We start from the raw sequence: 41,074 nt of genomic DNA, 5'->3' as shown, positions 1-41,074 counted from the left end.
CGGGGGTAAAGTCGTATCTGGGCGGCGGCGGGGGCGGAGGGGCGGCCTGGCCGGGGACCTCGTCCCATGGCTTCGGGCCGGCGCCGGCCGGATCGGCCTTCGGCCCGAGAGCGGCGGCGAGGGCTTGGCGGGAGAGGCCGATGGCGCGGCCGAGGCGCCGGATCAGGACCTCGATCGGCAAAGCGGTGTCGGCGAGGTCGACGTCGATGCGATCGTCCTCGGTGAGCCGTTCCCAGAGCTCGGTGGTCAGCCGCTCGCGGGCCTCGGGTTTGACGACGGCGATGGCGCGGGAGAGGCGTTCGCCGACGGCGCGACGCCGCCGATCCTTCTGGTCCTGCCGCCGGTCCTTGCCGGCCGCCGCCCTGCGCTGCGCGTCCTCGCGCTGCTGGCGCAGCCTGGCCTTAAGCGCAATGGCGCGGCGGATGCCAAGAAACAGATCGCTGAAATGGGTCTCGGCAGTGCCGGCGCGATCGAGGTCGCCGGCCTTGAGGGCGGTCATGCCCTGGGCCTGGAAGCCCGTGGCCAGCGCCTCGGCAAGACGGGCCAGGCGGGACAGCATCGTGAGGTCGGCCTCATCCGTGGCCGGCGAAGCGGCGGAGGGAGTCCTGAACCTGGTGGTGCCATTGACCATTCCTGAATTAGAACAAAACAGGAACTTTGAGTCAAGCAAAACCGCAACTCTATGAATCGTCATGGCATCTCAGGGGGCCGGAGCCGCCCGGGTGACCACGCCCCTGCGGGGCTCGCCATGACGGTTCTTCTGCACGAGACCGCGCCGGAGAGATCACCGAGCCCGACACCGGCTCGGCTATGGCCGGGCGCGCTTGTGGATGTCGGGGCGCCCGGTTCTGGACAACACCTCAGCGATCAGCGGTGGTCCGCAAAGGGGGCGACACCGGACCTCAGGGCAGCGCTCCAGACGCATCTGGTCCGCGCGAGGAGCGGCCGCCGCGGTGGTGGCCTGATATCGGGCAATTTCGGAACCGGCCGAACAATGGCTTGGACAGGTCCGGCTTCAAGCGCGTCGGGTGCTCGGCTGTCGTCAATTATGTTGCTTGAACGCCCAAAGATGCGTGTAGATATCTGCAAGGCGTTCCGCGTAGTGATCCGAAAAACCCACTTGTACGAGCAGGTGGCGCATCGTGCCTTCCGGCACTTCCGTCCTCGAATGCTGCACGAAACTATAAAATCTCTGCCAGTCGAGATGGTGCAGTCCACTCGTGTTGGCCATGACACAAAAGCGTGAGAACAGTATTTCCGCGCTCGGAGGCAGCTTGAATGGTCGGGGCACTTTGGCGATTCTAATCCTATACCGCGTTCCGAATTGCCTATTGTAGGTCTGCAGAAGCGGGAGAAAGAAAGCTCTGGCTGCGGCTGCATAGCTCTCACGCGTCGGAGGATCGGGGGGCCACCTAGGCGCGCGCATTTCGATGGCAATGCGATTTGGTTGCTTGGGACGCACTATCAGTTGTCCGCCGAAATCGGTTTCCGCCGATGGGTCTGTATTCCTGAAATTGATGACGTGAAAGCCCACCTCTCGCAGAGCGTCATAGTGTCGTTCAATGGTGAACCGTCCGGTCTCCGCTCCATAGTCGGACATCCTCTCAAGAAATGTCCGCCCATCAATGGTGACGGCAATATCTATGTTGGGAAGAGCCTCTTGAGTTCTCATGGTTCGCGGCGCCTTTAGTGATTGCTTTGGATGTGATACGCATTATCTTCGATGTTACAAGGTTTTGCTAAAGATCCACGATTTTTATTAAATAAACAACGAATTATTAAAGTTATTATTGCGTATACTAATTTTATTACTCGACATGGCAATCTAAAATCAGCCGCCTGGAGCCATCACGGACAGAGGTCTTGTGACTGAGCGTACTGATCGCTATGATTGTGTACAAGGCTAACCACAGGCGCCTGCCGCTCGCTATAGCGAAGTCCTTACCGACACTGTGCTGACGATGATTTTTCCGTGTCACGTTTTCCGAGTGGTTGTTGGAAAATGGCAGCGAGCGACGTGTTCCTTCGGCCGCATCGGAGGACAGACATGGCAATTCAATTTTCAACGATCGATGGACTGAAGCGCGCTGCCAAGAAGGTGAAGCGCGAGACCGGCATGACGCACGCGCAAGCGCTCGACCATATTGCGCGCGCGGGCGGTTTTCAGAACTTCATCCATGCGTCGCGCAATGTTGGCGAGGCGAAGCCAGCGCCACGTTTTCCGGTGACGATCTCACAGTATTGGTTCGATCGAAAGAGTAAGACCCGCGGCACCGAAAATCTCACGATACATCTTTCCCAGCCTCTCACCGACCTGGTCAGACTCCATCATCTCAAGGGCTATCTCGGCGGCGCACAATTACAGGGGGAGAATCACCTGTACGGCTATGACAAGGGCGACGATCAGGATCATGCCCGCAAGCTCACCTGCCGTCTCGCCCGCGCCTTGCAGTTCATGGATGCGACGGGGCTGAAGCCTTCGACCGGCAAGCGTTTCTATCCCAACAGTGATTGGTACAATCGCCCGCCTGGCGTTGATCATGACCACGGCTGGTATGATCCTCGGACGAAGACCCATCTGTTCACCGACGAACCCTACGGGATCGATCAACAAACGCAGGCTGAGCGGGCGATTTGGTGCGAGCGGCATGGGTTCGACCTTCTTCGGTCGAGTCGGGCGAGCATCTATGGCTATGGCACCGAGCTGTACCTGATCGCGAAACGCGACACCGCTCTCGACCTGAAAGCGCTGCTGGCAAAGCTCGAAGCTTCACCACCGCCGATCTCGGAGAAAGATTGGGACCGACATGCGAAGCGGTAGCTTGCTGGACTGCACCCCTGACGTGAGACTCGATAAATAGAGACAGGTCAGGTTGGTGATGCCATTGCGGCAGGGGCGCGCGCCTGCCGCAATGGCGGCAAGGTGGCTTCGTATTCCTCGGGTCAGGTAGTCGAGGGCGGAGTGCAGCCGCTGGCGGTTGTAGAACTCCTCGATGAAGCTGCCGATCTGGGCCCTGGCATGAGCCAGGGTCGCGATAGGCCTGTCCGTCCACTCCTCGGTCTTGAGTGTCTTTATGAAGCTCTCGGCCAAGTCATTGGCCCGGCCGGCCGCCAGCCGCGCCGCCGACAACTTCGGCGCCTCTGCCTTGCTCGGCTGCCCTCGCAGCCGCAGCGCCTCTGGCTTACCCAGCCGATAGGCATCCCGCCACCGGTACAGGATCGCTCGCTTGATCACGAGCTCCCGCGCCAGCGCGCTGACGTTCTCCCCGGCCTCGATCCGCCGCACCACCTCCAGCTTGAATTCCCGGTTGAAACTGCGGCTCTCCGGCTTGGATATCGGTTCCCTTTCTCAGAGAACTGTCCCTATTTTCCCTGTCTCACCTTAGGGGTCCACTCCAGAACTGTCACCCTTTCCTCTGTCTCATTTCCGGGGGGGCACTACAGTATTGAGCCACCCGAAGCGGCGTGACCGCCTTCGGCTCTTTGGGCCTAGAAATCGTCACGTTGCCCCGGCTGCGTGCGGGTTCGAACAACCGGGGTCTCGATCGTTTGGAATGCGACGCCGGCTACGGCATGAACCACTACACTTCGCAGATCCAGCTCAAGCATGAGTGGTCTATGGTCATCATCTTCATCTAGAAAACTCAATATGGTATCAGTGTCCTTAAGAAGGTGATCTGACGACATACTTAAAGATTCTTTTTTCCGATGAATCTTTTCTCTTACAATGTATTTCATATCCGAATCTTCATCAACATGTAGAAACACACTCACTTCGCTTCCTGCCGGCAGTGCCGCTTTCCCTGTCCTTGCGGATTTGTGAAACAGCACGACATTTGCACCATGGCCTCGCACCTGAACTGAGGGAAAATAGATCCCATGCACGTCAATCCGGGGATGTTCGGCGAGATAGTCCGCCATAACCTGGGTGACCAGATACTCGAATACCTCGTCATCCGGCATGACGGGCCGCACGACTCGACGACTCAATTTCTCCAGAAAGCGGGCGCGATTCGCGCGATCGGCATAGCCCCGATCAAAAATACTTCCTTCAACAAAAACTCGGCTGAGAGCTGTCACGTCAAGAAGCCGAATTGGCTTCAAGATATCAAAGCGCCCAATAATAACACTGCTTCCCACGGGAGGGCGCACCTCTGCCATGGCCGTGTTAGGATCGGTGGAACCGTAGAATACTGGTATGCCTGCGGCGTTCATTCTTCCTGCACGCGCGAGCCGAGATGGAGGCGGAGCTATCTCCAGCTCTGGACATTTCAGCCCTTCCTGGAGTTTCTCCTGAGATTGGAAGACTCGGGCCCGATAAAGGCTAGGTAGCTGCGTGCTAGGACCAGCAAGCATAAGAACTGATCTCCCATCCACGGTTTTGGCATCCGCCACGTCGTCAAAAATGCTGGCCAATACCTCCGCAGCTACATTGCTAAAATATCGAGCCTCGCTCTTCAGCGACCGCTCGAATCTGCTCCAATCTTCCTCAAAGGCTTCGCCGTCCACAGACTTTCTTTGATAGTGCGATTCCGACGAAAACTCCGTCGCCTCGCCGATCTCGTCCATGTGTGGGTCCGAATATTTCTCCCCCAGGATCCTGAGGACATCTGACGCCGGCTTGTCGTCGATTCGGGCAGCAATGGATATCGCATCCTGCGCGGCCTCTCCCACATTATCGCCATCAAAATCAACCTCGACTGTCAATTCGTAGTGTTGATCAAACGCTATCTCGATACGTTGAGCGATATCCTCGAGTGTGAGCGATGCCGCCCGCTGCCGGCAATATGTACAAACTCGGACTTTTCCCGTCCGTGCAATCTCGGATTTCAGGTATTCCTCACCCACACAATTGGTGCAGAGATATCGACGGTTTGGCATTGACGAGGATCCAGGTAAGTTCTGAGGAGACGTGATCGAGATAATAGATGCGCACCGTCTCCTACGCACCAGGAGGCAGTTCGCGAAGCCCGCTAACGCGATTCGAGACCTCCAACCTTCGCGACGAACGCCTGCATCGCCGGCGACACCGGTTGTTCCAAGGCGAAATCGCCGAACCGCGCTTTGAACAATGGCCATGCCCGTCCTAAGAAACCCTTGCGCCTACCAGACGGGCAGAGCCAGATCCAGTCCATCTTCCACCGATCATGGGTAGATTCGGGCGGTCTGAAGCTGCAAGCACCAATTACCCTGTCGCCGTCATTGAACAAGAATCCAATTGGCCGGGGATCATCGGCCGGGCGCTGTGCCCACTGCGGAAAATCGAACTTCATTTCGCGTTTAAACGCCACGGCCCGAGTGTACATCAGATTGTGCTTCCATTGGGGCGACCGGGAATCCACCCAAGGAGCACCTATCGGATCGGCTTGAAGAGCCCGCGCAAAAATCCGGTGTGCCGGCGGCTGTAAAACAGCCAATACATCTCGATGCATCCGTCGATGCACCGCATCGTCCGAAGGCAGCCCGTGTACATAGGTCGCTCCGCACTCGGGGCAGGTCGTCAACTGGGGGTCAGGTCGGCGCCGATACCTGGGTGCATGCACTGTGAGATACAGGCCAGCTCCGGTACTCGTCGTCGCAAATTCCGCGCGATACCCCGTATCCGTTTTGATCCGCGTGATAGTGTGTACGACGCTAGCCTGCTCATTGACCGAAATTGTCAACGGTGCCGTATGCCCTGAGCTCTTGTGGTGGAACAATGCAGAAAGACCGCTTTCAGTCGCATAGGGAGACGTTTGTAAGGTCGGTCGAAGTAAAGAACAGAGCCCGCTCGGATTGACGCTGAATCCTAGGCGCTCCAGTAAAATTAACGTCGAAGCGGCGTCCTCGGCGGCAAGCCCTTCAAAGCCCATTGGCTCGTCGAAACGACTATTTGGTCGATGAAAGACGAGCCGCCACGGCAGATCCAACATAGCGGTGAAGTCACTCGGTCTCAGGCCACAATGATAAAGTCGTGGATCTATCACCAAAAATTGATCTTCAAAATTGACGCGGAGAGTCCATCCCTCACGCGCGACCAAAGCCCAGAACTTATCGCCGACCCGTTGCCTGCGCGGCGCCGGCTGATTGAGTGCTTTCCAGATTTTCGACAGAATTTCGCCTGACGTAGTGAGGTGCATGACGTCTCCACGCGCTGTATGCCAATCGACCGCCAGGAACTGATCGGTGAGACAACCGTGCCACAGATTGTACCGGCACCGCGCGCCGTCGTCGGCGCCCTCCTGTGGGAGATCCCTGGCAGCCTGCAGAAGGAGGGCCAATTCATCCACCTCATCGCCCGACACATCATCGACCGCGATCGCCACCGGGCCACAAGTGGCAACGGCTCTCTCCTCAGGCGGAGCGCATCGCCCCAGCATATTGCAGCGGGGTGATCCCGTGGCAGCGCTTGAAGTGGCGGGTCAGCGCGCTCTGGTCGTAGAAGCCGGCGGCGACGGCGACCTCGGCCAGCGGCAGGCCCTGCGCCAGGTACCGGCCGGCGCGGTCGACGCGCAGCTGGGTGACATAGGCGTGCGGGGTCAGGCCGGTGGTGCGCTTGAACAGGCTGATCAGCTGGTACTGGGTCAGCCCGACCGCAGCACTCAGCTCCGCCAGCGAGATCGTCTCGCCCAGGCGCGCCTGGATGAATTCGGTGGCGGCGCGCAGCCGGGTGCGGTCGCGGGGCCCGGGCTGGATCCGCGCCTCGCCGCTGCCGTGGCGGCGGAACAGGGTGCCGAAGGTCGACACCAGCAGCTCGCGCTCCAGCAGCGGGTCCCGCCCGGCCTGCAGGGCGCGGTGCAGCGCCAGGAAGCCGGCGATCAGGTCGCGGTCGGCATAGGCGTTGCGGGTGAAATAGGTCAGGTCCTCGACGCCGAGCGACCGTGCCACCTCCTGCAGCGCCGCCTCCTCCAGATACAGCGCGCGGTACAGCCAGCGCCGGCTCTCGCCCATCCAGCCGGCATGCGGCTCGACCGGGTTGAACACGAACAGCGCCTGGTCCTCGCTCGCCGGCTCGGTCACGCCGCGGGTCTTGATGATCGAGCCGCCGCCTTCGGTGACGGCGACGACCAGCGCCTCATGCCGGTGCGGCGGGTATTCCTGGGTGCGGAAATCCGCCTGCATCAGGCTGAGGCCGGGGACGCTGCGATCCTGCCAGTAATGGGCGATGTTCAGCCGATCCACCCGCGCCATAAAACCTCGATTTCCGCCAATAGCGCCGGTGCGGCCGGCGCCAGACTGCCCGAGTTCACTCCATCGGGTTGGTCATCATGGCACGCTCCTTCTACCACGAGAATCCCGAACGCCTCATCCTCGAGACCGAGGTGATCGACGCCCGGCCGGGCCGGGTGCTGCTGGCGCAGTCGCCGTTCTATCCCGGCGGCGGCGGGCAGCTGGCGGATCGCGGCACGCTGCGCTGGAACGGCGGCGCGCACGCCGTCGCCGGCTTCGAGCCCGCCGGCGGCCGGCTGTGGCACCTGCTGGAGGACCCGGCGGTCGAGGTTTCCGGCCCGGTCGAGGCCGCGGTCGACCCCGAGTTCCGCCGGATGATGCGCGAGCTGCACACCGGCACGCATATCCTGAACGCGCTGGTGTTCCGGCAGTTCGACGGCGCGCTGGTGACCGGCGTGCAGTTCGGCGCCGACGCGACGGCCCGGCTCGATTTCGACCTGCCGGATGCCGACAACGACCGGCTGCGGGCGCTGGAGGCGCCGATCAACGACGTCGTCCGCCAGGACCTGGCGGTGCGCGACGACTACGCCACGATCGCCGAGGCCCATGCCACGCCGGGGCTGATCCGGTCGAAATCGGTGACGCCGCCGCCGACCGCGGACGGGCTGATCCGCATCGTCGACATCGCCGGGCTGGACCGCCAGGCCTGCGGCGGCACCCATCTGGCCTCGACCGGCCGGTCCGCGCGGATCCGCATCCTCAAACTCGACAACAAGGGCCGCCACAACCGGCGCATCCGCATCGGCCTGGCCGGGGCGGCGCCGTGACCGCCGCGCGGGGCCGGGCCGCCGGTCTCTTGGACCTGGTCTGGCGCCGGCCCTATGCGCTGCTGCCGCTGCCGCCGCTGTTCTGGGCCGGCAACCTGGTGATCGGCCGCGCCTTCGCCCAGGAGCTGCCGCCCTTCGGCCTGACCTTCTGGCGCTGGGTGGTCGCCTCGGCGGTGCTGCTGCCCTTCGTCTGGCGCGACCTGGTGGCGCATCGGCGGGCGTTGCTGGCGCATTGGCCGGTCATCATCGCCTGCGCCGCCAGCGGCTTCGCCGGCTATCCCGTGCTGAACTATCTCGGGCTGCACAGCACGCCGGCGGCGACGGCGGCGATGCTCAACTCCACCCTGCCGCTGATGGTGCCGATCTTCGCCTGGGCGATCACCCGGGAGGCGCCCCGCCGGCGCGTCGTCGCCGGCATCGTGCTGTCCTTCCTCGGCGTCGGCTGGATCGTCGGGCGCGGCGACCCCGCCACGCTGGCCACGCTGTCGATCGGCGGCGGCGAGATCCTGGTGCTGCTCGCCGTCGCCGGCTTCGCGCTGTACTCGATCCTGCTGCGCTGGCGCCCCAGGAGCGTTCCGGACATGGCGTTCCTGGCGGCGACGACGCTCACGGCCTGCGTGCTGATGGCGCCGTTCTGGATCTTCGAGGAAGCGGCCGGGCGGTCGGTTCCGTTCGCGCCCTATGCCGTAGCCTCGCTGCTGTTCATCGGCGTGTTCTCCTCGCTGCTGGGCAACCTGTTCTGGAACCGCTGCGTCGCGACGCTGGGGCCGGCGCTGACCGGGGCGTCGTTCCATCTGATGGCGGTCTATTCCGCGGCGCTGGCCTTCCTGCTGCTCGGCGAGCCGGTGCACGGCTTCCACCTGGTCGGCATCGGCCTGATCCTGCTCGGCTTCGCGATTGCGGTGCTGCCGGTGCCGGATTCGTTGAGCGTGGCTCACGCCAGGAGGTGACAGTTCCTCTTGCACCGCGCCATACGGCAGGGACGCTGACCCTCATCAAGTTCATGCACTGTGGATTTTGTATGCCAGATGGCGATGGCTGACCTGCGGATTCCAGGCAACACGACAGGACCCCTCCCAATCCATTGATTTATATGAGATTTTATCCCGAGAATCGTGGACCGCCGACGACCGACCCGGTCAGCGACATGCATACCCGTTTTTCGTATTCTGTATACCAGATTATCTTGCCTCCTCGCCGGGCGAGCGTATATTGCATCGCAACAGACACGAACCCGTCGAAAGGACTCGATCATGACCGGCTTGCTGATTGGTACCGCCCTGGCCTTCGTCTCCGTGCTGGGCCTGGTCACCGCCCCCCACCTGGCGGCAATTCAGGGCGGCGCCCTGTCAGGCAATGGCCGGCTGCGTCAGGCCCAGACCGGCGGCAGCGCCGACGAGGCCGCCGACGAATCCGAGGCCGCCGACCCGACCTGGGCCAGCTTCATGCGGGCGCTGTAAGGCGCGGCAGCCAAAGAAAAGGGAGGCGAAACCGCCTCCCTGGGATTGTCTCGGCTGCCGGGCGCGTCCCGGCCCGGGTCTCAGCTGGCGAGGCGCGGCTCCCCCTCCGGGGTCATGCCGGCCCGCGCCTGTTCCAGCGCCCGGGCCCGCATCGGCTTGAGCACGAACATCGCCATCACCGCCGCGATCACATTGACCAGCGCGGCGAAGATGAACACCACGTCCCAGCTGCCGAACTGGGCCACCGCGATGCTGGCGAGGGGCACCACCAGCGATGCCGTCCCCTTGGCGGTGTAGAGCAGCCCGGCATTGGTGGTGGCGTAGCGCGACCCGAAGGTGTCGCCGCAGGTGGCCGGGAACAGCGAGTAGATCTCGCCCCAGGCGAAGAACACCATCGCGGTCAGGATCACGAACGCCACCGGGTCGTGGCCGAACTCCATCAGCATGACGATGCCGACCGCCTCGAGGAAGAAGGCGATGAACATCGTGTTCTCGCGGCCGATATGGTCCGAGACCCAGCCGAAGAACGGCCGGGTGACGCCGTTCAGCACGCGGTCGAGCGACAGGGCGAAGATCAGGGCCGGCATGGTCAGGCCCAGCAGGCTGACCGGGGTGTCGCCGATCTTGAAGTCGGCTGCGATCGGCGCCAACTGCGCCGTCGCCAGCAGGCCGCCGGAGGCGACCATGACGAACATCGCGTACATCACCCAGAACACCGGGCTGCGCAGCATCTCCGATGGCGCGTAGTCGCGGCGGGTCTGCGCGATCCTGGCTTTCATCACCGGCAGCTGCCCCTTGGCCGGCGTCGCCAGCAGGAAGGACAGCAGCACCACCACCCCGCCCTGGATCAGGCCGAAGGTCATGAAGGTCGATTCATAGCCCGAGGAGTGGATCATGTTGGCGATCGGCACGATGGTCACGGCCGAGCCGGCGCCGAAGCCGGCCGCGGTCAGCCCCGCCGCCAGGCCGCGCCGGTCCGGGAACCATTTCAGCGCCGCGCCGACGCAGGTGCCGTAGACGGCGCCGGCGCCGACGCCGCCGATCGCGGCGGCGATGTAGAGCAGGGTCAGCGAATCCGCCACCGAGTTCAGCGCCCAGGCGATGGCGCAGAGCAGGCCGCCGATCAGGACCACGATCTGCGGCCCGAACCTGTCGACGAACCAGCCTTCGACCGGCACCAGCCAGGTCTCGGTCAGCACGAAGATGGTGAAGGCGACCTGGATCGCCGCCTTGCCCCAGTGATGCGTCGCATCGATCGGGCCGACGAACAGGGTCCAGCCATACTGCATATTGGCCACCATCGCCATGCAGACGATGCCGATGAGCAGCTGGAGCCAGCGTCCCCCCGGCGGTCCTTTGACAGCCGGTCCCCGGGATGAGTTTTCTGTCAGCATTTCCGTCCCAATCCTTCGCATGTCGGTTGAGGCAACCCCATGGCATCGGAGGTGACGGCCCGTGACGGACGCCATCGTCCTCGAGGAGGGGTGCGCCGGGCTGCGGCCGCCGGACCGGAATCAGGTTCGGTGGGTCAACAGTACCGTCGCGCCGATGTGTGAATCGGCTGCCCCTCCCCTCGGTTATGTCGTTGTTAACAGGGACCGTTATGGCCGGCCCTCTGGCATACCAAATGCAGAACCTGAGATACCAAAGACCGTTTCCGCTGCGCTGACAAGCCGGAATCGTGGCTGCACCGCAGCATCTCGTGGCCCCTATTCCGCGGCAGCCCGGCTGCCCTCGCGCAGCACCCGGATCATGGTCTTGCCGAGCGATGCGGGGGAGTCGGCGACGGCGATGCCGGCGGCCTTCAGCGCCTCGATCTTGTGGTCGGCGGTGTCATGGCCGCCGGAGATCACGGCGCCGGCATGGCCCATGCGGCGGCCCGGCGGCGCGGTGCGGCCGGCGATGAAGCCGACCACCGGCTTGGTGGTGCCGCTGGCCTTCAGGAACTCCGCGCCCATCACCTCGGCGTCGCCGCCGATCTCGCCGATCATGATGATGCCCTCGGTCTCCGGGTCGCCCAGGAACAGCTCCAGCGCGTCGACGAAGCTGGTCCCGTTCACCGGGTCGCCGCCGATGCCGATGCAGGTGGTCTGGCCCAGGCCCGCCGCCGTGGTCTGCGCCACCGCCTCATAGGTCAGCGTGCCCGACCGGCTGACGATGCCGATCTTGCCGCGGCGGTGGATGTGCCCCGGCATGATGCCGATCTTGCACTCGCCCGGCGTGATCACGCCCGGGCAGTTCGGCCCGATCAGCCGGGTGGCCGATCCGGCCAGCGCCCGCTTGACCTTGACCATGTCCAAGACCGGGATGCCCTCGGTGATGCACACCACCAGCGGGATCTCGGCGTCGATCGCCTCCAGGATCGCATCCGCGGCAAACGGCGGCGGCACGTAGATCACGGATGCGTTGGCCCCGGTCTGGTCCACCGCCTGGGCCACGGTGTCGAACACCGGCAGGTCGAGGTGGCGGGTGCCGCCCTTGCCCGGGGTGACGCCGCCGACCATGCGGGTGCCGTAGGCGATCGCCTGCTCGGAGTGGAAGGTGCCCTGGGCTCCGGTGAAGCCCTGGCACAGCACCTTGGTGTTCTTGTCGACGAGCACGGCCATCACGCGGCCTCCTTCACGGCACGGACGATCTTCACTGCGGCGTCGCCGAGGTCGTCGGCCGACAGGATCGGCAGCCCGCTCTCGGCCAGGATCTGCTTGCCGCGCTCGACATTGGTGCCTTCCAGCCGCACCACCAGCGGCACGTGCAGCGACACCTCGCGCGCGGCCTCGACCACGCCCTCGGCGATCACATCGCAGCGCATGATGCCGCCGAAGATGTTGACCAGGATGCCTTCGACATTCGGGTCCGACAGGATCAGCTTGAACGCCGTGGTCACCCGCTCGCGCGTGGCGCCGCCGCCGACATCCAGGAAGTTGGCCGGCTCGCCGCCCTCCAGCTTGATGATGTCCATGGTCGCCATCGCCAGGCCGGCGCCGTTGACCATGCAGCCGATGTTGCCGTCCAGCTTGACGTAGTTCAGCGAGGCCTTCTCCGCCTCGGTCTCGGTCGGGTCCTGCTCGCTCTCGTCGCGCAGCTCCTCGACCTCCTTGTGCCGGAACAGGGCGTTGTCGTCGAAGCCCATCTTGGCATCGAGCGCGATCAGCTGACCGGCCCCGGTCACCACCAGCGGGTTGATCTCCACCATCGACGCGTCGAGATCGTTGAAGGCCTTGTACAGCGCCTTCAGGAAGCCGACCGCGGCATTGACCTGCTTGCCCTCCAGCCCCAGGCCGAAGGCCACCTTGCGGGCGTGGAAGTCCGACAGGCCGGTGGCCGGGTCGATGGCGATGGTCTGGATCTTCTCCGGCGTCGCCTCGGCGACCTCCTCGATCGCCATGCCGCCCTCGGTCGAGGCGATGATCGTCACCCGGCCGCTCTTGCGGTCGACCAGCAGCGACAGATACAGCTCGCGGGCGATGTCGCAGCCTTCCTCGACATAGATCCGGCCGACCTCCTTGCCCGCGGGCCCGGTCTGCACCGTCACCAGCGTCCGGCCCAGCATCGCCTCGGCCGCCGCCGCGACATCCGCCGTCGACTTCACCACCCGGACACCGCCCTTGCCCTGCGGCTCTTCCTTGAAGTGGCCCTTGCCGCGGCCGCCGGCATGGATCTGCGCCTTGACGACGTAAACCGCGCCGCCGAGACCCTCCGCCACACGCACCGCCTCCTCCGGCGTGTACGCCACCCCGCCGCGCGGCACCGGCACGCCATAGCGCCCCAGCAGCCCCTTCGCCTGATATTCGTGGATGTTCATGGACCGTCCGTCCTGGGTGAGAGCGCGGCGCCTGAGGCCGCCCGCGAAACGGGCGGCACAATAGCACCTGAATCTCAGGGGGCAACCGAGTCGCTGCAATGCAGCAAGCCGCGGGACGCAAGGCGTTGATCCTCGCCGGTTTCGCGCCATCATGGTTGCAGCGGTCGGGAGCGGCGGGAGAGAGCGGCGATGTACAGGCTGTATTGGAACAAGGACACCGGGGCCTTCGCCCCCGACATCGTGCTGCGCCTGGCTGGCGCGCCCTGCGAGCGGATCCGCGTCGACCACAAGGCCGGCGAGCACCGCGATCCCGACTATCTCCGCCTCAACCCGATGGGCGAGCTGCCGACGCTGGTGCTGCCGGACGGCACGGTGCTGACCGAATCGGCGGCGATGATCCTGCACCTGGTCGACGCCCATCCCGCGGCCGGGCTGGCGCCGCCGCCGGGCAGCAGCGACCGCGCCCGCTTCGACCGCTGGCTGCTGTTCATGGCGGTGAACCTGTACGGCGCCGTGCTGCGCCAGGCGCATCCCGAGCGCTTCACCGCCGACCCGGCCGGCGCCCCGGGGGTGCAGGAGGCGGCGGACCGCGCCGTCGACCGCTACTGGGCGCTGGTCGCCGACGCGCTGATGCCCGGCCCGTTCCTGCTCGGCGAGCGGCGGTCGGCGGCCGACCTGTATCTGCTGATGCTGCTGACCTGGTACGATTTCCGCGAGGAGATGACGCCGCTCAGCACGATCTGGAACCGCCTCCTGGCCGATCCCGTGGTGGCGGAGGCCTGGAACGGGTATTTCTCGGCATGAGGGCGCGCGGCGGCGCGCAATATCAGGCAAGATCCTCCGCAATTATGTCCGGCGAAATCTCAGACGAGACTTTGTCGACTCAAGACTCCATAGAATTGTTAACATATAACGGAAATCTTTGGGCAGAATTTCAGACAAATTGACCTAAATCTGTAATGTTGACGTCTGTCCCGAGGCTGCCGGACAGTGCTGCAACGTGGGGAATCGGCCGGACCGAGGCCGTTATTACGAACCGGGCGGCCACAAGCCCCACCGCAACACTTAAGGGGGACCAATCGTGAGACTGCGTCATCTGGCGGCCGCCGCGCTGGCGTCCGCCGTCGCCCTTCCCGTGTCTTCGTCCCTGGCCGAGACGGCGCCCGCGATCACCAAGGCCTCCGCCAGCACCTTGGCCCTGGGCAACCCGCTCGGCGACCTGATCACCGCGCTGATGAGCCTGGACGTGCAGCGGGCGGTCACCGTCCCGGGCATCCGCCAGCACCTCGCCGCGCTGCAGCGGATCGCCGATGCCAATGGCGGCACCCGCGCCGCCGGCACGCCCGGCAACGTCGCCACCGTCAACTACCTCAAGCAGCGGCTGCAGCGCGCCGGTTACCGGGTGACGGTGCAGAACTTCGACATCCCGTTCTACGAGGAGCTCGGGCCCGGCACCTTCGCCGAGCTGACGCCGACGCCGAAGACCTATGTCGACCTCACCGACTTCACCACGATGCCGTTCTCCGGCTCGGGCGACGTCACCGGCCGGCTGGTGCCGACCAACGACATCGAGATCCCGCCCGCGCCGGCGCCGAACTCGTCCAGCGGCTGCGAGGCCGCGGATTTCCCGGCCGCGGTGTCCGGCCAGGTCGCGCTGGTCCAGCGCGGCACCTGCGACTTCAGCCTCAAGGCCGCCAACGCCAAGGCGGCCGGCGCCAAGGCCGTGGTCATCTTCAACGAAGGCCAGCCCGGGCGGACCGACCTCTTCCCCACCGCCGCGATGGACGTGCCGATCGACATCCCGGTGCTGAAGGCCACCTTCCAGGTCGGCGCCGACCTCTACGCCCAGACCCAGGCCGGCCCGGTGACCGTACATGTCACCACCAACACGCTGTCCGAGAACCGGCCGACCTCGAACGTCATCGGCGAGACGTATTTCGGCCGGCCCGATTCGGTCGTGGTGGTCGGGGCGCACAATGATTCGGTGCCCGCGGGCCCGGGCATCAATGACGACGGCAGCGGCACCGCGACCAATCTCGAGGTCGCCGAGCAGCTCGGCCGCCGCCAGATCCTGCTGCGCAACAAGGTGCGGTTCGCCTTCTTCGGCGCCGAAGAGCTCGGCCTGCTGGGCGCGTTCCACTATGTCGAGACGCTGAGCGACGCCGAGCGCGCGAAGATCAAGGTGATGCTGGACTTCGACATGCTGGCGTCGCCGAACTACGTCCGCTTCGTCTATGACGGCAACGGATCGACCTTCCCGGATGCGGCGGGCCCGAACGGGTCCGGCCTGGTCGAGAACGTGTTCCTGGCCTTCTTCGCCCAGCGCAACCTGGCGACCGACCCGACCGCCTTCGACGGCCGGTCGGACTATGTCGCCTTCACCGATGCCGGCATCCCGGCGGGCGGCATCTTCACCGGGGCGGAGGGGATCAAGACCGAGGCCCAGGCGCGGATCTACGGCGGCACGGCGGGCCAGCCCTACGACGCCTGCTACCATCAGGCCTGCGACACCATCGCCAACATCAACAACACCGTGCTCGACCAGTTCTCGGATTCGGTGGCGAACTCGGTCGTGGTGTTCGCCCAGCGGCGCGATCCGGTGGTCGACCCGGTGGGCTTGGCGGCCTCGGCCGCGGCCAAGCGGGTCGCCCGGACGGCGACGCGCGGCGCGCTCTACAAGGGCCCGCTGATGATCCGCTGACGCGGCGGCAGGTGGTTTTCGGGGTCCGGGCGTTCGCGTCCGGACCCCTTTCCGTTTTGGCGCTTAAATAATTTGTCGGGCAAAACCTCAATAGAGTTTGTGCGCTGCAGAAGTTGTCAGACTAAATTCGAACTCTCAAATTTTGAAAAATATAGATCAAAAACAGATTCAAAAATTCTATTGACGTCTTTCGCGGCGCTGCCGGACAGTGCTGGGCAAGCGGGGCAGGCCGGAACCGAGGCCATTCGATTGCGCTCCGGGCGGCCACAAGCCCCACCGCAACGACTTGAAGGGGGACCATCGTGAAACTGCGTCATCTGGCGGCCGCCGTGCTGGCGACCGCCATCGCCATGCCTGCGTCCTCGGCCCTGGCCGCCACCACCAACGCCACCCCGTCGGCGGCCGCCCAGCGCGGCCTGATCGGTGACCTGATCACCGCGCTGATCAGCGCCGACCTGCAGCGGGCTGTCACGGTCGCCGGCATCCGCCAGCACCTGACCGCGCTGCAGGCGATCGCCACCGCCAATGGCGGCAACCGCGCCGCCGGCCTGCCGGGCTACAAGGCCTCGGTCGACTATGTGAAGCAGCGGCTGCAGCGGGCCGGCTACCAGGTCACGCTCCAGCCGTTCCCGTTCGACTTCTTCCTGGAGACCGGCACGCCGGAATTCGCGCGGGTGTCGCCGTCGCCGCGGACCTACACGCCGAACACCGATTTCGCGACCACGCTCTATTCCGCCTCGGGCGAGGTCACCGGCCGGGTGGTGCCGACCAGCAACATCGTGCTGCCGCCGACGCCGACGCCCAGCTCGGCCAGCGGCTGCGAGGCCGCCGACTATCCGCCGGAGACGGCGGGGGCGATCGCGCTGATCCAGCGCGGCACCTGCCCCTTCGCCCAGAAGGCGGAGATGGCGGAGGCGGCCGGCGCCATCGGCGTCATCATCATGAATGAGGGCCAGCCGGGCCGCACCGACGTGGTCGAGGGCGTCGGCCTCGGGAAGGCCCGGCCGTACCCGGGGGTGTTCACCACCTTCGAGATCGGCAACGAGCTGTACACCCAGGCCCAGTCCGGCCCGGTGACCGTCCGCATCAAGGTCCAGGCGATCAACGAGAAGCGGACGAACTGGAACGTGATCGCCGACACCCGGTTCGGCAATCCGAACAGGATCGTGACGGTCGGGGCGCATCTCGATTCGGTGCAGGTCGGCCCGGGCATCAACGACAACGGCAGCGGCACCGCGACCAATCTCGAGGTCGCCGAGCAGGTCGGCCGCCGCCAGTTGCTGCTGCGCAACAAGGTGCGCTTCGCCTTCTGGGGCGGCGAGGAGCTCGGGCTGCTCGGCTCGACCCATTACGTCGAATCGCTCAGCGACGCCGAGAAGGCGAAGATCCTGCTGAACCTGAACTTCGACATGCTGGCGTCGCCGAACTACGTGCGCTTCGTCTATGACGGCAACGGCTCCGACACGCCGGATGCCGGGCCGAACGGCTCGGGCCTGATCGAGAACGTGTTCCTGGCCCATTTTGCCCGCAAGAACCTGGCCACCACCCCGACCGCCTTCGACGGCCGGTCCGATTACGGCCCGTTCATCGAGAACGGCATCCCGGCCGGCGGCCTGTTCAGCGGCGCCGAGAACGTCAAGTCCGAGGCCGAGGCGCGGATCTATGGCGGCACGGCGGGCCAGCCCTATGATGCCTGCTACCACCAGCCCTGCGACGGCATCGCCAACATCAGCAACACGGCGCTGGACCAGTTCTCCGACGCGGTGGCGAATTCGGTGATCGTGTTCGCGATGCGGGCCGACCCGGTGACCGACACCGCGGAATTCGCGGCCTCGGCCGCCAAGCGCGCGGCCAAGCGCAGCCCGCTGTTCAAGGGCGCGCTGACCGTCCGCTGAGGGCAGCAGCCTGACGATTGGGGGCCGGGCTCTGCGTCCGGCCCTTTTTGCCGGCCAGGAGACCTGTCAACGATCTATCAGGACCATTGCAGACCATTGCCTCTCCCGCTTGCGGGAGAGGTCGGACATCCGAAGGATGTCCGGGTGAGGGGATAGCGGCCTGGCCGAAAGTGCCGCTTTGCCAGGAGCGAGTGCATGATCCGCCCCGTCCTGAAACGCTGATCCTGGTGTCGCGGCCGAGCCGCCCTCACCCGGTCTCGCTGCGCGAGACCGACCTCTCCCGCAAGCGGGAGAGGCAATATGTTCGCATACCTGCCAGGTCGCTCTGGAATTACCCCAGTGCCCGGCCGGTGCCGGGGTCGAACAGGTGCAGCTGGTCCTCCGGCACGGCGAAGGCCAGGCGGTCGCCGTCGCGCACCGGTGCCACGCCCGGCAGCCGGGCCAGCAGCGTGGTGCCGTCGCCCAGCCGGCCATGCAGCACCGTGTCGGCGCCCAGCGCCTCGACCAGCTCGACCGCGACCTCCAGCCGGTGCTCGGGATCGGCCGGGCCGTCCAGCGTCAGATGCTCGGGCCGGATGCCGGCCAGGACGCCGCGGCCGCCCAGCCCCGCCGCCCGCGGCGTGGCGACGCGCTGGCCGCCCGGCAGCACCACGCCGTGGCCATCCGCCGTCACCGTCGCCGGCAGGAAGTTCATCGCCGGCGAGCCGATGAAGCCGGCGACGAAGACCGAGGCCGGCCGCAGATAGATCTCCAGCGGCGGGGCGATCTGCTCGGCCGCGCCGCCATTCATCACCATGATCCGGTCGGCCAGGGTCATCGCCTCGACCTGGTCGTGGGTGACGTACAGGCTGGTGACGCCCAGGCGCGACTGCAGCCGCTTGATCTCGATCCGCATCTGGGTGCGCAGCTTGGCGTCCAGGTTGGACAGCGGCTCGTCGAACAGGAACACCGCCGGCTCGCGCACGATGGCGCGGCCCATGGCGACGCGCTGGCGCTGGCCGCCCGACAGCTGCCGCGGCTTGCGCTCCAGCAGGGCCGACAGCTCCAGCGTCCCGGCCGCCTCGCGCACCCGTCGGTCGATCTCGGCCTTGGACAGGCCCTGGATGCGCAGCCCGTACGCCATGTTGTCGTAGACCGACATGTGCGGATACAGGGCGTAGTTCTGGAACACCATGGCGATGTTCCGGTCCTTCGGCTCGAGCTTGTTCACCACCCGGCCGCCGATGGCGATGTCGCCGCCGCCGATGCTCTCCAGCCCCGCCACCATGCGCAGCAGGGTCGACTTGCCGCAGCCGGACGGGCCCAGCATGACCAGGAACTCGCCGTCGGCGATGGCGCAGTCGATGCCCTTGATGGTCTCCTGCGCGGCGCCGGGATAGGTCTTGCGGACCTGGCGGATCTCGACGGTGGCCATTATTTCTCGCTCTCGATCAGGCCCTTCACGAACCAGCGTTGCATGACGAGGACAATCACCACCGGCGGGATGATGGCCAGGATGGTGGTCGCCATCACCAGGTTCCATTCGGTGTCGGCGTCGGTGAAGGAGATCATCTTGCGCAGCGCGATGATGATCGTGTTCATGGAATTGTCGTTGGTCACCAAGAGCGGCCAGAGATACTGGGTCCAGCCATAGATGAAGGTGATCACGAACAAGGCCGCGATGTTGGTGCGCGACAGCGGCAGCAGGATGTCGCGCAGGAAGCGCAAGGGGCCGGCGCCGTCGATCCGCGCCGCCTCCACCAGCTCGTCCGGGATGGTCAGGAAGAACTGGCGGAACAGGAAGGTGGCGGTGGCCGAGGCCATCAGCGGCACGGTCAGCCCGGCATAGCTGTCGAGCAGGCCGAGATCCACGATCACCTGATAGGTCGGCACGATGCGCACCTCGACCGGCAGCATCAGCGTGACGAAGATCATCCAGAAGAACACCATCCGCAGCGGGAAGCGGAAGAACACGATGGCGTAGGCCGACAGCAGCGAGATCGTGATCTTGCCGACCGCGATCGCCAGCGCGACCACCGTGGTGTTCCACAGCACCCGGACCATGTCGACGCCGCCGATCCGGCCCGATCCGCCGAACAGCGCGCCACCGTAATTGGCCAGGAACTCGCCGCCCGGCACCATCGGCAGCGGCGGCGACAGGATCGCCTGGGTCGGGTAGGTCGAGGCGATGAAGGTGTAATAGACCGGGAAGGCGACCAGCACGATCCCGACGATCAGGACGAAATGGGCCAGCAGCGTGCCCAGCGGCCGGTTCTCGATCATGCGTAATGCACCCGGCGCTCGACATAGCGGAACTGGACGAAGGTCAGCGCGATCACCAGCACCATCAGGATCACCGACTGGGCGGACGAGACGCCCATCTGCTGGTTGACGAAGCCGTCATTGTAGACCTTGTAGACCAGGATCTCGGTCGACTTGCCGGGGCCGCCGCCGGTCACGGCGTGGATGATGCCGAAGGTGTCGAAGAAGGCGTAGACGGTGTTGACCACCAGCAGGAAGAACGACACCGGCGAGATCAGCGGGAAGATGATGGTGCGGAAGCGGTGGGCCGGCCCGGCGCCGTCGATCGCCGCAGCCTCGATCAGACTCTTCGGGATCGCCTGCAGCCCGGCCAGGAAGAACAGGAAGTTGTAGCTGATCTGCTTCCAGGCGGCCGCGGCCACCACCAGCGTCATCGCCTGGCCGCCGTTCAGCAGCGGGTTCCAGTCGAAGCCGGCCTGGCGCAGCAGCACCGCCAGCGTGCCCATCGACGGGTTGAACAGGAACAGCCACAGCATGCCGGCGATCGCCGGGGCGATGGCATAGGGCGACAGCAGCAGGGTGCGGTACAGGCCCTGGCCGCGCACCACCCGGTCGGCCATCACCGCCAGCAGCAGCGCCACCACCAGGGCCGAGACCGCGACCGCGACCGAGAACACGACCGTGACCTGCAGCGAGTTCAGATAGGCCGGGTCGCCCAGCACCCGGCCGAAATTGTCCAGCCCGACGAAGCGGGTCCGCAGGCCGAACGGATCCTCGCGCAGCATCGACTGGCGGATCGCCTGGGCGGCCGGCCAGAAGAAGAACACCAATGTGATCGCGATCTGCGGCGCCACCAGCAGATAGGGCAGGACGGTGTTCGGGAAGATCGCGCGACGGTTCATGCGGGGCGGGTCATCCCAATGCTCGTCTCCCCCTTTGCCGTCATTCCCGCGAAAGCGGGAATCTCGTCGGTGCGGAGATGGGAAGAGATCCCCGCTTTCGCGGGGACGACGAAGAGAGGAGGGGCGGCGAGCCGCCCCGCCACGGGCTTACAGGTCCGCGGCCTCCTTGATCGCGGCGTTGGCGCGTTCGACCGCCTTGTCGAGCGCGGTCTTGGCGTCCTGCTGGCCGTTCAGCATCAGCTCCAGCTCCTCGTTGATGATGTCGCGGACCTGCGGCAGGTTGATCACCCGCACGCCCTTGGAATTGTCGGTCGGCGCCTTGCCCATCATCTGCAGGATCGGGATCTCGCGGGCCGGGTTCTTGTCGTAGAAGCCGGACTTCTTGGTCTCCTCATAGGCCGCCACGGTGATCGGCAGGTAGCCGGACTTCTGGTGCAGCCGGGCCTGGATCGGGGTCTGCGACAGGAACTCGAAGAACTTGGCCACGCCCTTGTATTCGGCCTCGGGATGGCCGGCCAGGACCCACAGGCTGGCGCCGCCGGGGATGGTGTTCTGCGGCGCGCCCGCGGCCTCCGGATAATAGGGCAGGGTGCCGTTGCCGAAATTGATGCCCGACTTCACCACGTCGCCCAGCCCGCCCGAGGATTCGGTCATCATGGCGCATTCGCCGCTGGTGAACTTGATCTTGGCCTCGGAGGTGCGGCCGCCATAGGAGAACACGCCGGCCTTCTGCAGGTCGGCGATGGTCTGGAAGTGGCGGACATAGAGGTCGCTGTTGATCAGCAGCTGCGGGTCCAGCCCGGCCAGGCCGTTCTGCAGCGTGGCGTAGGGCACGTTGTTCCAGGCGGCGAAGTTCTCCTGCTGGATCCAGGTCAGCCAGGTCGAGGTGAAGCCGCAGGGCCAGCCGGCGGCCTTGATCTTCTTGGCCGCGTCGAACAGCTCCGGCCAGGTCTTGGGCGGCGTGTTCTCGTCCAGCCCCGCCTTCTTGAAGGCGTCCTTGTTGTAATAGAGGATCGGCGAGGAGCTGTTGTAGGGGAAGGACAGCAGCTCGCCATCGGCGGTGCTGTAATAGCTGACCACGCCGCCGAGATACTGCGACTTGTCGAAGGTGACGCCGTCGGCCTGCAGCACCTTGGCCACCGGGACCACGGCGCTGGAGGCAGCCATCATGGTGCCGGTGCCGGCGTCGAACACCTGCAGGATGTGCGGCGGCTGGCCGGCGCGGTAGGCGGCGATGCCGGCGTTCAGCGTCTCCGGATAGGTGCCCTTGAACACCGGCACGACCTTGTACTCGGCCTGGCTGTCGTTGAACTCCTTGGCCAGGGTCTCGACCACCTCGTTGTTCGCCCCGGTCATGGCGTGCCACCACTGGATCTCGGTGGCGGCGACAGCGGGCAGGCTGAGGGTCAGGGCCGCGGCGGCGGCGGCCGTGGCAAGGCGCAGTGTCATGGCGTCTCTCCCCGAATATCTTGGCTCGGCGCTCTCAGGGCGCCGCATCCCAGCACCATGCCAGCGCGCCGGGGCTTTTGCGACAATTTTCACATCCGCGCATCGGCGCGCGCAAACGCGCCCTGTCGAACCCGTCAGCGCGAGGAACTCCGGGCGCGCCGTACCGCCTTCTGCCAGCCCTCGTACAGCCGGCTGCGGGTGCCGGCCGGCATCGACGGCTCGAACAGCCGGTCGCGCTGCCAGGCCTCGGCCACCCCCTCGACCGAGGGGTAGACCCCGGCGGTCAGGCCGGCGAGGTAGGCTGCGCCCAGCGCCGTGGTCTCGATCACCTTCGGCCGCTCGACCGGGGTGTCCAGCATGTCGGCCAGCATCTGGCACAGCCAGTCATTCGCCACCATGCCGCCGTCGACGCGCAGCGCCTGGGGCTTGGAGCCGCCGTCGGCCGCCATCGCCTCCATCAGGTCGCGGGTCTGGAAGGCCACCGCCTCCAGCGCCGCGCGGGCGATATGGGCCGAGGTCGAATCCCGGGTCAGGCCCATGATGGTGCCGCGCGCCTCGGGGTCCCAATGCGGCGCGCCGAGGCCGGTGAAGGCCGGCACCAGATAGACCCCGGCGGAATCCTCGACCGACCGGGCCAGGGTCTCGCTCTCGGCCGCGTTCTTGATGATCTTGAGCCCGTCGCGCAGCCACTGGATGGTGGCGCCGGCGCTGAAGATCGCGCCCTCGATGGCATAGGTCGGCTTGCCGTTGACCCGATAGGCGGTGGTGGTCAGCAGGCGGTGCCGCGAGATCTTCGGCTTGTCGCCGATGTTCAGCAGGGCGAAGCAGCCGGTGCCGTAGGTCGACTTGATCATGCCGGGCTTGAAGCAGGCCTGGCCGAAGGTCGCGGCCTGCTGGTCGCCGGCCATGCCGGTGATCGGGATGGCGGCGCCGAACAGGATCTTGTCGGTGGTGCCGAAGTGGTGCGCGTTGTCGTGCACCTCCGGCAGAATCGCGCGCGGCACCCGGAACAGGGCCAGCAGCTCGTCGTCCCAGGCCTGGGTCCGGATGTTGAACAGCATGGTGCGGCTGGCGTTGGTGGCGTCGGTCGCATGCACCCTTCCGCCGGTCAGCCGCCACAGCAGGAAGCAGTCGACCGTACCGAAGGCCAGCTCCCCGGCCTCGGCCCGCCGCCTTGCGTCCGGGACATTGTCCAGCAGCCAGGCCAGCTTGGTGGCGGAGAAGTAGGAATCGATGATCAGCCCGGTCTTGGCCTGCACCGCGGTCTCGTGCCCGGCGGCCACCAGCTCGCGGCAGAATCCGGCGGCGCGGCGGTCCTGCCAGACGATGGCGTAGTGCAGCGCCCGGCCGGTCTGGCGGTCCCACAGCACCGTGGTCTCGCGCTGGTTGGTGATGCCGATGGCGGCGATGTGGTCGGCGGTCAGCCGGGCCCGGGCGATGGCGTCGCGGCAGGCCGACACGGTGTCGGACCAGATCCCCTCCGGGTCGTGCTCGACCCAGCCATCGGCCGGGTAGATCTGGCGCAGCTCGCGCTGCGCGCTGGCCACCGGCCGGCCCTGCGGGTCGAACACGATCGCCCGGGTCGATGTCGTCCCCTGGTCGATCGCCAGGACATATGTGCGTCGCCGCATCTCGCTTCCCCTGTCCCGACCCATGTTCGCAAAGCACTATCCGAAGCGCGTTTCCGAACGTCAATGGACCACCATGGTCCCCCGCACGACGGATTCAATCCTCCGCCGCCTCCAGCGCTGCCACGTCCGGCGCATCGACCACCGCCCGGCACAGACCCGACGCGAAGCCGGCCCGGGCCAGGACGGCCATGTCGCGCATCCGGTGCGCCGCCCGGTCCGTCCCGGTCCGGAACGGCCCCAGCCGGCGCCGCCGCGCCAGCCGGATCGCCGCCTCTCGGTCCGGATCCGTCCCGGGCGCGCCGCCATACAGGGACAGGGCGTCGGCCGCAACTGTCTCGTCGACGCCGGCCTCGCGCAGCTTGCCCCGGATCGCCCGGGTCGACCGGCCGCGCCGGGCCAGGCCGGCGATCCGCATCTCGGCGAATTGCGCGTCATCCAGCAGCTTCGACCGGGCCATGCGGTCCAAGAGCGCCGTGATCCGCGCCTCCACCGCCTCGACATCGACCTCGGCCCCGGCCTGCCGGGCCCGCCGGATCCGGCGCTGCAGCACCCGGCGCAGTTGCCCGGTCGAAGCGGCATAGCGGCCGAGATAATCCAGCGCCGCCCGCTCCAGGGCAGCATCGTCGAGCGCGGGCGGTCGGCGGGGCGGTCGGTCCATGCGCGAAGGTGCCCTGTCGGGGCGGCCGGTGCCAAGCAGCTTCGTAGGCTGGGCTCATGGCAGCGAACCCGGCCTTATATCAGCAGTCGCGCCGACGTCTCTTCCGCCGGGCCAGACCGCTAGCGAGCCCCGGTTGAAGGCCTTCCGCGAAGCCATCGACCGTGCTTTGCGGCAGGCGGCTGTCGTGCTGGAGCTCCGGACGGAGACGGGCTGTTCCTCAGCCGGAAGCGGAGTCGACCAGGGCGCCAGGTCTGGCCGAGAGGCGCCGATTTCGTTGAAAAAGTCGGGACGCTGCTCTCGTGCGTAACGAAGAGCCTGATGAAGAGCTATCTTCTTGCCATTTCCCGAATTTTGATCCCAAGTACTCGTGAGGGACTTTCTCAACGGTATCCGTCACTTCCAGTCATTGCCGCGGCTTCTTTAACCAGACGACAGCCGAACCCAGAAGGTCTGGCCATCTCGGGCTGCCAAGCGAGCTGGGGTGCATCAAAACCGGACACGGCCTGACATTCGGCAGACCGGCAGCAGCGCCGATTCTCAATACCAGTCCCTCTGCTCTGCGCTCTGGTCCTCCCGCTCGGCATCTGCCTCGTAGCCCGCCGCTATCCGTTCGAGGACGGCACGCGTCCGAGGCCACAACAAGGCGCTCGACTTGGCGTCCGACCGGTAGCGCGCGGCGAGATCGCGTTCCTGATCACCCCCGTCGGTCGGCATGCGCGTCGTCATGCCACGCCGATTATAGAGACCGATCGTGAATCCCTGGTCGATGTCGTCGTTGGCCACTTCTTCCAGAACGTCCCGCACGCCCTCCGGCGGCCAAGCCTCGCCGTTGACCCGTGTCGCAGCGGACAGGATTACGCCGATCTTGTAGTCAGCAATCTGAGTCCGATGCGCCGCTGCGCAGGCGATGCGTGCAGCGCGAACCCATGCCAGCAACTTGGCGCGGTCGATCACCCCATCGTCGTCGCTTCCGGGCACGCGGCGCCATGCTTCGAGGACTTGGAAAGCCTGGGTGACAGTCGCTTCGGCTGGAGCCGATGTGTCATCGTCCTCCTCCGTGCTAGCTGAGTAGAGCGTCTTGAGTAGCATCACGAAAAAGTTCGGGTCCTCCGAAAGCGCCTTTTCTAGTGACTTCGCCGGCCGCTGAGAATGTTCCAGCGCCTGGAAATAGATCCATTCGAGATTTATCAACTCGTGATCGAGGCCGCCGATCGTGTCGAGGCGCTCGAACACCTTGCCGACATACCAGGAGAACATGCCTCCATCGGCGTTACTCCCCTCGTTTGGTGCCTCCTGAATCGTCGACGGGTGCTTCAGGATCGTCAGAAGAATATCGGCAGGCATCTCGATCGACTCGTGCCCGGCTACGAATCTCAGCAGCGAGCGGCCACGCTCAACGGATAGGAACTTGTCGGTGATCCAGGCTATATCCTCGTCGGCGGGCACAGCATAGACGTTGAGCCTGCTCCAGTACGCACGCTCGACCTCGTCGCCCGCCTCGGCAATCAGCATCCAGTTTGAGCGCTTGGCGTCGAGCACGAAAGCGATAGCGAGCAATTCACTCGCCGGCCGGTGGTCGGCGATTGCGGCCGTCAGCCGCGCCCGGAGTTTGTCCTCGCCGCCCAGCTTCTTAAAGCCGAAGAGGAGTCCCTGCGCGAAACGCTCACCAACTCTCTTATCACGCGAGAAGGCTTCGGCGAGCAGTGCCTCCTTGGTGGCGGAGTCAGCCTCGCTCAACGCCGCGGCAACGCCAAGCGAATCCGGGCGCTCCAAGGTCAAGGCATAATCGATCAGCGCCGGCACCGAGAGTTCATCGATGATTTCTTCAAAGGCAGCAATCTGAGCCGTCTCGAGGCGGTCAGCCTGTTCCTGCCAACCCAACGTGGCGTCGAACCGAAGGGATTCTTGACCAAACAACCAAGCATTCCGTAGCGAAGCCGACGTCGGCTCCAGTGCTTCGAAAATCGAGCGTAGCGGTGCCAACTCATCATCCTTGAGTGACCACTCGGCTGTCGGAAATCCGGCGTGCTTGGCGATGAACGATCGCAACGTCTCCCGGAACGACAAGCGCTGTCCCTCGGGAAAGGTCGGGGCCGCCGCCACCAGCCGCTCGTACGCGCGCTCTCGCCAAGTTGGATCGAAACTGGGCCAATGGTCGAGCACGACAGCCCAACGGTCGCCATCCGCGCCGGCGGTATCGAGCAGCCGATCGCCAATCGCACCGTACATATGATGCAGTGACCGGTTGGTCAGTGCCTCGGGTTCGTCGGTCGAAAAGTCGCGCCAGAGGGGCTTGGATGTGGGACGGGTTACGCCCCGTCCGGTCGGCGCGATTGCGTGCAGCAAGTTCCAACCAACCTCGGGAAGGTTGACGAGGATTCGGTCGATCAGCTGGATGCGCTCGGCGGCGGTCGCGAAGGTCTGCGGTCGCCAAGGCAGAAAGATGCGTGCGAGCGTTTCCTTCGGTCGATTGCTCATCTTGCCGCCCGGATCAATCGCCGCGAGGCGCGCTAGGATCAGCGTGGCACGACCGACATAGTCGGCGCTCCAGCACAAGATCTCCAACGCCCAGAGCAGGTCGGCCAGATATTCCGTGTCGTGCAAGAAACCTTCGTCGCTACGAAACAGCGACGACATAGGACAGGGATCGGCCGCGAGGGCCTGTTCAATCGCTTCCAGGAATGGGTCGGGTGCCGCTTCCGCCAGACGCCGGAAATCGTGGGAGAGCGACCACCACAGACGCTCGTTTGCGCCATCCAAGAGCTTCTTGACCGCGCTCGGAGTACGATAGTGCGCGTCGGGAATGCCGGCCGCACGATCGCTGTAGACGCTGAGTGCAATAAGCGCTTCGCTCAGGCCGCGCCGAAGGTTGGGCGAGGCGTGCTTCGGGGGGCTCCGGTCCAGCTTCCAGCGGCGGTCACGATCGTCATAGGCTTGGTTGGCCTCGCCCAGCACTTCGAGGAAGCTGACGATCAGCAGGTCGATCTGTGCAATCGTCAACTGTCCCGCCAGCAAAAACCAGGCGTCACGCAGTGACGTCAGCTTCCATACCGAACCGGATCGACGAAGCGGTCCGTCTAACTTCGCGGCGAACGGCGCAAGGATCGCCTCGGCTTCGTCATAGGAAGCGCAGCAGAGCCGGGACAAGATCGCTCGGTCGACCGGATAGGCGCGATCCCATGCCCCTGCCAGCATGGCGCCCAGCAGAGCTGTCGATATCGGCGCCTGCGCCCAGGCCGGGCGCTGTGTCGGAGCGGCGGGCATCAAGCGGCGCAGGACAGCAAGGCTTCGGCCTGCATCCCTGGCGAGACGCCGCGCTTCCATCTGCTCGACACCCGCCTCATCCAAAATGGTCTCGATCGTATGGCGCCAAGCGCGGGGCAAGCGCATCACATTGGCCGGCGTGCCGACATCGGACCCGAAGGCAGCGAAGACGTGATGGCCTTCCTGGGCAAGCAGGCCGGCCAGACCAGGGTCGCCGCTAGTGAGAACGACCACTAGCTTGGCGCTAAGCCGGGAGATCTCTCGCGCAACGGCCTCGCTATCCGCAACGACGATCCTGCTCAGCCAATAGAGCCGGTCGGGATCGGGCAGCGGGTCGACTGCGGCGTAGAGAAAGGCGACAGCCTCGTCGACGGCCTCGGCTTGCACTGCCATAATTGACGGTTCGGCATTCAGCCAGCGCAGCAGCCTGACGGCCTCGTCATCGCGATCGGCACAGACAAGCTCGGTGCTGAGCGCCGGCGTCGTCGCCAGCGACCATTCCCGCCATACCTCCGTCAGATTGCGCAAGCCATTCGGCCGCCGGCCGGTTCGCACCGCAAACCACTCAGCGACGCCGGCGTGAAGCTCGAGCCAGTGGACGAGCGAATCACCGTCAAGCACCCGGACGTCCTTCCAGACGCCTTCGGCTCGTTTTGCCGCCGCCCACTCGTCCTTATGCGGCCAGCGATGCGGGGTCACAAACACGTAAGTTGTCTCCGCCGGATCGACTCCCAACGATCGCTCCGACCGCTTGCGGTAATCTTCCTCGGCCTTCCGCTCGATTCGCTGACGTTGCGCGCCGAGTTCCCAGACCGAGCGCCCTTGCGGTACGAAGGCGGTCGCGATGCTCGTTTCGCAGAAGCCATCCCAACCTGCGTGCTGGATGCTCTCATCGGCGGGAAAGCGCAGAGCGACGGGGCCGCAGCTTATCACGATCAGCCGGCTGATCAATTCAGGTAAAGCCGCAGGTCCATCGCGCCGAGCTGCCCATTGCGAAAGATCCTCCGCAGTGACCCACCGCAACGTCTGGCCGCCGGCGGCAGGCGCGACAATTTTCCGATCGATCGGACCAGTGACCGCACCGCCGGCGAGAAACTTTATCCCCTTTGTTTCGAGTGCCGCTTTGATGGCCAGGACGTTGTTCGCGACCGGCACTCGCTGCCCGCGCTCGAAATCTGCCAGTGTCGACGTAGCTATCCCAGCTGCGCGCGCAAGGTCATTTTGGGTCCACGCCAGTAGTGCGCGCCCTGCCTTAACTTGTCTCGCCGTTGGGGTATCTGCGTTATCCATCACGTCATATATATAATATGACATCAGATTTTTCAAGGTAAAGTCTGATCGCTGGCGGCCGCCTAGTTGTGGGGAGGTTGGAGAGGCGACATAGCTCCGGGCAGCTCGAAGGCCGGCGAAGGTCCTGAGGTCCGGTTTCGGAAGCTGTTGCTGAGACCGACAATGTCCGGTTCGGAGCAGTTCGAACGGCCTCCGAACGTCAGCAAAGCGGACCAAGCGGCCGTTCAGGCCGCGAGCAGCTTGCCGACCTCCCGACAGGCCGCACGGCCATTCCAGGTTCTCGGCAGGCGCTCGGCGTCGCTCGCGACCGGCCGTATCCCGATTCCGGTTGAGCCCGCCCCGCCAATCGCCCAACTTGGCGTCCTCGACACGACGCCGGACAGGAGCCGATGCCCGAGACCGTGAAGACGTGGCTGGTCCGCAAGCCGATCTCGGCGATCCGCTCCTTCCTCGAGGTCGAGGCGGCGGGCGGCATCGTGCTGATGGTGGTGGCGGTGCTGGCGCTGATCGCCGCCAACTCGCCGCTGGCCGGTGCCTACGACTCGCTGCTGCACCTGCCGATCGGCCTGCGCTTCGGCGACCTGGCGCTGGAGAAGACGCTGCTGCACTGGGTCAATGACGGGCTGATGGCGGTGTTCTTCCTGCTGGTCGGGCTGGAGATCAAGCGCGAGATCCTGCAGGGCGAGCTGTCGTCGCGCGAGACGCTGATGCTGCCCGGCATCGCCGCGGTCGGCGGCGTGGTGCTGCCGGCGCTGATCTATGCCGTGATCAATGTCGGCGACCCGACGGCGCTGCGCGGCTGGGCGATCCCGGCCGCCACCGACATCGCCTTCGCCCTCGGCGTGCTGTCGCTGCTGGGCAGCCGGGTGCCGGTGTCGCTGAAGGTGTTCCTGACCGCGCTGGCGATCATCGACGACGTCGCCGCGGTGGTGATCATCGCCCTGTTCTACACCGGCGACATCTCGCTGCCGTACCTCACCTGGGCCGTCGCCGGAATCGCCCTGTTGTGCCTGTTCAACTGGCTGCGGGTGCAGGCGCTGTGGCCCTATATGGTGGTCGGCGCCGTGGTCTGGCTGTTCGTGCTGAAATCCGGCCTGCACGCCACGCTGGCCGGGGTGGTGCTGGCCTTCCTGGTGCCGCTCGACCGCACCGCGGAGGACGAGGACGAGCCGCCGCTGCTGCGGCTCGAGCACAGCCTGCACGACTTCGTCGCCTTCCTGGTGGTGCCGATCTTCGGCTTCGCCAATGCCGGCGTGTCCTTCGCCGGCGCCAGCCTGGCGAGCTTTCTCGAGCCGGTGCCGTTCGGCATCGCCGCCGGGCTGGTGGTCGGCAAGTCGCTCGGCGTCGGCGTCGCCGCCTGGGCGTCGATCCGCCTCGGCTTCGCGGCCCTGCCGGCCGGGGCGACCACGGCCCAGCTCGCCGGCGTCTCGGTGCTGGCCGGGATCGGCTTCACCATGAGCCTGTTCATCGGCTCGCTGGCCTTCGAGGATCCCGGATTGCAGGCGGCGACCAAGATGGGCGTGCTGGCCGGGTCGCTGGTCGCGGCTGTCCTGGGCAGCCTGTGGCTGGTCGCGGTCAGCCGGCGGCGGGCGGTGCCGGCCGGGGATCGAACGGGGGACTGAACACCCGCACCGCCTTCGGCAGCACCCGGAACTTGGCCGGGGTGTGGGTCGTCACCTCGCCGTCGGTGTTGACGTCGCGCGGCCGGCGGGTGCGGATCTCGACCGACCGGCAGCGGAAGGCATGCACCTCGTCCCAGCGGCCGTGCCGCCCGGCGCGGAAGGACGGGTACATCAGCGCCAGCCACAGCCAGTGGTCGACCTCGATCGAATAGACGTCCAGCATGCCGTCATCCGGCGCCGCATCCTCGGCGATGGCCATGCCGCCGCCGTAGAAGCGCCCGTTGCCGACCGCGATCTGGATGCTCTTGCCGCGGATCACCCGCCCGTCATCGATGCGGATCTCGGCGGTGAAGCGCTCCAGCCGCCGCACCAGCCGCAGCGCGGCGAGGATATAGCCGAAGCGGCCCCAGCGCTTCTTGGTGCCGCCGTCCAGCGACTTCGCCAGGTCGACGCTCATGCCCAGGCTGGCGACGTTGAAGAAGGGCCGGCCGTTGACCTCGCCCAGGTCGATGGCACGCATCCGGCCGTCGACGATGACCCGCGCCGCCTCCACCGGGTCGGTCGGCAGCTCCAGGGTCCGGGCCAGGTCGTTGGCGGTGCCCAGCGGCAGGATGCCGAGCGGCAGCCCGGTCTCCATCAGCGCCGGCGCGGCGCGGTTCAGCGTGCCGTCGCCGCCGCCGATGATGACGCATTCGACCGCGGCGGCGTGGCGCCGGATCAGCGTGTCGACATCGTCGTTCAGCGGCCGAACCGGCTCGACCCCGCCCTCGATCAGGGTCCTGATCACGGCATCGAGGCCGGTCTCGGCCCGGCTGGCCTTCGGATTGACCAGGAACAGCGCCCTAATAGCCCGCATTTCTCAAACCCCTTAGGCCCTGCGTCGCCTTGCGGGGAGTCGAATGAGGGCGCGGGCCACGAAGAGCGTATCGGGTCATACGGTCGAGTGGCCCGCGCCCGCAGGCGGCCGCCGCAAGGCGACCCTCCGGGCCGTCGTCCCATGCCGGCAGGGTACGTCGCCGCGCTTGCCCGATGTGCCGCATCGCGCGGCGCGCGGCTCCTGCCCTGCCGGCATGGGACAACGGCGCAGGGCCTAAGGGGTTTGAGAAATGCGGGCTTCCGATCATCGCATCGCGGCGAGGGCTTCGCGGCGCGGCGGGGCGCCGGCCAGCTCGTCGATGATCGGGCAGTCGGGGTCACGGCCGCCGGGGCATTGATGCACCAGCGTGCCCAGGCTCTCGCGCAGCGCCTCCAGCTCGCGGATCTTGTCGTTGATCTCGACGATGCGGGTCGAGGCCAGCTCCTTCACCTGGGACGAGCAGCGCGTCGGGTCCTCGTACAGGGTCAGCAGGGCGCGGCACTGCTCGATGGTGAAGCCGAATTCGCGCGACCGGCGCAGGAAGCGCAGCACTTCCAGCGCATGGGCGCCGTAGTCGCGATAGTTGTTGTCGCGCCGATCCGGCCGGACCAGCCCGATCTCCTCATAGTAGCGGATGGTCTTCGCCGGCAGGCCCGAATGCCGCGCCGCCTCGCCGATATTCATCGCCGTCGCCTCTCCCTCGCCCTTGCAGTGGAGCGCATCGGACGCCCGCTACGCAAGTGCCCGATGCGGCCCCGCGCCCTACCCCCGCGGTCGCCAGCGCCGCAGCAGCAGCGCGTTGGCGACGACGCTGATGCTGCTCAGCGCCATCGCCGCGCCGGCGAGCGCCGGATTGAGCAGGCCCAGCGCCGCCAGCGGCAGCCCGATCACGTTGTACGCAAAGGCCCAGAACAAGTTCTGCCGCACCTTGTTCCAGGTCGCCTGGCTGATCGCCAGCGCATCGGCCACCAGCCGCGGGTCCGGCCGCATCAGCGTGATCGCCGCCGCCTCCAGCGCCACGTCGGCGCCGCCGCCCATGGCGATGCCCAGATCGGCCTCGGCCAGGGCCGGGGCGTCGTTGATGCCGTCGCCGACCATCGCCACCCGGGCGCCGCCGGCGCGCAGCCGGGCCACGGCGCCGGCCTTCTCCTCCGGCCGCACCGGGGCGTCGACCGCGGTGATGCCGATCCGGCCCGCGACGCTGTCGGCCACGGCGCGGGCGTCGCCGCTCAGCATCCGCACGGCGATGCCCGCCGCGACCAGCCTCGCCACCGCCTCGGCCGCGCCGGGCTTCAGCGGGTCGGCCACGGCGATGGCGCCGCGCACCTCGCCCCCCGCCGCGACCAGCATGGCGGTGCGGCCGGCGGCCTCATGCCCGCCGATCGCCTGCGCCAGCGCCTCGGGCAGGACCGCCTGGATCTCCCGCATCAGCGCGGCATTTCCGATGGCGACGCTGGTGTCGTCGACCGTGCCGACGACGCCGCGGCCTGGCCGGGCCGTGATGCCGGACGCCGCGGGAACCGACAGGCCGCGCCGGGCCGCCTCGGCCTCGACCGCCCGGGCCAGGGGATGCTCGCTGCCGGCCTGCACCGCGGCGGCCAGGGCCAGCAGGGCATCGACGTCGCCGCCGATCACCTCGGTCACTGCGGGCCGGCCCTCGGTCAGGGTGCCGGTCTTGTCGAACACCACGGTGTCGATCCGCGGCGCCCGTTCGATCGTCTCGATGTCGCGGATCAGGATGCCGGCGCGGGCCGCGGCGCCGGTGCCGGTGACGATCGCGGCCGGCGTCGCCAGCCCCATGGCGCAGGGGCAGGCGATCACCAGCACCGCCACGGCGGCGCCCAGCGCCTGGTCCAGGCTGCCGCCGGCCACCAGCCAGCCGGCGAAGGTCAGGATCGCGAGCGCCAGCACGATCGGCACGAACACGGCGCTGATGCGGTCGACCAGCTTCTGGATCGGCGCCTTGCCGGACTGCGCCGCCTCGACCAGCCGGACGATCCGGGCGATGGTCGAATCCTCGCCCACCGCCGTCGCCTCCAGGGTCAGGGCGCCGGTGCCGTTCAGGGCGCCGGCGGCGACCATGTCGCCCGGCCGCTTGGCCACCGGCAGGCTCTCTCCGGTCACCAGCGATTCGTCGACCTCGCTCTCGCCCGCCTCGACCCGGGCGTCGACCGGGAAACGCTCGCCGGGGCGGACCAGGATGCGGTCCCCAGGCGCAAGGTCGGCCACCGGCCGCTCGACCGGGCCGTCCGCGGTCAGCACCCGCGCCGTTTCCGGCCGCAGCGCCATCAGCGCGCGCAGCGCGGCGCCGGCGCCGCGCTTGGCCCGCGCCTCCAGCCGCTTGCCCAGCAGCACCAGCGTGATCACCACGGCGGCGGCCTCGAAATACAGATGGCCCATCGCCATGCCGCCATGCAACGCCACCTGCACCGCGCTGTAGCCCCAGGCGGCGCTGGTGCCGAGCGCGACCAGCACGTCCATGCCCGGGCTGCGGTGGCGCAGCGAGGCCCAGGCGCCGCGGTAGAAGCGGGCGCCGGCCCAGAATTGCACCGGCGTCGCCAGCACCAGCTCGGTGATCGGCGACAGGTGCCAGGGCAGGCCCAGCGCCATCGCCACCATGTTCAGCACTAGGGGCAGGGTCAGCAGGATCGCCGCGGCCAAAGTCGCGGTCTCGATCCAGGGCCGGCCCTCCGTCTCCTCGGTGACGGCGGCCGGCGCGCGCACCTCATAGCCGGCGCCGCGCACCGTCTCGGCCAGCGCGGCGCGGTCCGGCCCGTCCGGGGCGACGGCGATGTCCGCCCGCTCCAGCGCCAGGTTGACGGTGGCCTGCAGCACGCCGGGCGTGCGGGACAGGGCGCGCTCGACCCGGGTCGCGCAGGCGGCGCAGGTCATGCCGGTGATGTCCAGTCGGACGGTCGATGTCGTGGTCATGACCGGGAGATGGGGCTTCCAGAAGCTGGAAGGTCAAGCCCCCATCGGATCCCGGTCATGCAAGACGCGCAAACCGGCTCAGGAAAGGCCGTCGGGCTGCGGCACCAGCGGCTCGTGCTCCGCCATCGGGCTGTCGGGCCGCAGCGCCAGCACCTTCTTCCGTGCCAGCATCCAGCCGACCAGCAGGCCGAGGCCGATCAGCGGCAGCGCCGCCACGGTCAGCGACCCGACCGGGTAGTCCAGCGCCATCAGCACCAGCACGCCCAGCAGGAACAGAAGGGTGATCCAGCTGCTGACCGGCGCCCCCGGCATGCGGAACGACACCGGATCGGCCTCGCCCCGCCGGATCGCCCGGCGCAGCGCCAGCTGGCAGACCAGGATGAAGGCCCAGGTGCTGATGATGCCCAGCGAGGCGATGTTCAGCACGATCTCGAACACCTGCGACGGCACCACGTAGTTCAGCACCACGCCGACGGCGTAGATCGCGACCGTCACCAGGATGCCGGCATAGGGCACCTTGCGCGCGTTCATCCGCGAGAGCAGCTCGGGCGCCGACCCGCCCATCGCCAGCGACCGCAGCACCCGCCCGGTGGAGTAGAGGCCGGAGTTCAGGCTGGATAGCGCCGCGGTCAGCACCACGATGTTCATGATCGTGCCGATGCCGGGCACGCCCAGCGCGCCGAAGAAGGTGACGAAGGGGCTGGTGCCGGCCTGGTACGCGGTCCAGGGCAGCAGCAGCACCAAGAGGACGACCGAGCCGACATAGAACAGCGCGATGCGCCAGATCACGCTGTTGATCGCCCGCGGCAGGATCTTGCGCGCGTCCTCGGTCTCGCCGGCGGCGGTGCCGATCAGCTCGATCCCGGCATAGGCGAAGACCACGCCCTGGACGATCACCACGGCGGGCAGCAGGCCGTGCGGGAAGATGCCGCCATTGTCGGAGACCAGCTGCAGCCCGGGCGCGTGGCCGGCCACCTCCATGCCGCTGCCCAGGATCAGGGTGCCGATGATCAGGAACAGCACCAGCGCCGCCACCTTGATCAGCGAGAACCAGAACTCCATCTCGCCGAACCATTTGACGCCGACCAGGTTCATCACCGTGACGACGCCCAGCGCCGCCAGCGCGAACAGCCATTGCGGCACGTCGCCGAACATCGGCCAGTACTTCATGTACAGGGCCACGGCGGTGATATCGACGATGCCGGTCATCGCCCAGTTCAGGAAGAACATCCAGCCGGCGACGAAGGACGCCTGCTCGCCCAGGAACTCGCGGGCATAGGAGACGAAGCTGCCGGAGGTCGGGCGGTGCATCACCAGCTCGCCCAGCGCCCGCAGGATCAGGAAGGAGAAGAAGCCGCAGACCAGGTAGACCAGCGCCAGGGCCGGGCCGGCCAGCTGCAGCCGGCCGCCGGCGCCGAGGAACAGCCCGGTGCCGATGGCGCCGCCGATGGCGATCATCTGCACCTGCCGGGATTTCAGGCCCTTGTGATAGCCGTGTTCATGGGAGTCGAGCCAGGCTCGCTTGTCGGCGGCAGGGCCGCGGGCGGCCCTGAAGGCCGGCGGGGTGATCTTGGTCACTGTTTCTTCCGCGCTTGTTCTTGGGCATTGTTTTTATTGTGCCGCGGTGACCCGCGGGGGGCGGACGCTAGGACGCGGCGGAAGAGATTGTCAACGCGAGGACTGCGACTTCTGCCAGATCAAGCCGGAAGTCTGGGATCTCGGCGGACTTTCGAGATGAAATCTCAATTTTGTTTCGAATTTTCCGGACTCGAATCGATCCGATGCCGGCGCGATCGGCCCGGACGCCGCAAGCGTCCGGGCCGCGCCCGGCTACAGGACGAAATCCGCCGCAGTCAAAGCGTGGTCGGAATAGACGGTGATCAGCGCGTCCTCGACATGGTTGCCGGTGGTCTCCAGATAGACGCCGTAGCGGCCGCCGGCGAAGGCCAGCACCCGGACCTGCCCCGCCCCGGTGAAGGCGCCGGTGCCGAAGGTGAAGGCGGTGTCGCCGTTCTCGCCATTGCCGTCGGCGTCGATCAGCGCCAGGTTGATCAGGTCGCCGATGCTGAAGTCGAGGATCGTGTCCCGGCCGGCGGCCGCGACGGTGCTGTCGCCGGTCGCGGCATAGGAGAAGTGGTCGTTGCCGGCGCCGCCCTTCAGCACATCGGCGCCGCCGCCTCCGGTCAGCACGTCGTCGCCGGCCATGCCCCACAGCGTGTTGGCGGCGGCATCGCCGGTGATCACGTCGACGAAGGCCGAGCCTATCACCTGTTCGATCTGCAGCAGGATGTCGCCCGCCGCATCGCCGCCGGTGGAGGTGCTGCCGATCGCCAGGGTCACGCCGGCGGCCGAGGCGACATAGCTGGCCGTGTCGATGCCGGCGCCGCCGGTCAGGGTGTCGGCCCCGGCCCCGCCCTCGAGAATGTCGTTGTCGTCGCCGCCATCGAGCGTGTCGTCGCCGGCGCCGCCGACGAGGCTGTCATTGCCGGCATCGCCGAAGCTCTGGTCGGTCTCGGTCCCGGCATCGATCGAATCATTGCCGGCGCCGCCGTGCAGGATGTCGACCCCGGCGCCGCCGACGACCCGGTCGTTGCCGTCGCCGCCGTTGACCTGGTCGTCGCCGGTCTCGCCGGCCAGCGAGTCGTCGCCGGCATTGCCCGCGATCACGTCGTTGCCGGCCTCGCCGCCGATGACGTTGCGGAAGGCGTTGCCGGAGAGGATGTCGTCGTGGCTGGAGCCGTAGACGTTCTCGATTCCGGTCAGCTGGTCGCCGTTGGCGTCGCCGTTGAGGTACACGCCGTTCAGCAGGTCGACGAACACCCCGACGCTCGAGCCCTGGTAGTTCGCCTGGTCGATGCCGGCGCCGCCGTCCAGGGCATCGGCCCCGGCGCCGCCGCGCAGCACATCGTCGCCGTCGAGGCCAACCAGGTAATTGGTGCCGGCACCGCCGAGCAGCCGGTCGTTGAAGGCCGATCCCGCGGCACCCTCGATGCTGCTGAGGGTGTCGCCCTGGGCGTCGCTGCCGGTGCCCGTGCCGGCGGCCAGATCGACCGTCACGGCGCCCGGCGACAGGTCGTAGCGCGCGACGTCGATGCCGGCGCCGCCGTTCAACTGGTCGGCGCCGCCCGCGCCCGCGAGGTTGTCGTTGCCGTCCCCCCCGATCAGGATATCGGCCGTGCCTGCGAAGGACCGCAGCAGCACCGCGCTGGCGGAGTTGAGCGCACTGGCGTTGAGGATCACCTGGACATCCGCGAGGGCGAGGACGGTCAGCAGCCCGCCGGAGGCGTTGCCGATGTAGAAATCCTGCCCGATCGTCAGGTTGATCGTGCCGCCGAAGCTCTGCGGCGAGACGGTGGCGAAGCCGGTGATGCCGGCATAGCCGTTCAGGTTCAGGACGACGTCCCCGGCGATCGCGAAGCCGAGGAGCGCGCCCGACGCGCCGGTCACGGTGTCGGTGGTGTCGAAGAAGGCGAGGTTGCCGACGACGGCCTGCTCGCCCGGGCCGACCGAACCCACCTCCGGCCCGTCCACGGTGAAGAAATAGTTCGCCAAGGCTGCCTCCCCGAGATTGCGGAGTTTTTGTTGAAAATCCCAGACTCAGGGCAGCTTACAGGAGAGACCCGTCAGCGCATAACCAAGGATGTCGCCGGCATCTGCGGTCAGCCCGGGCCTCCGCCGCGCGCCGGATCGGATTCGATGCCGGCGATCAGCTTGCGCAGCAGGGCCGCCAGCGCCGCGCGCTCCTGCGGGTCCAGGGCCTGCAAGGCGGCGGCCTCATTCGCCATGTCGGCGCGGAACGCCGCCTCGGCCCGCGCCGCGCCGTCCTCAGTCAGCACCACCAGCACGCTGCGCCCGTCCTGCGGCGACTTCTCGCGCCGGATCAGCCCCGCCTTCTCCAGCCGGTCCAGCCGGTGAGTCAGCCCGCCCGACGACATCATCAGCGCGGTGTACAGCTCGGTCGGCGTCAGCCGATAGGGCGGCCCGGACCGGCGCAGGGTGCCGATCACGTCGAACTCGCCGCGGTCCAGGCCGAAGCCGGCGAAGGTCGCCTCGATGCTGGGGCGCACCAGGTTCGACAGCCGGTAGGCCCGCCCCAGGATCGTCATCGGTTCGGTGTCCAGGTCGGGCAGCTCTCGTGCCCATTGCCGACGCAGCCGGTCGACATGGTCCGCGGTTCCGTCGGCGTCCGTCATCCCTGTTCTCATTCGTCGATCCCGCAGGCGAGGCCTTTCAGAATCCCCGCCCCGTCATCCCCGCGAAAGCGGGGATCTCTCGACAGCTTCACCGGACAGAGATTCCCGCTTTCGGGGGAATGACGGCAGGGGGATAGGGCGGGCGTTCTGGAAAGGTGTTGCAGCCCACACATACGCCCTGCGCCGCAGCCCGCCAAGATATCTTGACGAGAAGATAACTCGACCATATATCTTCTCGTGAAGATACTTCGCCGCCATCGGCGGCACGCAGGGGAGATCGGAGATGTTCCAGGTCCGTCGCCACCGGGAGCCGCAGCCGGGCCAGAGCCGGACGGTCCGTTTCGAGGGCCGCGAGTTCGGCAGCGCGGTGTCGTGCTTCCTGGTCGACGCCGCGCCGGGCCAGGGATCGACGCTGCATGTGCACCCCTATCCCGAGACCTGGATCGTCCGGGCGGGCGAGGCCGAGTTCACCGTCGGCGGCGAGACCACGAAGGGCTATCCGGGCGACATCGTCGTCGCCGCCGCCAACGTGCCGCACCGCTTCGAGAACACCGGCACCGGCCGGCTCGAGCTGATCGGCATCCATCCCAGCGACACCATCGTGCAGGCGCTGGTGTGAGGCGACACCGGGATCCGATGCCCTGACCCGATAAGGGTCAGTAATTCCACAAGGCCGGCACCCAGCGATAGCCCGCGCCGACGGCCGCCACCCGGCAGACCGACGGGAACGACAGGTGCGTGGCCAGGATCGGTTCGCCGGTCGCCGCCAGCTCCCGCAGAAGCCGGGCCCGGACGCGGACCGCCTCCTCGGGGTCGTGTTCGAAGCCGTTATGCCACTCGAGGTGCTCGAAGCCGTGCGGGAGTATGGCGTCGCCGACGAAGGTCAGGCGATCGCCGCCGGAGGCCAGGCGGACCATGCTGTGCCCGGGCGTGTGGCCGCCGGTGCGGGTGACCACCACCCCCGGCGCCACCTCATGATCCGTCTCGAAGGTCTGCAGCTTGCCGCCGTACTGGGCCAGGAACCGCTTGGCGGCCGACCGGATCATCTCCTGCAGCGGCCCGGGCATGGCGGTGCGGGAGAAATCGGGCGCCTCCCAGAACCCGGCCTCGGCGGCCGATGCGTGGATCCGGACGTCCGGCCGCAGCTGGTCCTGAACCCCGTCGACGAGCAGCCCGCCGACATGGTCGAAATGCATATGGGTCAGCACCACGTCGGTCACGGATGCCAGGTCGACGCCGGCGGCCTCCAGCCGCGACGACCACCGCCCGGTCCGCGGGAAGTTCGGGGCCTCCATTCCCAGCCCGGAATCGATGAGGATGGTCCGGTCGCCGCTCCGGACCACGACCTCGTTCAGCGCCCAATCCATCACCTCGGTCTGCAGCCGCTCGCGCAGCCAGGCCGACCGGACGGCCGGATCGGCGTTGGTGGCCATCGCCTCGGCCGAGATCGATATCACCCCGTCGCTGACCACCATGACGTCGATCTCGCCGACCTGCAGCGCGTAGCGCGACAGCACCAGCTCGTCAGGCCCCGGCGCACCGGGTGTCTTGTCCAGGTACATGCTCGCCTCCTGCTGAACGCCTTACCCCGACATGGGCGACGCTACGGCGAGGCATGTTCGCGGTCGATTGGGTCGACGGAGAGGACGAGCCATACCGGGGGATAGGTTTCGTCATTCGACGACCGGGCCGCAGGTCTCCCCGCGGCCCGGCTCGCTGATGGTCTTCGCCGTCAGAAGTGGTAGGCGGCTCTTGCGCTGGCGGACTGGCTGAGGAACTCGCCGCCGAGATCGGCGGTGTATTCGCCCTTCAGCTCGAAGTCGCCGGCCCGGAACAGCTGCAGCCCGACATCGATCCGGCCCAGCACCTCCGGCGAGTCGATCTGGTCGCTGAAGGTGCCGTTGGCCGAGGACGCCCCGGCGAAGCTGGAATGGATCGTCCGGCTGTTGTCCGGCAGGTAGCTCATGCCGAAGGCGACATAGGCCCGCAGCGCGGTCTCCGGATCCAGGTCCAGCCGGCCGCCGAACTCCACCATCGGCGACAGCGCCACGCTGGTCTTGCTGCTGCCGCGGACGTCCAGCGCGTACAGGTCGTCGCCCTTCTCCTCGAAGCCGGGCAGGTCGGTGTAGACCACGTCGAGGTCGCCATAGGGCCGGATGTACCAGTCGGCGAAGGCGAACTCATAGGCGGCGCGCAGCCGGCC

At 66.9% G+C, this 41,074-nt stretch carries 33 protein-coding genes; 9 read left to right on the top strand and 24 right to left on the bottom strand.

What is annotated here, in order from left to right; translation table 11 throughout:
- On the bottom strand, window positions 1-694 hold a 694-nt coding region (locus AB4Z01_RS26125; RefSeq protein WP_441698789.1), incomplete at its 3' end, for a hypothetical protein.
- A 348-nt stretch (window positions 695-1,042) separates the two neighbouring features.
- Window positions 1,043-1,672 (bottom strand): hypothetical protein, encoded by a 630-nt coding sequence (locus AB4Z01_RS26120; protein ID WP_441698788.1) that lies wholly within the window; start codon window positions 1,670-1,672, stop codon window positions 1,043-1,045.
- A 375-nt stretch (window positions 1,673-2,047) separates the two neighbouring features.
- On the opposite strand from AB4Z01_RS26120, the gene AB4Z01_RS26115 reads away from it, so the two are divergent.
- Window positions 2,048-2,821, top strand: a complete 774-nt coding sequence (locus tag AB4Z01_RS26115; RefSeq protein WP_441698787.1) for a hypothetical protein — start codon at window positions 2,048-2,050, stop codon at window positions 2,819-2,821.
- On the opposite strand, the gene AB4Z01_RS26110 is transcribed toward AB4Z01_RS26115, so the two are convergent.
- The 4 genes from AB4Z01_RS26110 to AB4Z01_RS26095 form a co-directional block, all read right to left on the bottom strand.
- Entirely contained in the window at window positions 2,771-3,337 is a 567-nt protein-coding gene (locus tag AB4Z01_RS26110) for an integrase core domain-containing protein (RefSeq protein ID WP_441698790.1), read from the bottom strand. The genes AB4Z01_RS26115 and AB4Z01_RS26110 overlap by 51 nt on opposite strands.
- A 152-nt stretch (window positions 3,338-3,489) precedes the next feature.
- The gene (locus AB4Z01_RS26105; protein WP_441698786.1) at window positions 3,490-4,881 is read right to left on the bottom strand and encodes an RES family NAD+ phosphorylase; all 1,392 of its coding nucleotides are present in this window, start codon (window positions 4,879-4,881) and stop codon (window positions 3,490-3,492) included.
- A 92-nt stretch (window positions 4,882-4,973) separates the two neighbouring features.
- Complete coding sequence (locus AB4Z01_RS26100) at window positions 4,974-6,305, bottom strand: hypothetical protein (RefSeq protein WP_441698785.1); 1,332 nt, start codon at window positions 6,303-6,305, stop codon at window positions 4,974-4,976.
- A gap of 28 nt (window positions 6,306-6,333) precedes the next feature.
- On the bottom strand, window positions 6,334-7,170 hold the full coding sequence (locus tag AB4Z01_RS26095; protein ID WP_441698784.1) for a helix-turn-helix domain-containing protein: 837 nt from the start codon (window positions 7,168-7,170) through the stop codon (window positions 6,334-6,336).
- Between the two features lie 77 nt (window positions 7,171-7,247).
- Between AB4Z01_RS26095 and AB4Z01_RS26090 the strand changes: the two genes are divergently transcribed.
- The 3 genes from AB4Z01_RS26090 to AB4Z01_RS26080 all read left to right on the top strand — a co-directional run bounded on the left by AB4Z01_RS26090 (window position 7,248) and on the right by AB4Z01_RS26080 (window position 9,436).
- Entirely contained in the window at window positions 7,248-7,976 is a 729-nt protein-coding gene (locus tag AB4Z01_RS26090) for an alanyl-tRNA editing protein (RefSeq protein ID WP_441698783.1), read from the top strand.
- Window positions 7,973-8,926 carry a DMT family transporter gene (locus tag AB4Z01_RS26085; protein ID WP_441698782.1) on the top strand — a complete coding sequence of 318 codons (954 nt, stop codon included), beginning with the start codon at window positions 7,973-7,975 and terminating at the stop codon, window positions 8,924-8,926. Before AB4Z01_RS26090 ends, AB4Z01_RS26085 begins: the two co-directional genes overlap by 4 nt.
- Window positions 8,927-9,229: 303 nt before the next feature.
- Window positions 9,230-9,436 carry a hypothetical protein gene (locus AB4Z01_RS26080; RefSeq protein WP_441698781.1) on the top strand — a complete coding sequence of 69 codons (207 nt, stop codon included), beginning with the start codon at window positions 9,230-9,232 and terminating at the stop codon, window positions 9,434-9,436.
- Between the two features lie 80 nt (window positions 9,437-9,516).
- Here the strand turns inward: AB4Z01_RS26080 and oxlT are convergent, their stop codons facing one another.
- The 3 genes from oxlT to sucC form a co-directional block, all read right to left on the bottom strand.
- Window positions 9,517-10,830, bottom strand: coding sequence for an oxalate/formate MFS antiporter (oxlT, locus tag AB4Z01_RS26075; RefSeq protein WP_441698780.1), 1,314 nt, complete (start codon window positions 10,828-10,830; stop codon window positions 9,517-9,519).
- Window positions 10,831-11,145: 315 nt separating this feature from the next.
- Window positions 11,146-12,042, bottom strand: coding sequence for a succinate--CoA ligase subunit alpha (sucD, locus tag AB4Z01_RS26070; protein WP_441698779.1), 897 nt, complete (start codon window positions 12,040-12,042; stop codon window positions 11,146-11,148).
- Window positions 12,042-13,238 (bottom strand): ADP-forming succinate--CoA ligase subunit beta, encoded by a 1,197-nt coding sequence (sucC, locus tag AB4Z01_RS26065; RefSeq protein ID WP_441698778.1) that lies wholly within the window; start codon window positions 13,236-13,238, stop codon window positions 12,042-12,044. The genes sucD and sucC overlap by 1 nt, the downstream gene beginning before the upstream one ends.
- Before the next feature lie 189 nt (window positions 13,239-13,427).
- Here sucC and AB4Z01_RS26060 point away from each other — a divergent pair, with 189 nt between their 5' ends.
- The 3 genes from AB4Z01_RS26060 (at window position 13,428) to AB4Z01_RS26050 (ending at window position 17,834) form a co-directional block, all read left to right on the top strand.
- Window positions 13,428-14,042 (top strand): glutathione S-transferase family protein, encoded by a 615-nt coding sequence (locus tag AB4Z01_RS26060; RefSeq protein WP_441698777.1) that lies wholly within the window; start codon window positions 13,428-13,430, stop codon window positions 14,040-14,042.
- 277 nt (window positions 14,043-14,319) lie between these two features.
- Window positions 14,320-15,939 carry a M20/M25/M40 family metallo-hydrolase gene (locus AB4Z01_RS26055; protein WP_441698776.1) on the top strand — a complete coding sequence of 540 codons (1,620 nt, stop codon included), beginning with the start codon at window positions 14,320-14,322 and terminating at the stop codon, window positions 15,937-15,939.
- Between the two features lie 302 nt (window positions 15,940-16,241).
- Window positions 16,242-17,834 (top strand): M28 family metallopeptidase, encoded by a 1,593-nt coding sequence (locus tag AB4Z01_RS26050; RefSeq protein ID WP_441698775.1) that lies wholly within the window; start codon window positions 16,242-16,244, stop codon window positions 17,832-17,834.
- A gap of 331 nt (window positions 17,835-18,165) precedes the next feature.
- Here AB4Z01_RS26050 and ugpC read toward each other — a convergent pair whose 3' ends face one another.
- The 7 genes from ugpC to AB4Z01_RS26015 form a co-directional block, all read right to left on the bottom strand.
- Window positions 18,166-19,248 carry a sn-glycerol-3-phosphate ABC transporter ATP-binding protein UgpC gene (ugpC, locus tag AB4Z01_RS26045; protein WP_441698774.1) on the bottom strand — a complete coding sequence of 361 codons (1,083 nt, stop codon included), beginning with the start codon at window positions 19,246-19,248 and terminating at the stop codon, window positions 18,166-18,168.
- The gene (ugpE, locus tag AB4Z01_RS26040; protein WP_441698773.1) at window positions 19,248-20,096 is read right to left on the bottom strand and encodes a sn-glycerol-3-phosphate ABC transporter permease UgpE; all 849 of its coding nucleotides are present in this window, start codon (window positions 20,094-20,096) and stop codon (window positions 19,248-19,250) included. Before ugpE ends, ugpC begins: the two co-directional genes overlap by 1 nt.
- Complete coding sequence (gene ugpA / locus AB4Z01_RS26035; RefSeq protein WP_441698772.1) at window positions 20,093-20,977, bottom strand: sn-glycerol-3-phosphate ABC transporter permease UgpA; 885 nt, start codon at window positions 20,975-20,977, stop codon at window positions 20,093-20,095. Before ugpA ends, ugpE begins: the two co-directional genes overlap by 4 nt.
- 147 nt (window positions 20,978-21,124) lie before the next feature.
- Window positions 21,125-22,426 (bottom strand): sn-glycerol-3-phosphate ABC transporter substrate-binding protein UgpB, encoded by a 1,302-nt coding sequence (ugpB, locus tag AB4Z01_RS26030; RefSeq protein WP_441698771.1) that lies wholly within the window; start codon window positions 22,424-22,426, stop codon window positions 21,125-21,127.
- A gap of 134 nt (window positions 22,427-22,560) precedes the next feature.
- Window positions 22,561-24,057 (bottom strand): glycerol kinase GlpK, encoded by a 1,497-nt coding sequence (glpK, locus tag AB4Z01_RS26025; protein ID WP_441698770.1) that lies wholly within the window; start codon window positions 24,055-24,057, stop codon window positions 22,561-22,563.
- Window positions 24,058-24,151: 94 nt separating this feature from the next.
- Window positions 24,152-24,715 (bottom strand): regulatory protein RecX, encoded by a 564-nt coding sequence (locus tag AB4Z01_RS26020; protein ID WP_441698769.1) that lies wholly within the window; start codon window positions 24,713-24,715, stop codon window positions 24,152-24,154.
- A gap of 537 nt (window positions 24,716-25,252) precedes the next feature.
- A complete protein-coding gene (locus AB4Z01_RS26015; RefSeq protein ID WP_441698768.1) occupies window positions 25,253-29,269 on the bottom strand; it encodes a helix-turn-helix domain-containing protein in 4,017 nt (1,338 codons plus the stop codon).
- Window positions 29,270-29,658: 389 nt separating this feature from the next.
- Between AB4Z01_RS26015 and nhaA the strand changes: the two genes are divergently transcribed.
- Window positions 29,659-30,891, top strand: coding sequence for a Na+/H+ antiporter NhaA (nhaA, locus tag AB4Z01_RS26010; protein WP_441698767.1), 1,233 nt, complete (start codon window positions 29,659-29,661; stop codon window positions 30,889-30,891).
- On the opposite strand, the gene AB4Z01_RS26005 is transcribed toward nhaA, so the two are convergent.
- The 6 genes from AB4Z01_RS26005 to AB4Z01_RS25980 all read right to left on the bottom strand — a co-directional run bounded on the left by AB4Z01_RS26005 (window position 30,845) and on the right by AB4Z01_RS25980 (window position 38,871).
- Entirely contained in the window at window positions 30,845-31,747 is a 903-nt protein-coding gene (locus AB4Z01_RS26005; RefSeq protein ID WP_441698766.1) for a lipid kinase, read from the bottom strand. The genes nhaA and AB4Z01_RS26005 overlap by 47 nt on opposite strands.
- Window positions 31,748-32,011: 264 nt before the next feature.
- The gene (gene cueR, locus AB4Z01_RS26000; protein WP_441698765.1) at window positions 32,012-32,431 is read right to left on the bottom strand and encodes a Cu(I)-responsive transcriptional regulator; all 420 of its coding nucleotides are present in this window, start codon (window positions 32,429-32,431) and stop codon (window positions 32,012-32,014) included.
- A gap of 78 nt (window positions 32,432-32,509) precedes the next feature.
- A complete protein-coding gene (locus tag AB4Z01_RS25995; protein ID WP_441698764.1) occupies window positions 32,510-34,678 on the bottom strand; it encodes a heavy metal translocating P-type ATPase in 2,169 nt (722 codons plus the stop codon).
- 78 nt (window positions 34,679-34,756) lie between these two features.
- Window positions 34,757-36,256, bottom strand: coding sequence for an L-asparagine permease (ansP, locus tag AB4Z01_RS25990; RefSeq protein ID WP_441698763.1), 1,500 nt, complete (start codon window positions 36,254-36,256; stop codon window positions 34,757-34,759).
- A 252-nt stretch (window positions 36,257-36,508) separates the two neighbouring features.
- Window positions 36,509-38,230, bottom strand: a complete 1,722-nt coding sequence (locus AB4Z01_RS25985) for a calcium-binding protein (RefSeq protein ID WP_441698762.1) — start codon at window positions 38,228-38,230, stop codon at window positions 36,509-36,511.
- A 107-nt stretch (window positions 38,231-38,337) separates the two neighbouring features.
- Complete coding sequence (locus tag AB4Z01_RS25980; protein ID WP_441698761.1) at window positions 38,338-38,871, bottom strand: MarR family winged helix-turn-helix transcriptional regulator; 534 nt, start codon at window positions 38,869-38,871, stop codon at window positions 38,338-38,340.
- 283 nt (window positions 38,872-39,154) lie between these two features.
- Between AB4Z01_RS25980 and AB4Z01_RS25975 the strand changes: the two genes are divergently transcribed.
- Entirely contained in the window at window positions 39,155-39,490 is a 336-nt protein-coding gene (locus AB4Z01_RS25975) for a cupin domain-containing protein (RefSeq protein ID WP_441698760.1), read from the top strand.
- Between the two features lie 37 nt (window positions 39,491-39,527).
- On the opposite strand, the gene AB4Z01_RS25970 is transcribed toward AB4Z01_RS25975, so the two are convergent.
- A complete protein-coding gene (locus AB4Z01_RS25970; protein ID WP_441698759.1) occupies window positions 39,528-40,433 on the bottom strand; it encodes an MBL fold metallo-hydrolase in 906 nt (301 codons plus the stop codon).
- A 170-nt stretch (window positions 40,434-40,603) separates the two neighbouring features.
- Window positions 40,604-41,074, bottom strand: a 471-nt coding sequence (locus AB4Z01_RS25965) for an autotransporter outer membrane beta-barrel domain-containing protein (RefSeq protein ID WP_441698758.1), incomplete at its 5' end; no start/stop codon positions are given.

Source organism: Inquilinus sp. YAF38 (assembly GCF_052113205.1).
In the GTDB taxonomy this organism is placed as follows: Bacteria; Pseudomonadota; Alphaproteobacteria; order DSM-16000; family Inquilinaceae; genus Inquilinus.
Note: the sequence above shows the minus strand (reverse complement) of the source record. Positions and strands in the feature narration are given on the sequence as shown.

Coding starts and splice junctions, on each gene's coding strand:
- AB4Z01_RS26120 (WP_441698788.1), bottom strand. CDS start 1,672: ATGAGAACTCAAGAGGCTCTTCCCAACATAGATATTGCCGTCACCATT.
- AB4Z01_RS26115 (WP_441698787.1), top strand. CDS start 2,048: ATGGCAATTCAATTTTCAACGATCGATGGACTGAAGCGCGCTGCCAAG.
- AB4Z01_RS26105 (WP_441698786.1), bottom strand. CDS start 4,881: ATGCCAAACCGTCGATATCTCTGCACCAATTGTGTGGGTGAGGAATAC.
- AB4Z01_RS26095 (WP_441698784.1), bottom strand. CDS start 7,170: ATGGCGCGGGTGGATCGGCTGAACATCGCCCATTACTGGCAGGATCGC.
- AB4Z01_RS26090 (WP_441698783.1), top strand. CDS start 7,248: ATGGCACGCTCCTTCTACCACGAGAATCCCGAACGCCTCATCCTCGAG.
- AB4Z01_RS26080 (WP_441698781.1), top strand. CDS start 9,230: ATGACCGGCTTGCTGATTGGTACCGCCCTGGCCTTCGTCTCCGTGCTG.
- oxlT (WP_441698780.1), bottom strand. CDS start 10,830: ATGCTGACAGAAAACTCATCCCGGGGACCGGCTGTCAAAGGACCGCCG.
- sucD (WP_441698779.1), bottom strand. CDS start 12,042: ATGGCCGTGCTCGTCGACAAGAACACCAAGGTGCTGTGCCAGGGCTTC.
- sucC (WP_441698778.1), bottom strand. CDS start 13,238: ATGAACATCCACGAATATCAGGCGAAGGGGCTGCTGGGGCGCTATGGC.
- AB4Z01_RS26060 (WP_441698777.1), top strand. CDS start 13,428: ATGTACAGGCTGTATTGGAACAAGGACACCGGGGCCTTCGCCCCCGAC.
- ugpC (WP_441698774.1), bottom strand. CDS start 19,248: ATGGCCACCGTCGAGATCCGCCAGGTCCGCAAGACCTATCCCGGCGCC.
- ugpE (WP_441698773.1), bottom strand. CDS start 20,096: ATGATCGAGAACCGGCCGCTGGGCACGCTGCTGGCCCATTTCGTCCTG.
- ugpA (WP_441698772.1), bottom strand. CDS start 20,977: ATGAACCGTCGCGCGATCTTCCCGAACACCGTCCTGCCCTATCTGCTG.
- ugpB (WP_441698771.1), bottom strand. CDS start 22,426: ATGACACTGCGCCTTGCCACGGCCGCCGCCGCCGCGGCCCTGACCCTC.
- glpK (WP_441698770.1), bottom strand. CDS start 24,057: ATGCGGCGACGCACATATGTCCTGGCGATCGACCAGGGGACGACATCG.
- AB4Z01_RS26020 (WP_441698769.1), bottom strand. CDS start 24,715: ATGGACCGACCGCCCCGCCGACCGCCCGCGCTCGACGATGCTGCCCTG.
- AB4Z01_RS26015 (WP_441698768.1), bottom strand. CDS start 29,269: ATGGATAACGCAGATACCCCAACGGCGAGACAAGTTAAGGCAGGGCGC.
- nhaA (WP_441698767.1), top strand. CDS start 29,659: ATGCCCGAGACCGTGAAGACGTGGCTGGTCCGCAAGCCGATCTCGGCG.
- AB4Z01_RS26005 (WP_441698766.1), bottom strand. CDS start 31,747: ATGCGGGCTATTAGGGCGCTGTTCCTGGTCAATCCGAAGGCCAGCCGG.
- cueR (WP_441698765.1), bottom strand. CDS start 32,431: ATGAATATCGGCGAGGCGGCGCGGCATTCGGGCCTGCCGGCGAAGACC.
- AB4Z01_RS25995 (WP_441698764.1), bottom strand. CDS start 34,678: ATGACCACGACATCGACCGTCCGACTGGACATCACCGGCATGACCTGC.
- AB4Z01_RS25980 (WP_441698761.1), bottom strand. CDS start 38,871: ATGACGGACGCCGACGGAACCGCGGACCATGTCGACCGGCTGCGTCGG.
- AB4Z01_RS25975 (WP_441698760.1), top strand. CDS start 39,155: ATGTTCCAGGTCCGTCGCCACCGGGAGCCGCAGCCGGGCCAGAGCCGG.
- AB4Z01_RS25970 (WP_441698759.1), bottom strand. CDS start 40,433: ATGTACCTGGACAAGACACCCGGTGCGCCGGGGCCTGACGAGCTGGTG.